This window comes from Plantactinospora mayteni (genome assembly GCF_016862935.1).
GTDB lineage: Bacteria > Actinomycetota > Actinomycetes > Mycobacteriales > Micromonosporaceae > Plantactinospora > Plantactinospora mayteni.
This window is the reverse complement of record NZ_BONX01000051.1, coordinates 1-45,850: the sequence shown is the minus strand read 5'-3', so window position 1 is coordinate 45,850 and position 45,850 is coordinate 1. Positions and strand designations below refer to the sequence as shown.

At 72.6% G+C, this 45,850-nt stretch carries 39 protein-coding genes, 2 pseudogenes and 1 riboswitch; of the genes and pseudogenes, 26 read left to right on the top strand and 15 right to left on the bottom strand.

Annotation, left to right across the window (positions count from 1 at the left end; all coding sequences use genetic code 11):
• Window positions 1-130: 130 nt before the first annotated feature.
• Entirely contained in the window at window positions 131-1,810 is a 1,680-nt protein-coding gene (locus Pma05_RS33725) for a DNA repair helicase XPB (RefSeq protein WP_203861563.1), read from the bottom strand.
• Between the two features lie 149 nt (window positions 1,811-1,959).
• Between Pma05_RS33725 and Pma05_RS33720 the strand changes: the two genes are divergently transcribed.
• Window positions 1,960-2,847, top strand: coding sequence for a L,D-transpeptidase family protein (locus Pma05_RS33720; RefSeq protein ID WP_203861562.1), 888 nt, complete (start codon window positions 1,960-1,962; stop codon window positions 2,845-2,847).
• A gap of 40 nt (window positions 2,848-2,887) precedes the next feature.
• A complete protein-coding gene (locus Pma05_RS33715) occupies window positions 2,888-3,190 on the top strand; it encodes a hypothetical protein (protein ID WP_372441604.1) in 303 nt (100 codons plus the stop codon).
• A gap of 129 nt (window positions 3,191-3,319) precedes the next feature.
• On the opposite strand, the gene Pma05_RS33710 is transcribed toward Pma05_RS33715, so the two are convergent.
• Window positions 3,320-5,782 carry a helicase-associated domain-containing protein gene (locus tag Pma05_RS33710; RefSeq protein ID WP_203861561.1) on the bottom strand — a complete coding sequence of 821 codons (2,463 nt, stop codon included), beginning with the start codon at window positions 5,780-5,782 and terminating at the stop codon, window positions 3,320-3,322.
• Between the two features lie 154 nt (window positions 5,783-5,936).
• On the opposite strand from Pma05_RS33710, the gene Pma05_RS33705 reads away from it, so the two are divergent.
• Together Pma05_RS33705 and Pma05_RS33700 are read left to right on the top strand one after the other, a co-directional pair.
• Window positions 5,937-6,521 (top strand): HAD family hydrolase, encoded by a 585-nt coding sequence (locus Pma05_RS33705; RefSeq protein WP_203861570.1) that lies wholly within the window; start codon window positions 5,937-5,939, stop codon window positions 6,519-6,521.
• 36 nt (window positions 6,522-6,557) lie between these two features.
• On the top strand, window positions 6,558-6,944 hold the full coding sequence (locus tag Pma05_RS33700; protein WP_101368382.1) for a cold-shock protein: 387 nt from the start codon (window positions 6,558-6,560) through the stop codon (window positions 6,942-6,944).
• Here Pma05_RS33700 and Pma05_RS44125 read toward each other — a convergent pair.
• The 3 genes from Pma05_RS44125 to Pma05_RS33680 all read right to left on the bottom strand — a co-directional run bounded on the left by Pma05_RS44125 (window position 6,905) and on the right by Pma05_RS33680 (window position 10,481).
• On the bottom strand, window positions 6,905-7,924 hold the full coding sequence (locus Pma05_RS44125; RefSeq protein ID WP_239313656.1) for a 1,4-dihydroxy-6-naphtoate synthase: 1,020 nt from the start codon (window positions 7,922-7,924) through the stop codon (window positions 6,905-6,907). The two genes, Pma05_RS33700 and Pma05_RS44125, sit on opposite strands and share 40 nt — an antisense overlap.
• Before the next feature lie 182 nt (window positions 7,925-8,106).
• Window positions 8,107-8,739, bottom strand: coding sequence for a futalosine hydrolase (locus Pma05_RS33685; RefSeq protein WP_372441606.1), 633 nt, complete (start codon window positions 8,737-8,739; stop codon window positions 8,107-8,109).
• An 11-nt stretch (window positions 8,740-8,750) separates the two neighbouring features.
• On the bottom strand, window positions 8,751-10,481 hold the full coding sequence (locus Pma05_RS33680; protein WP_203861559.1) for an MFS transporter: 1,731 nt from the start codon (window positions 10,479-10,481) through the stop codon (window positions 8,751-8,753).
• Window positions 10,482-10,598: 117 nt separating this feature from the next.
• Here Pma05_RS33680 and Pma05_RS33675 point away from each other — a divergent pair, with 117 nt between their 5' ends.
• Entirely contained in the window at window positions 10,599-11,420 is an 822-nt protein-coding gene (locus tag Pma05_RS33675) for a DUF3027 domain-containing protein (protein ID WP_203861558.1), read from the top strand.
• 13 nt (window positions 11,421-11,433) lie between these two features.
• On the opposite strand, the gene Pma05_RS33670 is transcribed toward Pma05_RS33675, so the two are convergent.
• Window positions 11,434-11,643 carry a DUF2530 domain-containing protein gene (locus Pma05_RS33670; RefSeq protein ID WP_203861569.1) on the bottom strand — a complete coding sequence of 70 codons (210 nt, stop codon included), beginning with the start codon at window positions 11,641-11,643 and terminating at the stop codon, window positions 11,434-11,436.
• A gap of 171 nt (window positions 11,644-11,814) precedes the next feature.
• Between Pma05_RS33670 and Pma05_RS33665 the strand changes: the two genes are divergently transcribed.
• From Pma05_RS33665 to Pma05_RS33640, 6 genes are all read left to right on the top strand, one after another.
• Window positions 11,815-13,302 (top strand): NCS2 family permease, encoded by a 1,488-nt coding sequence (locus Pma05_RS33665; RefSeq protein ID WP_203861568.1) that lies wholly within the window; start codon window positions 11,815-11,817, stop codon window positions 13,300-13,302.
• A gap of 107 nt (window positions 13,303-13,409) precedes the next feature.
• On the top strand, window positions 13,410-13,859 hold the full coding sequence (locus Pma05_RS33660) for a MarR family winged helix-turn-helix transcriptional regulator (RefSeq protein WP_203861557.1): 450 nt from the start codon (window positions 13,410-13,412) through the stop codon (window positions 13,857-13,859).
• A 104-nt stretch (window positions 13,860-13,963) separates the two neighbouring features.
• A complete protein-coding gene (locus Pma05_RS33655; protein WP_203861556.1) occupies window positions 13,964-15,250 on the top strand; it encodes an MFS transporter in 1,287 nt (428 codons plus the stop codon).
• A gap of 115 nt (window positions 15,251-15,365) precedes the next feature.
• Window positions 15,366-16,271 carry a maleylpyruvate isomerase N-terminal domain-containing protein gene (locus tag Pma05_RS33650; protein WP_203861555.1) on the top strand — a complete coding sequence of 302 codons (906 nt, stop codon included), beginning with the start codon at window positions 15,366-15,368 and terminating at the stop codon, window positions 16,269-16,271.
• A gap of 148 nt (window positions 16,272-16,419) precedes the next feature.
• Window positions 16,420-16,929, top strand: coding sequence for a hypothetical protein (locus tag Pma05_RS33645; RefSeq protein ID WP_239313654.1), 510 nt, complete (start codon window positions 16,420-16,422; stop codon window positions 16,927-16,929).
• Between the two features lie 27 nt (window positions 16,930-16,956).
• A complete protein-coding gene (locus Pma05_RS33640; RefSeq protein WP_203861554.1) occupies window positions 16,957-17,715 on the top strand; it encodes a 2'-5' RNA ligase family protein in 759 nt (252 codons plus the stop codon).
• Between the two features lie 154 nt (window positions 17,716-17,869).
• Here the strand turns inward: Pma05_RS33640 and sepH are convergent, their stop codons facing one another.
• From sepH to Pma05_RS33625, 3 genes are all read right to left on the bottom strand, one after another.
• Complete coding sequence (sepH, locus tag Pma05_RS33635) at window positions 17,870-18,943, bottom strand: septation protein SepH (protein ID WP_203861553.1); 1,074 nt, start codon at window positions 18,941-18,943, stop codon at window positions 17,870-17,872.
• Window positions 18,944-19,132: 189 nt separating this feature from the next.
• The gene (gene serC / locus Pma05_RS33630) at window positions 19,133-20,260 is read right to left on the bottom strand and encodes a phosphoserine transaminase (protein WP_203861552.1); all 1,128 of its coding nucleotides are present in this window, start codon (window positions 20,258-20,260) and stop codon (window positions 19,133-19,135) included.
• A gap of 256 nt (window positions 20,261-20,516) precedes the next feature.
• On the bottom strand, window positions 20,517-21,623 hold the full coding sequence (locus tag Pma05_RS33625; protein WP_203861551.1) for a citrate synthase 2: 1,107 nt from the start codon (window positions 21,621-21,623) through the stop codon (window positions 20,517-20,519).
• Window positions 21,624-21,869: 246 nt separating this feature from the next.
• Here Pma05_RS33625 and pdxH point away from each other — a divergent pair, with 246 nt between their 5' ends.
• The 6 genes and pseudogenes from pdxH to Pma05_RS33595 all read left to right on the top strand — a co-directional run bounded on the left by pdxH (window position 21,870) and on the right by Pma05_RS33595 (window position 27,469).
• Window positions 21,870-22,523, top strand: coding sequence for a pyridoxamine 5'-phosphate oxidase (pdxH, locus tag Pma05_RS33620; RefSeq protein ID WP_203861550.1), 654 nt, complete (start codon window positions 21,870-21,872; stop codon window positions 22,521-22,523).
• 149 nt (window positions 22,524-22,672) lie between these two features.
• Window positions 22,673-23,887, top strand: a pseudogene (locus tag Pma05_RS33615) (MFS transporter); the annotation flags it as partial.
• A 265-nt stretch (window positions 23,888-24,152) separates the two neighbouring features.
• Complete coding sequence (locus Pma05_RS33610; protein ID WP_203861549.1) at window positions 24,153-25,094, top strand: aldose 1-epimerase family protein; 942 nt, start codon at window positions 24,153-24,155, stop codon at window positions 25,092-25,094.
• 30 nt (window positions 25,095-25,124) lie between these two features.
• On the top strand, window positions 25,125-25,748 hold the full coding sequence (locus Pma05_RS33605) for a nitroreductase family protein (RefSeq protein ID WP_203861548.1): 624 nt from the start codon (window positions 25,125-25,127) through the stop codon (window positions 25,746-25,748).
• A 195-nt stretch (window positions 25,749-25,943) separates the two neighbouring features.
• Window positions 25,944-26,243: a type II toxin-antitoxin system VapB family antitoxin gene (locus Pma05_RS33600; protein WP_203861547.1), complete on the top strand. Its 300-nt coding sequence runs from the start codon at window positions 25,944-25,946 to the stop codon at window positions 26,241-26,243.
• Between the two features lie 41 nt (window positions 26,244-26,284).
• Window positions 26,285-27,469 carry an acyl-CoA dehydrogenase family protein gene (locus Pma05_RS33595; protein ID WP_203861546.1) on the top strand — a complete coding sequence of 395 codons (1,185 nt, stop codon included), beginning with the start codon at window positions 26,285-26,287 and terminating at the stop codon, window positions 27,467-27,469.
• A 61-nt stretch (window positions 27,470-27,530) separates the two neighbouring features.
• Here Pma05_RS33595 and Pma05_RS33590 read toward each other — a convergent pair whose 3' ends face one another.
• Window positions 27,531-28,553, bottom strand: coding sequence for an ABC transporter substrate-binding protein (locus tag Pma05_RS33590; protein WP_203861545.1), 1,023 nt, complete (start codon window positions 28,551-28,553; stop codon window positions 27,531-27,533).
• Between the two features lie 282 nt (window positions 28,554-28,835).
• Between Pma05_RS33590 and Pma05_RS33585 the strand changes: the two genes are divergently transcribed.
• From Pma05_RS33585 to Pma05_RS33575, 3 genes are read left to right on the top strand one after another with little or no spacing between them, the layout of a single operon-like run.
• Window positions 28,836-30,635, top strand: a complete 1,800-nt coding sequence (locus tag Pma05_RS33585; protein WP_203861544.1) for a glycoside hydrolase family 15 protein — start codon at window positions 28,836-28,838, stop codon at window positions 30,633-30,635.
• Window positions 30,635-31,414 (top strand): glucose 1-dehydrogenase, encoded by a 780-nt coding sequence (locus tag Pma05_RS33580; protein ID WP_203861543.1) that lies wholly within the window; start codon window positions 30,635-30,637, stop codon window positions 31,412-31,414. Before Pma05_RS33585 ends, Pma05_RS33580 begins: the two co-directional genes overlap by 1 nt.
• 30 nt (window positions 31,415-31,444) lie before the next feature.
• Complete coding sequence (locus tag Pma05_RS33575) at window positions 31,445-32,218, top strand: DUF427 domain-containing protein (protein ID WP_203861542.1); 774 nt, start codon at window positions 31,445-31,447, stop codon at window positions 32,216-32,218.
• A 134-nt stretch (window positions 32,219-32,352) separates the two neighbouring features.
• Here Pma05_RS33575 and Pma05_RS33570 read toward each other — a convergent pair whose 3' ends face one another.
• From Pma05_RS33570 to Pma05_RS33555, 4 genes are all read right to left on the bottom strand, one after another.
• Window positions 32,353-33,513, bottom strand: a complete 1,161-nt coding sequence (locus tag Pma05_RS33570) for an endo-1,4-beta-xylanase (RefSeq protein ID WP_203861541.1) — start codon at window positions 33,511-33,513, stop codon at window positions 32,353-32,355.
• Window positions 33,514-33,766: 253 nt separating this feature from the next.
• Window positions 33,767-35,212, bottom strand: a complete 1,446-nt coding sequence (locus Pma05_RS33565; RefSeq protein WP_203861540.1) for an extracellular solute-binding protein — start codon at window positions 35,210-35,212, stop codon at window positions 33,767-33,769.
• Window positions 35,205-35,708, bottom strand: a complete 504-nt coding sequence (locus Pma05_RS33560; protein WP_203861539.1) for an RNA polymerase sigma factor — start codon at window positions 35,706-35,708, stop codon at window positions 35,205-35,207. The genes Pma05_RS33565 and Pma05_RS33560 overlap by 8 nt, the downstream gene beginning before the upstream one ends.
• A gap of 57 nt (window positions 35,709-35,765) precedes the next feature.
• Entirely contained in the window at window positions 35,766-36,692 is a 927-nt protein-coding gene (locus tag Pma05_RS33555; RefSeq protein WP_372441603.1) for a bifunctional 5,10-methylenetetrahydrofolate dehydrogenase/5,10-methenyltetrahydrofolate cyclohydrolase, read from the bottom strand.
• Between the two features lie 24 nt (window positions 36,693-36,716).
• Window positions 36,717-36,805: riboswitch (ZMP/ZTP riboswitch) on the bottom strand.
• Window positions 36,806-36,974: 169 nt separating this feature from the next.
• Here Pma05_RS33555 and Pma05_RS33550 point away from each other — a divergent pair.
• The gene (locus tag Pma05_RS33550) at window positions 36,975-37,793 is read left to right on the top strand and encodes a DUF4230 domain-containing protein (RefSeq protein WP_203861538.1); all 819 of its coding nucleotides are present in this window, start codon (window positions 36,975-36,977) and stop codon (window positions 37,791-37,793) included.
• Between the two features lie 64 nt (window positions 37,794-37,857).
• On the opposite strand, the gene Pma05_RS33545 is transcribed toward Pma05_RS33550, so the two are convergent.
• A complete protein-coding gene (locus Pma05_RS33545; protein WP_203861537.1) occupies window positions 37,858-38,064 on the bottom strand; it encodes a PspC domain-containing protein in 207 nt (68 codons plus the stop codon).
• 282 nt (window positions 38,065-38,346) lie between these two features.
• Between Pma05_RS33545 and Pma05_RS33540 the strand changes: the two genes are divergently transcribed.
• From Pma05_RS33540 to Pma05_RS33520, 5 genes and pseudogenes are all read left to right on the top strand, one after another.
• Window positions 38,347-39,717 (top strand): L-serine ammonia-lyase, encoded by a 1,371-nt coding sequence (locus tag Pma05_RS33540; RefSeq protein WP_203861536.1) that lies wholly within the window; start codon window positions 38,347-38,349, stop codon window positions 39,715-39,717.
• Between the two features lie 231 nt (window positions 39,718-39,948).
• Window positions 39,949-40,776 (top strand): ABC transporter permease, encoded by an 828-nt coding sequence (locus tag Pma05_RS33535; protein WP_203861535.1) that lies wholly within the window; start codon window positions 39,949-39,951, stop codon window positions 40,774-40,776.
• Window positions 40,777-40,787: 11 nt separating this feature from the next.
• Complete coding sequence (locus Pma05_RS33530; RefSeq protein WP_372441605.1) at window positions 40,788-41,522, top strand: ABC transporter ATP-binding protein; 735 nt, start codon at window positions 40,788-40,790, stop codon at window positions 41,520-41,522.
• Window positions 41,522-43,654: pseudogene (locus Pma05_RS33525) on the top strand (DUF5941 domain-containing protein); the annotation flags it as partial. The gene Pma05_RS33530 and the pseudogene Pma05_RS33525, both read left to right, overlap by 1 nt.
• Window positions 43,655-43,836: 182 nt before the next feature.
• Window positions 43,837-45,850: bifunctional glycosyltransferase/CDP-glycerol:glycerophosphate glycerophosphotransferase (locus tag Pma05_RS33520; RefSeq protein ID WP_203861533.1), on the top strand; the 2,014-nt coding region annotated here is incomplete at its 3' end.

Below are 45,850 nucleotides of genomic sequence, written 5' to 3'. Positions count from 1 at the left end.
TCGCGTACCTCCGCTGTGCGGTAACCGAACGTAGCAAGCTCGAACATGTGTCCTGGCGCTGATGGCAGCCCTCAAGGCGACCAACGTCGATCAGACAGCATTGTGGATTTCTGCTGAGCCGGGAGACAGCTCACTCCACGCTGGGCAGCGGCGGGCCGAGTACGTCGTCAGCGTCGACGATCGTGTACGCGTACCCCTGCTCGGCGAGGAAGCGCTGTCGGTGTGCCGCGTATTCCGTGTCGATGGTGTCCCGGGAGACCACCGTGTAGAAGTGCGCCTGCCGGCGGTCCGCCTTCGGCCGGAGTACCCGGCCGAGCCGCTGTGCCTCCTCCTGCCGGGAGCCGAAGGTGCCGGAGACCTGGATCGCCACCGCCGCCTCCGGCAGGTCGATGGAGAAGTTGCCGACCTTGGAGATGACCAGGGTGGAGACCTCGCCGGCCCGGAACGCGTCGAAGAGCCGCTCGCGTTCCTTGTTGGTGGTCGAGCCCTGCACGATCGGCGCGTCCAGCGCCTCGCCCAGCTCGTGGAGCTGGTCGATGTAGCCGCCGATCACCAGCACCTGGTCGGTGGAGTGCCGCTCGACCAGTGCCTTGACCACCGGGAGCTTGGTCCGGGCGGTTGCCGCCACCCGATAGCGCTCCTCCGGCTCGGCGACCGCGTACGCCATCCGCTCGGCGTCGGTCAGCGTGACGCGTACCTCGGTGCAGTCGGCCGGGGCGATCCAGCCCTGCGCCTCGATGTCCTTCCACGGCGCGTCGTACCGCTTCGGGCCGATCAGCGAGAAGACGTCGCCCTCCCGGCCGTCCTCCCGGACCAGGGTGGCGGTCAGGCCGAGCCTGCGGCGGGCCTGGAGGTCGGCGGTGAACCGGAAGATCGGCGCCGGCAGCAGGTGCACCTCGTCGTAGATCACCAGGCCCCAGTCCCGGGCCCCGAACAGGTCCAGGTGGGTGAAGGCGCCGCCGCGCCGCGCGGTCAGCACCTGGTACGTCGCGATGGTGACCGGACGGATCTCCTTGCGCTCGCCGGAGTATTCCCCGATCTCCTCCTCGGTCAGCGAGGTGCGGGCGATCAACTCCCGCTTCCACTGCCGACCGGCCACGGTGTTGGTGACCAGGATCAGCGTGGTCGCCTTCGCCTCGGCCATCGCTGCGGCCCCGACCAGGGTCTTGCCAGCCCCGCAGGGCAGCACCACCACGCCCGACCCGCCGGCCCAGAACGTCTGCACCGCCTCCCGCTGGTAGGACCGCAGCTCCCAGCCCGGCCGCCCGTCGGTGCCCTCGGTGGCCAGCTCGATCGGGTGCGCCTCGCCGTCCACGTAGCCGGCCAGGTCCTCGGCCGGCCAGCCCAGCTTGAGCAGCGCCTGCTTGAGCCGGCCCCGCTCGGACGGGTGCACGACCATGGTGTCGTCGTCGACCTTCGCGCCCAGCATGCCGGCCAGCTTCTTGCTCTTGGCGACCTCGATCAGCACCATCCGGTCCACCGCCCGGAGCAGCAGGCCGTGCGTCGGGTGCGCGACGATTTGCAGTCGGCCGTACCGGTCCATCGTCTCGGCGACGTCGACCAGCAGCGCGTGCGGCACCGGATAGCGGGAGAACCGCAGCAGCGCGTCGACCACGCCCTCGGCGTCGTGTCCGGCCGCCCGGGCGTTCCACAGGCCCAGCGGGGTCAGCCGGTAGGTGTGCACGTGCTCCGGCGAGCGCTCCAGCTCGGCGAAGGGCGCGATCGCCATCCGGCAGGCGAGCGCGTCCGGATGGTCGACCTCCAGCAGCAGGGTCTTGTCCGACTGCACGATCAGTGGTCCGCCGCTCACGCTCACGCCCTCCCGTTCCGGGTCGGGCGTCCCACGCACCGACCCTCCAGTCTTGCACGATGGATAACGAACCGGAAAAATTCTTCACCTGGGGCAACCGAAGCGGTACTCCCGTGCGTCTAGGTGTCGACGGCTTCTGGGGAGGGCAGATGGTACTGACGCGTCTTGGCACCGGTCTGATCACTCTAGTGGCGGTCACCCTGTTCGGCGCCGGTGCGTGCGCGTTTGATCCGCAGTCGGACCAGTCGGGAGCCGCCGGGGGGCTCACGCCGGTCGGGGCGGCGGAGGACGCAACGGGGGCGAGCGCGCCGCCCGCGCCGGACCAGGAAGAAACCACCCCGACTCCGCAGACCACCCCGAGCAAGTCCGCGCCGACGACGAAGACGCCCACGACGAAGACGCCGACGAAGAAGCCGACCCGCAGCAGTTCGCCGAAGCCGCCGGCCGGCTGCCCGCAGGGGGAGCGGCAGCGCGAGGTCGAGGGCTATCTGGCCCGGCTCGGCGGATTCGGCCCGGTCACCGTCGACGGCCGGCAGTCCGCCGCCGACTGCGCCGCGATCAAGAAGTTCCAGCGCCGCTACGACATCCGGCCGGCCGAGGGCCGGGCCGGCCCGACCACCGCCGACGTGGCCCGGCGGCTGGCCCGCACCGACACCGGCAAGTGCAAGACCGGCAGCGGTACGACCTTCTGCGTCGACCTGACCCTGCAAACGGTCTGGGCGATGCGTGGCAAGACGGTGGTGATGGCGCCCACCGTCACCCGCACCGGCATGTCGGGGTACGCCACGCCGGCCGGCACCTACAGCATCAACTTCCGGAACACCAAGGAGTGGTCCGACCCGTACGAGGTGTGGTTGCCGTACTGGCAGCGCTTCGTCGGCGGGATCGGCTTCCACGAGACGACCACCTATCTGCACAACAAGGGGATCGGCTCGCACGGCTGCGTCAACCTGCTGCCCAGCGACGCCCGCAAGATGTGGCAACTCGGCAAGGTGGGCACCCGGGTGCACGTGATGGGCCGCCGCCCCGGCACCTGACGCGACTTCGGTCGGTGAACCTGTCGTAACCGCCTGCCAGGTGCGAGTCTGGAACTCGGAGCAGGCGTCGTGGCGGGAGGGTTCGCAGATGACGGTCGACGGCGAGCTGAGGTCCGAAACAGACCCACCGACCGCCCCGCCACCCGTTCCGGCCCCCGTCTCCCGGGCCACCGTGCTGGCGTACGCCAGCGTGGCGGTGGTGCTGGCCAGTTGGGTGCTCTTCGGCTGGCTGGTGCAGCAGCAGGGCTTCGTCGACTCGCTCGGCGAGGGGCTCGGCGCCGCCTTCACGTTGCTGCTGATCGTCTCCGTGGTCGGCTCGGTCCGGCAGCACCGCCGCGACTGAACCTTTTTCAACCTCCCCTTGCGGTCCGATGGACCGCGAGGTTGAACGCGGGGCGCGAGCGCCGCGCGGTTCAGGTTGAAAAAGGTTCACTGAGGCGCCCCCGACCGCGACTGAGTCGGGCCGGACGGCTCACTCGTCCAGTACCGCCGCCGTGATCCGGTGCAGGGCGAAGGTGTGCAGCATCTCGGTGCGCTCGTCCTCGGCCCGGAGGTAACCGGCGCCGATCGAGACCGGCCGGACCAGCCGGGACGCGGTGGCGCCGTGCGCGTCGACGTACCCGACCCAGACCAGCGCCTTGTCCCGGACCGCCTGCTGGAGTACGGCCAGCGCCTGGGTGTGCGCGTGCGCGGTCGGCATCCCCGGCCCGGTCCCGCCCGGCCGCCCGGCGCCCCGGACCGTACTCGGGGCCCGGCGGGCCGCCCGGGCCGCGGCGTCACCCCGGCGGACCTGCTGCACGATGCCGAGCAGCCTCGGTGTGGTCAGCCTCGGCGTGGCCAGTGGATCGGCGACCCGGTTGGCGACCGAGCCCCGGGCCGGCGCCCGGCGTACCTTCGGCCGGGTCAGCACCGTCGTCCCGGTGGCGTCCTCGGAGACCGGCGCGTACCCGGCCTCGCGCAGCGCGGCGAGCAGCCGCCCCACCAGGTGCGGGGTGGTGAGTACGGTCGGCGCCAGCCGGCGCAGCGACATCGGGGCGAGCCGGCGGTCGGCGAGTACCTCGGTCAGCAGCGCCTCGTCGTCACTGCGCAGGTACGCCCCGGCGGAGCCGACCCGGAGCCCGCCGTGCTTGCGGGCCACGTCGTCGATCAGGTAGGTCAGCCCCTGCGGTACCGGCGTCCGGGACCGGCGCTTGAAGAGCGCGTGCAGGTCCTCGGCGGCATAGCCGGTGTCCAGCGCCCGGCGCACGCTCGCCCCGGTGACCCGGTAGACGCTGGCCCCGCCGGCCGACTCGTGCTCGGCCACCGTGGCCAGTTCGGCGGCGACGGTCGGCTCCGGCGGCCCCGGTACCACCACGGTCAGGTCGGCCTGCACCAGGAAGTGGTCGACCGGCGCAGGCAGCAGCGCGTCCAGGGCCCGGACGGCGGCGGAACCACCCCCGGCCGCACCGCCCGCGTCCGGCCGGACGCCGAGCGGGTCGTCGCCGGGCTCGCCGAGCCGGGTGTCCCCGGCGGTCCACTGCGCCAGCAACAGCCGGCCGTACGTGCTGAGCGCGCCGAGCCCGGTGACGCCGAGCAAAGCCGCCTCGGCGAGTACCTCCCGCTGCCCGGCCTCCCGGCCCAGGCTGCGCCGGGGCGAGCGCCAGGCGAGCAGGTCGACCACCTCGTCCACGCTCGGCGCGGCGCCCGGTTCGAGGTCACCGAGCACGTCGAGGACGGCCCGGCGTACCGCCGGCACCCCGGCCCGCTCCGCCTCGGCCGAGAGCGCGGTGATCGGCCGGTCCCGGTCGTCGCGCTGGCCGACCAGCCCCACCTGCCGGGTCATGCTGAGCCAGGCCCGGGCCAGGTGCTCCCAGCGGTGTGCCAGCGAGCCGTCCCGCCAGCCCTCGTAGCCGGCGGCCGGCAGCATCTGCTGGTCCGCCCCGTTCCGGGTGGTGGCGGCACCGGGCAGGTCCAGCTCGCCGAGCAGCCCGGCCGCGTACGCCACCTCCAGCAGCAGCGCGGCGGTCGACTCGTCCAGCCCGCCGGCCCGGGCCAGCCGGCGCAGGTCGCGTACCCCGAGTCCACCGGAGCGGAGTACCGGGGCGGGTTCGGCGGCGAGCTGTTCGAGCAGCGCCTCGGTGTGGCGTACCGCCTCCATCGCCTGACCGGCCCCGGCGGAGTCGGCGGCCTTCGGCTCCCGGGCCGCCCCGGCCACCGTCGGCGGGGTGGGACGGAGCGGGCCGAGCGGCCCGGACTCGCGGCGCAGCAGTAGGCCGATCTCCCGGGGCAGTTCGACGGCGGTCGGCTTGCCGGCCAGGCCGCTGGGCTCGGTGACCGGGACCAGCAGGCCGTTGTCGACCAGCCAGGAGACCGGGGCGGCGGCGCCCTCGCCGGGCGGGGTGGCGGCCGGCAGCGTACCGACCGGGGGTCCGGCGGCGAGCCGGTCCAGGATCGCCCGGGCCGGCGGCGGCGCGGCCAGCAGGGTCCGGCGCAGCCGGGCCGGGTCCGCGACCAGCGCCGCCGTCTCCGGGTCCAGCTCCGCCGCCGGCCGGCCCAGCCCCGCCGGGTACGGCGAGCAGACCTCGTCCGCGCCCGGCACGACCCGCAGCGACTCCTCCGGCCCGTACAGCAGGAAGAGCGCCCGGAGCCGGTCGACGGCGGAGCGGACCGCGGCCCGGTCGACCCGGCGGCCGGTCCCGGTGGCCAGGGTGAGGATGCTCTCGGTCGACGTCTCGCCATGATCTTGGTCACGGGTGAGCCGGGCCGCGTCCAGGATCCGCAGGGTGAACTCGTCGAGCCCGTCCAGGGCCCGGGCCACCGACACCCGGGACTGGGCGCGGACCGCCAGGGCGGACAGATCGGTCGGTACCGGCACGACGAGGTCCGGACGCAGCCGGAACAGGGCGGCCAGCGCCTCGTCGGGCAGCGCCCGCAGGTGGTCGGCGAGTGTGCTCATCGTCTTTCCACGCTATCCGGCCAGGCGCCGGTCGTGCGCGTCGGTCGCCGACCGGAACCGGGGGTGGTTTCCGGCGACATCCCGCGACCCGGGTCAGCAGCGTGAGTGCGATCATGGCGGAGTGACTGCCCCAGCGATCGGGTTCGACCTCGACATGACCCTGATCGACACCCGGCCGGGGATCGCCGCCGCCTACCGCGCCCTGACCGCCGCCACCGGGGTGTACGTCGACGCCGACGCCGTGGTGTCCCGGCTCGGCCCACCGCTCCGGACCGAACTGCGGAACTGGTTTCCGGCGGAGCGGCTGGAGGAGGCCGTCGAGGTCTACCGGTCGCTCTATCCCGAGTACGCGATCACGATGTCCCGGCCGCTGCCCGGCGCGATCGAGGCGCTGGCCGAGGTACGGGCGGTGGGCCTGCGCGTGGTGGTGGTCACCGGCAAGTACGGCCCGCTGGCCCGGCTGCACCTGGAACACCTCGGCATGCGGGTCGACGAGCTGGTCGGCGAACTCTTCGCGGCGGAGAAGGCGACCGCGCTGACCACGCACGGCGCGGAACTCTACGTCGGTGACCACGTCGCCGACATGCTCGCCGCGCGGACCGCCGGCATCCCCGGCCTCGGTGTCACCACCGGCTCGCACGACGGCGACGAGCTGCTTGCGGCCGGCGCCGATCTGGTGCTCGGCGACCTGACCGGATTCCCACAGGCGCTTCGGCGGCTGATGCGGCTAGCCTTGTGAGGACAGCAATCTCATCAGGGGAGTCGAGGTCTTCAGGTGCCGACGGGTCGAGTGAAGTGGTATGACGCGGCCAAGGGATACGGGTTCGTCACCAGTGACGAGGGTGGCGACGTGTTCCTGCCGAAGGGCGCGCTGCCGGCTGGTGTCACCGACCTGAAGGGCGGCCAGCGGGTCGAGTTCGGCGTCGTGGACAGTCGCCGGGGCGCACAGGCGCTCGGGGTGAAGCTGCTGGACGCGCCACCGTCCATGGCGGAGCTTCGTCGCCGGCCGGCCGAGGAGCTGCACGGCCTGGTCGAAGACATGATCAAGGTACTGGAGGCGAAGGTCCAGCCGGACCTGCGCCGGGGCCGGTTCCCCGACCGGAAGACCGCGCAGACGGTGGCTCAGCTCGTCCACGCGGTCGCCCGCGAACTGGAGATCTGAGGGGTCAGCCCGGCAGCCGCCGCCCGGCCGAGCAGGGCGTCGATCGCGGCCTGGCCCTCGGCGCCCAGCTCGGCGGTGAACTCGTTGACGTAGAGCGCGATGTGCCGGTCGACCACGTCGCGCTCCATCTCCTGGGCGTGCGCGAGCACGTATTCCTCGGTGCCGGCCGGGTCGGCCCAGGCCCGGCGTACCGAGTCGCGGATCCAGCCGGTCGCCTCGGCCGGGTCGACGACACCCTTGCGGGCCAGGATCGCGCCGAGCGGGATCGGCAGCCCGGTGTCGGCCTCCCACCACTCGCCGAGGTCGACCAGGGCGGTCAACCCGTGCCGGCGGTACGTGAAGCGGGCCTCGTGGATGACCAGCCCGGCGTCGTACCGGCCGGCCGCCACGCCCGGCATGATCTCGTGGAACGGGACCACCTCGATCCGCGCCGGAGGCCGCTCCGCCGACCAGAGCCGGAACAGCAGGTACGCCGTGGTCCGGTCACCGGGCACCGCCACGGTCGCCCCGGTCAGGTCGGCACGGTCCGTCCCGCCGCCCTTGCCCCCGCCGCCCTTGCCCCCGCCGCCTGGGCTGCCCCCGCCGCCTGGGCTGCCCGCGCCGACTGAGCTGTCTGCGCCGCCTGGGCTGTCGCCTGAGCCGTTGTCAGCGCCGCTGCCTGGGCCGTTGTCCGCGCTGTCGGCTGGGCCGTCGTCCGTGCCGCCGCCCGGACCGTCGCCCCGGGTCAGCACCAGCGGCCCGCAGCCCCGGCCCAACGCCCCGCCGCAGGGCAGCAGATGGTAGTCGTCGAGCAGCCAGGGCAGCGCCGCGTAACTCACCTTGACCAGGTCGTACGCCCCGCGTTCGGCGGCGGTGTTGGTGACGTCCACGTCGGCGTAGGTCACCTCGACCGGCGGGGCACCGGGGATCAGTCCGTGCACCAGGGCGTGGAACACGAAGGTGTCGTTGGGGCAGGGCGAGATCGCCAGCGAGAGCGCCACGGGTCCACGCTAACTCGACCGCTCCCGCCGCCGCCCGGCCGTCCGCGCCCGGTTGGGTAGGTCACGTTGGCCGCCGTCCCCGGGCACCCTCGCCCGGAGACTGTCGAGCTGAGTGCAGGGGCGGGTCCGTGTTCCAGGGGAGGTCTGGCCCACTCGGTCGAGACCCGGAACCGACCCTCGGCTTACAGCTTCTGGCCGACCGTGGCGAAGGCGGCGGTCAGGGCCGCGAAGGCGTCGCCGATCCGCCAGGCGGAGCGGTCCCGGGGGCCGATCGGGTTGGAGATCGTACGCAGCTCGGCGAAGGGGAGCCCGGCGGCGACGGCGGCGGTCGCCACCCCGTACCCCTCCATCGCCTCGGCCACCGCATCCGGGTACCGGGCCAGCAGGGCGGCGGTGGTGGTGGCGGTGCCGGTCACGGTGGCCAGGGTGAGGATCGCGCCGGTGACCGCCTGCGGCAGCCCGGCCCGGAGTACGTCCAGCAGGGCCGGGGCGGCGGGCAGGACGGTGGTGCCGAAACCCAGCTCGTCGAGCGGGAGGAAACCGTCCGGCGACTCGGCGCCGAGGTCGGCCGCGACGCTGCGGGTGGCGACCACGATCCCGCCGACCGGGGCGCGGCCGGGAAAGCCGCCGCCGATGCCGGTGCTGAGCACTCCCCGGTACGGCCGTCCGGCCGCCTCGGCCAGCGCGATCAGCCGGGCGGTGCCGGCGGCGGCCGCGGCCGGACCGACCCCGACCGGCGCGACGGTGACCGCGTCGGTGACCAGGCCGGCGCGTACCGCCTCGGCCTCGGCCGCGACGGCCGTGACCACGAGTATTCCGTCGCCCACTACTTCCCCCGGGTTTCCCGGCGCGAGCCCTCCTCGCCCGGCCCGGCGCCGGGTACCGCGGACGACGGCCGGTAGATGTGGTAGCCGGGGGGCGCGAGCTGCGGATCCTCGTCGTCCTCCGCCGGTACGCCGCCGGTCGGCTCGTCGTCGGGGCGGAGGTTGAGGGTGGGCGCCGGATCGTCGGCCGGCCGCCGGTCGCTGGGCTGCTCCGCGCCGGCCGGCTGATTGCCGGGCGACCGATCGCTGGGCCGCCGATCGCTGGGCCGCCGGTCGGCGGGTGGCTCCGGGGCGGACCGGTCCGCGTCGGGACGGCTGGCGTCCGGGGAATCGCCGTCGGCCATCGCCCGCCCGGAGAGCCGCTCGCCGCGCAGTCGGGTGGCGACGACGAACGCCCAGACGGTACCGACGGCGGCGAGGCCGGTGAGCAGGCCGATCCCGATCCGGCCGTTCAGCGGTACCAGACCGAGCCCGCCGCCGGCCACGAAGGCCAGCATCAACACCGTCTCGGAGTGCGCGAACCCGGTCGCCCGGAGCCGCTCCGGGACCCGTTCCTGGATCGAGGCGTCGACGGCCAGCTTCGCGATGCCGCTGATCACGGCGGTGACCAGGCAGAGCAGGGCGACCAGCAGCAGCGAGAACCGGAGCGTGGCGAGTATCCCGACCCCGGTCACCACCACCAGGCCGGCGGCCTGGAGTACGACCGGACGCTGGATGCGCAGCCGGGTGCCGAGAGCGGTGGCCAGGAACGTCCCGATGCCGAGACCGGCGCCGACCACCCCGAGCGCGACCTCCGCGCCGTGCTGGCGGCCGAAGAGTTCGGTGTCGAGGTCGCCGGCCTTGATCGCGAAGGCGAGGAAGAGCAGCAGGAAGCCGTAGACGCCGCGCAGGACGGCGCTGCCGACCAGGGCACTGATCACCAGCCGGCCGCCCGGGCCGCTGCGGCTGAGCGCCCGTTCCCGCCCGTTTCGGCCGGGGCGGAGCGCCTGGAAGGCCCTCGGCACCGTCTCGGGCGCGTCGGAGTCGGCCCGGGGTGGCAGGCGCAACGCGATCACCATGCCGACCAGGAAGATCACCGAGGCGACCCGGAGCGGCCACTGTGGACCGAACCAGAACGCGGCCAACCCGATCGGCAGGACCAGGCCGCCGGCGATCGAGCCGTACACGCTGGCCCGGGCACCGGCCTGGGAGAGCCCGATCCCCTCCGGCAGCAGCCGGGGTACCGCCGCCGACCGGGCCACCCCGTACGCCCGGGACAGCGCCAGTACGCCGAAGGCGGCCGGGTAGAGGCCGAAGCCGTGGATGTAGTCCGAGATCAGCCAGGCCAGGAAGGCCCGCCCGAGCATGGTGGCGGCCAGGGCGTAGCGGCGGCCGTGCCGGAAGTGGTCGAGCAGCGGCCCCACCACCGGGGCGAGCAGCGCGAACGGCACCATAGTGATCAACAGGTAGAGCGCGACCTTGCTCCGCGCCTCGCCCAGCGGGGCGTTGAAGAAGATCGTCCCGGCCAGGCCGATCGTGATCAGCGTGTCGCCGGCACACGAGGCGGCGTGCAGGTCGAAGAGCCGGACCATCCCGGTCTCGCCGCCGGCGCCCTTGGCGCGTACCCGGGCGACCCGTCGGGTCGTCCAGCGGGCGCTGCCGAGCGAACCCCGGAAGAGCAGCCTGACGGCCCGGATCGCCGTACCGACGACACGCCCGGGGACCGATCGCCCAGAGCGGGTGAACAGCGGCATGAGCATCATCCTCGCCCATCCGGTCGACGACCGTCGGATCTGTGCCGAGATATCTCTGTGGTGACGGTGCCGGGGAGTGCCGCCGACCCGCCGTCAAGGATAGGCAAGAATGGGTGAGTGACCAGGAGCACCACGGCCAGAGCCGCCCGCCTCGACCAGGTCTGCGCCAGCGCCGTCGACGTGGCGCGGGACGGCATCACGGAGGTCGACCCGGCCGACGTCGGCGACCACCAGGGAGCGATCGCCGAGGGCGACCGACTCGTGACGCATCTCTTCGAGTGCCGGATGGCCGGCTACCAGGGCTGGCGGTGGGCGGTGACGGTAACCCGGATACCGCGCTCCCGGCACGTCACGGTCTGCGAGACGTTCCTGCTGCCCGGCCCCGACGCGCTGCTCGCGCCGAGCTGGCTGCCCTGGCAGGAGCGGCTCCAGCCGGGTGACCTCGGGGTCGGCGACCTGCTGCCCACCCCGCCGGACGACGAGCGGCTGGCCCCCGGCTACCTGCTCTCGGACGATCCGGCGGTGGAGGAGACGGCCTGGGAGCTGGGCCTCGGGCGGCCCCGGGTGATGTCCCGGGAGGGCCGGACCGAGACCGCCCAGCGGTGGTACGACGGCGATCACGGGCCGAGCGCGCCGATCGCGGTCGCCGCGCCGCGGGCCGCCCGCTGCGGCACCTGTGGCTTCTATCTTCCGCTGGCCGGCGCGCTGCGCCAGTCCTTCGGGGTCTGCGGAAACTTCTTCGCCCCGGACGACGGCCGGGCGGTCAGCGCCGACCACGGCTGCGGGGCGCACTCGGAGACGCTGGTCGAGTCGGCCGAGACGCCGGTCGACGAGCTGCCGACCATCTACGACGACAGCGAGGTCGAGGCGGTCGCGGTCAGCCGGGCACCCGGCTCGGTCGAGGCCGCCGAGCCTCCGGAGCCGTACGGGCACGGCTGACCCGGAAGCCGCCTCAGCGAGGGGTGCCGGCGCGGCGGCGACGGCGGTTGGCGTCGTGCCGGAGCATCACGGCCAGCCCCGGAAAGCCGACGAGGAAGCCGGCAAGACAGATCCAGAGCCAGTGGTCGCGGCCGGTGTCGGCGAGCCAGTCCCGGAAGAAGACCAGCAGCACCAGCCCGACGACCGCCCAGGCAACGATCCCGGCGACGGCGAACGGGACCATCGGCGGGTCGAGCGGCTCGATCCGCGGCTCCTCCTCGGGCACCGTCCCAGCGTACGGCGGTGCTGGTGGGGGTTGGTAACCGGGAAGGACCTTTGCGGGAAACCGTTGATCTGGGACGATGCCCCGATCAACGGTGCCCCGAGCACACTCGTATCCCCCTGCGAGGACCCGATGGACAACGCCCCGACACAGTCCGGCCCCCCGACGAAGCCGACCGGCCGGTCCGGCGCCGGTAACGCCTTCGACCGGTACTTCGAGATCACGGCGCGCGGCTCGACGGTGAGCCGGGAACTACGCGGTGGGCTCGCCACCTTCTTCACGATGGCCTACATCGTGGTGCTCAACCCGCTGATCCTGGGCAGCGCCGTCGACGGGGACGGCGCCCGGCTGGCCATCCCGGCGCTGGCCGCGGCGACCGCCCTGGTAGCCGGGGTGATGACGATCCTGATGGGGGTGGTCGGCCGATTCCCGCTGGCACTGGCCGCCGGGCTCGGCGTCAACGCGCTGGTGGCGTTCGAGATCGCCCCGCAGATGACCTGGGCCGACGCGATGGGCCTGGTGGTGATCGAGGGTGTGATCATCGCGGTGCTGGTGCTGACCGGGCTGCGTACCGCCGTGTTCCGGGCGGTGCCGACCCAGTTGAAGACCGCGATCGGGGTGGGCATCGGGCTGTTCCTGACGATCATCGGGCTGGTCGACGCCGGGTTCGTCCGGCGGATCCCGGACGCCGCCAACACCACCGTGCCGGTCGGGCTGGGCGTCGGCGGCAAGCTGGTCACCTGGCCGGCGCTGGTCTTCGTACTCGGGCTGCTGGTCACCCTGGTCCTGGTGGTACGGCGGGTCAGGGGCGCGATCCTGATCGGCATTCTCGCCTCGACCGTACTGGCGATCGTGGTGGAGGCGATCGCCAAGGTCGGCCCGTCGGTGGTGGACGGCCAGCCCAACCCGGCCGGCTGGTCGCTGAACGTGCCGGCGCTGCCGGAGCGGGTGGTGGACACTCCGGACCTCTCCCTGCTGGGTCACTTCGACCTGCTCGGCTCCTGGCAGCGGGCCGGTGTGCTGGTGGCGATCCTGTTCGTCTTCACGCTGCTGATCACGGACTTCTTCGACACCATGGGCACGATGGTGGCGGTCGGCCAGGAGGGTGGGCTGCTCGACGAGCAGAAGATGCCACCGCGTACCCGGGAGATCCTGCTGGTGGACTCGATCGCCGCGGCGGCCGGCGGTGCGGCGAGTACGTCGAGCAACACGTCGTACATCGAGAGTGCCGCCGGGGTCGCGGAGGGTGCCCGGACCGGGGCGGCCAACCTGGTCACCGGCGGGTTGTTCCTGCTGGCGATGTTCCTGGCCCCGCTGGTCGTGGTGGTGCCGTTCGAGGCGGCCTCCGTGGCGCTGGTGATCGTCGGGTTCCTGATGATGACCGCGGTGCGGACCATCGACTGGGCCGACTACGAGATCGCCATCCCGGCGTTCCTGACCATCGTGCTGATGCCGTTCACCTACTCCATCTCGAACGGCATCGGGGCCGGCGTGATCAGCTATGTGGTGGTCAAGGTCGCCCGGGGCAAGGCCCGGGAGGTGCACCCGCTGCTCTACGGGGTGGCCGCCCTCTTCGTGCTCTACTTCCTGCGCGGCCCGATCGAAACCGTGCTGTTCTAGCCTGTGGAACAGCACGGCTAGCTTGTGGAACGGCACGGCGCCGGGTCTCGGTGACAGTAGTCATAATCGGTGGTCGTTAGCCTAGCTTATTAGTTAGGCTAACGACCGTGACGGAGTGGACGGTGATGGCGAAGCGCATGCCACCGGCGCAGCTTGCGACGTTGCTGCGCGACGCGATCACCCGACTCAACCGACGGGTACGGCAGACCCGGCCGGTCGGCGACCTCACGGGGACCCAGCTCTCCGCGTTGACCAGCCTGGAGCTGGCCGGCGCGCTGACGCCTCGCGAGTTGGCCGACACCGAACGGGTCCAGCCGCCGACGATGACCAAGATCGTCGCGAAGTTGGAGGAGCGCGGCCTCGTGCAGCGCACCCCCCATCCGACCGACGGCCGACAGGTCATCCTGGCGACCACCGACACCGGCCGCGCGATGCTCGCCCAGTTCGACCGGGCCCGCAACGAGTGGCTGGCCGGCCGGCTCGCCGAGCTGACCCCCGAGGACCGCGACGCGCTCCAGCGTGCCGCGGAGATCCTGCAAAAGGTGGCGCGCGACTGACCGCCGCAGAGGACCGGGTCCGCTTCGTCCGCTAGGACCTTCCGACCGCAACGTCGAGGTCGGAGGTCGGGATGACGCGTACGACCCGAGGAGGCGCACCCCGAGTGCGGGCAAAGCTGAGCACCACCTTCCAGTCCCTGACGGTTCGCAACTACCGGCTCTTCGCCACCGGTCAGCTCATCAAGCTGATCGGCGTGTGGATGATGTTCACCACGCAGGACTGGCTCGTCCTGGACCTCTCGGACAACTCGGCCTCCGCCCTCGGCGTGGTCATCGCCCTTCAGTTCACCCCGGTGCTCCTGCTCACCCTGCTCTCCGGCCGCCTCGCCGACCGGTACGACAAGCGCCTGCTGCTCTTCGTCGCCAACTGCACCTGGAGCCTGCTGGCGCTCGGCATGAGCGTGCTGGTGATCACCGGCATCGTGCAGCTCTGGCACGTCTTCGTCTTCGCCGGCCTGCTCGGGGTGGCGAACGCCGTCGAGACCCCGGTACGCCAGTCCTTCGTCTCCGAACTCGTCGGCACCCCACTGCTGCCCAACGCGCTGGCGCTCTCCGCCGCCACGTTCAACTCGGCCCGGATCATCGGCCCGGCGGTGGCCGGGGTCGGGATCGCCCTCTTCGACGTCGGCCCGGTCTTCCTGGTCAGCGCGCTCAGTTCGATCGCCCCGGTGATCTTCGTGGTGCGGATGCGCCCGGCCGAGCTGCACCGCGACGAGCTGCCGCCGCTCGCCGAGCGGGGCTCCGCCCGGGTGATCGACGGCCTCCGGTACGTCGCCCGCCGCTCCGACCTGGTGCTGCCGATGGTGCTGATGTCGGTGATGGGACTGGCCCTGTTCAACTTCCAGCTCACCCTCTCGGCGCTGGCCAAGACCACCTTCCACACCGGGGCCGCCTCGTTCGGCCTGTTCACCACCGCGCTCGCGGTGGGCGCCCTGGCCGGAGCGCTGGCCGGCAGCGGCCGGCGCAGCCGGCCGTCGGTCTGGGTGGTGCTGGGCGCCGCCGTGGCGACCGGCGTCTGCGGCACCCTGGTCGGGCTCGCTCCGACGTACTGGCTGGTGGTGCTCCTGCTGCCGCTGACCGGGTTCTTCATGGTCTTCTTCGCCCAGGCGTCCAACCAGCGGGTGCAGCTCGGTGTCGACGCGGCGTTCCGGGGCCGGGTGATGTCGCTCTGGGTGCTCGTCTTCCTCGGCACCAACCCGGTCGGCGCGCCGATCATCGGCTGGATCGCCGAGCGCTTCGGTGCCGGCGCGAGCATCTGGATCGGCGGCCTGATCTCGCTGGCCACCGCCGGTACGGCGCTGATCTGGCAACTGCACCGCACCGGTACCCGGCTCCGGCTGCGCATCCTCCCGCTGCCCCGCTTCTACGTGGTACACCCGGCCGACATGTGAGCCACCCGGCGGGCAGGTACGGCAATCGGGAGGCCGCGTCGTCGACCGGCAACCGTCGATGGCGCGGCGTCCTGCGGGCGTCGGACCCCTCTGGTTAGCTGGCCTCATGCTGCGCGTGCGACTTCTGGAGTGCCTGGCCGCCGACCAGGCCCGGCTGCGGCAGGTCGCGTCCGCCGATCTGGCCGCCGCCGTACCGAGCTGTCCGGACTGGACCGTCGCCGATCTGGTCCGGCACGTCGCCGTGGTCTACCTGCACAAGGTGGAGTGCATGCGGACCGGGCGGATTCCGTCGGCGTGGCCGCCGGACCTGTCCGGAGAGGAGCCGTTGGCGCTGCTCGACCGGGCCGGTGCCGCGCTGCGCGCCGAGTTCGACAGCCGGGATTCGGCCGCGCTCGCACCCACCTGGTACGACCCTGACCAGACCGTCGGCTTCTGGCTCCGGCGGATGGCACAGGAGACGGTCGTGCACCGGGTCGACGCGGAGCTGGCGACCGCCCAGCCGGTGGCGGAGATCCCCACCGACCTCGCCGTCGACGGCATCGACGAGGTACTGCGGATCTTCCTGGCGTACGGCTCGCGGCGCTGGCCCGAGGACTTCACCGACGTACTCCCCGAGCCCGAGGTGACGGTGCTGGCCACCACCGGGCCGGCGGGTTGGCTGGTCCGGCTCGGCCCGGACGGCGCGACGGTCACGACCGACCGGGCCGCCGTCCGGGCCGGCGTCGCGGTGGCCGAACGGAGCGCCCCGCCGGACCCGGCACCCGGCCCGGCGACGCCCAGCGGCCGGCTGCTGGCCGCCCCGCCGACCAGCGGCGGACCGGGTGACAACGCGTCGTCCGGCGGCGGCGGATCGCCCGACGACGGGCTGGCCGGGGCCGGGGCGGCGGCGACCATCAGCGCGAGTCCGGAGCGGTTGCTGCTCTGGCTCTGGCGGCGGTCGGCCGACGACGCCGTCAGGTGGGCCGGCGACCGGGCGGCGGTCGAGCGGCTGCGCCTGACGCTCGCTCCGGCGACCCGGTGAAGCCTTTTCGACCTGGACAGAGTGGCGCGCCCGCCCCGCCTCCCAGCGCGGCCACCCCGAACCGCAAGGAGAGGTTGAAGAGCGTTCAATATTCGTTGATTGCAAAACCGGTGGCGGGCCGGGGTGCCGCCGGTTAGCGTCGGAGGACGTGGCCATCGTGCATACTTTCGCGTTGCCGCTGGCCCTCCTTGCCGTTGTCTGCCTGCCGGCCGCCGTTGCCGCGCTGATCTGCGTCGACGAGCTGATCGACCGGTTCGCCTGCTGGGTCGCCGATCGCCGGGACAGCCGGCGGTTGCGCCGGGCCATCAACCGCCTCGACCGGGCGTTCGAAGTGGACGCGCTCGCCCGGGAGGTCGACCTCACCGAGTTCGACCGGGTGGACCATCCGGCGATCGAGCGGATCGCCGCCGACCTGCGCCGGCTGGGCGACCAGCGGCTCGGCATCGCCGGCCGGTCCCGGCTCTGGCAGGACGCGGTGCTGGAGGCATACGACGACCGGCTGCGCCTGGCCAGCCGGTGCCTGGGCGTGGCCGAGCACCTCGGCGACCTCGACGGCGTCGACCTGGAGATCGAGCGGCTACGCGTCGAGGGCGAGTTGCAGGCAGCCGGCCTGATCCTGCCGTCCCCGCAGGCCGGGCCGCGCCAGGGCAGCAGTTGACCCGCCCGCCGGTGACCCGGCGCTGAGATGAGGCTCTTCGTGGCCGTCTATCCGCCGCCGGAGGCGCTGGACGACATCGTCGCGCAGACACACCGGCTCCGGATCGGCGCGGCGGCCGACGCCGGAATCAACGTACGGCTGACCGCCCGGTCGACCCTGCACGTGACCGTCGCGTTCCTCGGCGAGGTACCGGACGACCGGCTGCGCACGGTGCAGGAGGCGCTCGCCCGGGCCGTCGAGCTGTGGCACCACCCGCCGGCCCGGCGCCGCCGCGCGACGGGAGAGCGGCGGGTCGGGATCGCCGTCCCGCCTCGCCCAGGTGGTCAGCCCGGCGCGGAACCGACGGAGTCGGCCGAGTCGGTCGGGCAACCGGTGGCGGAACACCGGGCTCCGGCGGCGCTCCGGGCGAGCCTCGGGGACTCCGGCAGGTCCGGTGCTCGGCGGGCACCCCGGCTCCAGTTCGGTGGCGGTGGCCGGTTCGGGCGCGGCCGGTTCACGGTGCTCTGGGTGGGGCTACTCGGCGAGGTCGACGCCCTGCGCGGGCTGGCCGGGGCGGTACGGCGGGAGTTGCGCCGGTCCCGGATCCCGTTCGACTTCCGGCCGTTGCGACCGCACCTCACCCTGGCCCGCCCGGGCGACCGACTGGACAAGGAAAGCCTCGACGAGGACCTGCGTACCCTCGACGGATATCTCGGGCCGTCCTGGCCGGCGACCGAGCTGGTGCTGATGCGCAGCCACCTCGGCCCCCGGCCGACGTACGATCGGCTGGCGGCCTGGCCCCTGTAGCGGCTCCGCCCGCCGGCGGGGGCCACGCCTCCGGACCCGGGCTCACTGACAGGCCGGTCCGGCCGAGATTGGTGTATTCCACTCCTTCGCCCTGCCACGCCGGTCCGCCCAACGTCGATCATGAAGCGGGTGGACCGGCGGACGTGCGAGGGCGTCAGGAGGTTTCGCGGGCGGCGGGGCCGCTGCCGAAGAGGACGTCGTCCCAGCTCGGCAGGCGCTTGCGCGGCTTGCCGGAGGCGTCACCGGACTCGCCGGAGCCTGGCCCGGAGGCGCGGCGGGGCCGGAGCACCGCCAGCGACGGCACCGCCGGAACCTCCTTCGGGGCGTCGGCGTCGTCGTCGAACGCGGAGCCGGGGCCGCCGCCGAGCAGCGCGGCGGCACCACCGGAGACCGGACGCTGCCGGGGCGCGTCCGGCGACGCCATCGACGCGGCCGGGTCGAGGCCGCGACCGGCGGTCGAGCCGAGCGGCCGGTCGAGCCCGGCGAGCAGCGCGTCCCGGCCGGCCCGGATCGGATCCCGGCCGGGCCGGGCGTGGTGGTCGCCGGCCGCCGCCGGCAGGCCGTGCCCGCCACGGCTCGGCTCCACCCGGGACGGTCCGGGCAGGGCGTGGCCGCCGCGTTCCGGCGCGGGCTCCTGGCCGAGCAGCGGTGCGGGGCGCTCGGCGCAGAGGTATTGCGCCATGTCGTCGTGCGGCGTCACCGCCTGGCGCGCCTTGTCGAGATCCCAGATCGCCTGGGCGGTGGCCTTGCCGGAGGGCCAGGTCGCGATGATCCGCCAGGTGCCGTCGTCGCGCCGGTAGGCGTCCCAGGAGATCTTCTCGGTGTCGATGCCGTGCTGGGAGAGCCGGCCGTCGACGATCTCGGCGAGCGGTGCCTGGTTTTCCGCGTTCTTCAGCCGGGTCCGCCGGGCGTGCTGGGCGAGCATCGCCCGCTCCTGGAGCACCGGGCCGGCGTAGCGCAGCACCCGGTCGACCGGGACACCGGCGATCCGGGCCACGTCCTCGGCCGACTCGCCGGAGCGGATTCGGGCCTGGATGTCCCGGGGCGACAGCGAGGGTGCCGACTCGGTGCCGGGACCGACCGCCGCCAGTGGAGCGCTGCCCGGCTCGTTGTGCAGGACGGTCGCGACCCGCTCGTCGATCGGCAGCGCGAGAAGACGGCCCACCTCGTCGGTGAGCACCATAGCTTGGCCGTCCTCGGAGAGGGCGACGAAGCGTACTGGCCGCATCGCGTTGCCTCCGTCCCGCCTCGCTGGCCCCACGCCACAGGTCAGCCACCCGGGCGTCCTCGTCACACGGTACGCCGGTCTGTCACCCGTTGGGGAGAGGCGCGCCCGCATGTCGCGGGTGAGCTGGGTGTTTCGATCCTCTCGGGTCGGGCGGTCCAACCGACCGGCCCGAGAGGAGCACAGGGGGACTCAGAGTCGGTCGACCACGTAGTCGACGCAGGTGGTGAGGGCCTCCACGTCGCTGGGCTCGACGGCCGGGAAGAGCGCGACCCGGAGCTGGTTGCGGCCGAGCTTGCGGTACGGCTCGGTGTCGACGATCCCGTTCGCCCGCAGCGCCTTGGCGATCGCCGTCGCGTCCACACCCTCGGCGAAGTCGACCGTGGCCACCACATTGGAGCGCAGTGCCGGGTCGGTCACGAAGGGTGTCGCCACGGCGGAGCGCTCGGCCCAGCCGTACACGATGGCGGCGCTCTCGGCGGTGCGCTTGGCCGCCCAGGCCAGCCCGCCCTGCGCGTTCATCCAGTCGGTCTGCTCGGCGGCCAGGAAGATGGTGGCCAGCGCCGGGGTGTTGTAGGTCTGCTCCAGCCGCGAGTTGTCGATCGCGGTGACCAGATCGAGGAAGGCCGGGATGTAGCGCCCCGAGGACTTGATCTCGGTGGCCCGGGCCAGCGCGGCCGGCGACATCAGGGCGAGGAAGATCCCGCCGTCGGAGCCGAAGCACTTCTGCGGGGCGAAGTAGTAGACGTCGGTCTCCCGGACGTCCACCTCCAGGCCGCCGGCCCCGGAAGTCGCGTCGACCAGCAGCAGCGCGTCGTCGTCGGCGCCGGCCACCCGGCGGATCGGCACCGCGACGCCGGTCGAGGTCTCGTTGTGCGGGGTGGCGTAGACGTCGACGCCGGCCTCGGCGACCAGCGACGGCGCGCTGCCCGGGTCGGACTTGCGCACGGTCGACTCGCCCAGGAACGGGGCGTCCTTGACCGACTTGGCGAACTTGGCGCCGAACTCGCCGAAGCTGGCGAACTGGGCCCGGTCGCGGACCAGCCCGAAGGTGGCCACCTCCCAGAAGGCGGTGGTGCCGCCGTTGCCGAGCACCACCTCGTAGCCCTCGGGCAGGGAGAAGAACTCGGCGATGCCGCGGCGCAGCCGGGCGACCTGGTCGCGTACGGTCTTCTGCCGGTGCGAGGTGCCGAGGTAGCTGGTGGCGACGTCGGCCAGCGCGGAGACCGCAGCCGGACGCACCTTGGACGGGCCGCAGCCGAACCGGCCGTCAGCGGGTTTGATCTCGTCGGGAATCCGAATGGTGGATACGTCAGCCACGGTTACGAAGATCCTTCCGGTGGGCCGAGAGGCCCGTGAGCCGAGCGGTTGATCCGGCGACGCTGCCGCCCTCCCATCCTCGCACCCGCGCCGCGCGGCCCGGGGGACGATCCCACGGCGGCGGCTGAGTTCTGCCCCACATCCGTACGGGTTCTGCGCCAAATGCGTACGGGTTCTGCGCCACATCCGGCCGGCACCGGACCCGGATACGCCGAAGGGCCCCTCCCCGGCGTCGGAATGGGGCCCTTCGTGCAGCTCAGGCGTTGTGCGGTACGGCGTCCCAGCCCTCCACCTGGTTGGGCAGGCGCTGTCCGGGGCCGGTGTACCGGGCGGCCGGCCGGACCAGCCGCTTCAGCTTCTTCTGCTCCAGGATGTGCGCGCTCCAGCCGCCCATCCGGGCACAGGTGAACATCGAGGTGAACATGTGCGCCGGTACCTCGGCGAAGTCGAGCACCACGGCCGACCAGAACTCGACGTTGGTGGCGAGTACCCGGTCCGGCTTGCGGGCGTGCAGCTCCGCCAGGGCGGCCTTCTCCAGCGCCTCGGCGATCTCGAAGCGGGGCGCGCCCAGCTCCTTGGCGGTACGCCGGAGCACCCGGGCGCGCGGGTCCTCGGCCCGGTAGATCCGGTGCCCGAAGCCCATCAGCCGCTCGCCCCGGTCGAGTACGCCCTTGACGTACCCCTCGGCGTCGCCGCTGCGCTCCACCGCCTCGATCATGTGCAGTACCCGGGACGGCGCACCGCCGTGCAGCGGGCCGGAGAGCGCGCCGATGCCGGACGAGATGCAGGCGGCGGCGTCGGCACCGGTCGAGGCGACGATCCGGGCGGTGAAGGTGGAGGCGTTCAGACCGTGCTCGGCGGCGGAGATGAAGTAGGCGTCGACGGCCTTGACGTGCCGCGGGTCGGGTTCACCCCGCCAGCGCTTCATGAACCGCTCGACGATGGTCTGCGCCTTGTCGATCTCCTTCTGCGGTACGGCCGGCAGGCCGAGCCCGCGCGCCGACTGGGCGACGAAGGAGAGCGCGGTCACCGAGACCCGGGCCAGGTCCTCCCGGGCCTGCTCGTCGGAGATGTCGAGAAACTGGGACAGCCCCCAGTACGGCGCGAGCATCGCCACCGCGGACTGCACGTCGACCCGGATGTCGCCGGAGTGCACCGGTACCGGGAACGGTTCGGCCGGGGGCAGACCGGGACCGAACCGGCCGTCCACGAGCAGCGCCCAGACGTTGCCGAAGGAGACCTGGCCGATCAGGTCCTCGATGTCGACCCCGCGATAGCGCAGCGACCCCCCTTCCTTGTCAGGCTCGGCGATGGCGGTCTCGAAGGCGATCACGCCTTCCAGCCCCGGTTTGAAGTCGGACATGTGCACTCCTGGATCGGTCGTCCGTGCATTCAGGGCTCACCCGGCGGTGTATCCGGCGCGAGCCCTTGGGGTACTCAGCGATGTATTCGTGCCATCTTGCCTGCTGGGTAACTAACTTTGCGAGAGGTCACGGTTGTGCTACGCGCGACATGATGCGGCAGGGACGGGCTCGCCCCGGGGCGCCCGCCGGCTCGACCGGGTCGGCGCGGGTACCCGCCTTCGATCGACGGACAAGGATGTGACGTGATGCCGGACACACCGCCGGCCGAGCTGCGCCGGGAGTACGGTGCGGCCGAGGGGCTCGCCGAGGCGGAGCTGGCGGCCGACTGGTGGACGCAGTTCCACCGCTGGTTCCTCGACGCGATCGCGGCCGGGCTGCCGGAGCCGAACGCGATGGTGGTGGCCACCGCCGACACCGAGGGGCGGCCCAGCACCCGGACCGTCCTGCTGAAGGGGTACGACGAGCGCGGGCTGGTCTTCTACACCAACCACCGGTCGCGCAAGGGCACCGAGGCACGGGTCAACCCGTACGCCAGCCTGCTGCTGCCGTGGTTCCCGATGCAGCGGCAGGTGGTGATCTGCGGCACGATCGGGCCGGTCGACCGGGCCGAGACGGAGGCGTACTTCGCCAGCCGGCCGCGCGGATCGCAGCTCGGTGCCTGGGCGAGCCCGCAGTCGGAGGTGCTTTCCGACCGGGGTGTGCTCGACGACCGGTTCCGGGCCGCCGCCGAGCGGTTCTCCGACGGGGTGCCGGTGCCGCCACCGCCGCACTGGGGCGGCCTGCGGGTGGTGCCGGCGACGGTGGAGTTCTGGCAGGGACGGGCCAGCCGGCTGCACGATCGACTGCGCTACCGTCTGACCGGTGCGGACGATTGGATCATTGAGCGGTTGGCGCCTTGACCGGCGTTGACTCCGACGCCGACCGGTCCGGCGGGGACTCCGGGCCGAGCCGGGAGACCGTGGTGGCGAGCCCGGTCCCCGAGCCGGGCGAGACCGCCGAGCCGGCCGCCGCCGGGAACGCGCGACGGGGCCGGTTCGCCCGATGGGCGATGGACGTACGCCCGCTGCGGGTGCCGGCGTACCGGCGGTTGTGGATCGGCAACGGCGTCTCGATGTTCGGCTTCCAGTTGACCGCGGTCGCCGTACCGGTGGAGATGTTCGCGCTGACCGACGCGTCGCTCTGGGTCGGCCTGCTGGGCATCGCCGGATTCGTCCCGTTGCTGGTCTTCGGCCTCTGGGGCGGTGCCGTCGCGGACGCGGTGGACCGGCGCAAGCTGCTGCTGGCCAGCTCGGTGCTGATGTGGATCTCCACCCTCGGGCTACTGCTCCAGGCGCTGTTCCGGGTCGGCAGCCCGATCCTGCTGCTGGTACTGGTCGCGGTGCAGACCACCGCGTTCGCGATCAGCTCACCGGCCCGACAGGCGATCATCGCCCGGCTGGTACCCACCTCGTTGGTGCCGGCCGCGAACACGCTCGGCTACACCACCACGACCGCTGGTGGCGTACTCGGTCCGCTCGCCGCCGGGCTGGTCTTCTCGGCCGGCCCGGTCGAGGCGGTCCTCCCGGTGGCGTACGCCGTCGACGCGGTGCTCTTCACCGTCTCGCTCTGGGCCACCTACCGGCTCCCGTCGATGCCGCCGCTGGACGACGGCGGGCCGCCCCGCCGGGTTGGCCTGGCCAGCGTGGTGGACGGGTTCCGCTATCTGGCCACCACGCCGGTGCTGCTGCTCTCCTTCGCCGTCGACATCATCGCAATGGTGCTGGCGATGCCCCGGGCACTCTTCCCCGAGGTGGCACAGGAGCGGTTCGGCGGCGGTTCGGCGGTCGGCTGGCTGTTCAGCGCGATCGCCATCGGGTCGGTACTCGGCGGCCTCACCTCGGGCTGGATCAGCCGGGTCCGCCGGCAGGGGCTGGCCCTGGTCGGCGCGGTGATCGGCTGGGGGCTGGCGATCGCCGCCGCCGGGTTGGCCCGGCAGCTCTGGCTGGCGGTCGTACTGCTCGCGGTGGCCGGGGCGGCCGACCTGGTCAGCGCGGTCTTCCGGCAGTCGATGTTGCAGGTCTACGCCCCGGACCGGCTGCGCGGCCGGTTGCAGGGGGTGAACATCACGGTGGTGGCGGGCGGCCCCCGGCTGGGCGACCTGCGCGCCGGCAGTACCGCCGCCGCCTTCGGGGTCGGCTTCGCCTGGGTGGGCGGCGGGGTGGTGGCGGCCATCCTCGCGCTGCTGCTGGGCGTCCTCTTCCCGGCGCTGGTGCGCTACCGTGCCCCGCACCCCGACGACGAGCAGTCGGACCCGGGCGCGACCGACGGCTCCGGGCCGGCTGATGCGGCGGCCAACGGCTCTGGAGCGGCTGGTGTCGCGGCCACCGGTTCCGGGGCGGCTGGTGCGGTGGCCGCCGGTTCCGGGGCGGCCGGCGTTGCGGCCACCGGCTCTGGAACGGCTGGTGCGGCGACCGGCGGTTCCGGGTCGGGCAGCGGCGCGGCGTCCGGCCAGCCGGGCGCCGCCGCCGGGTAACGGCTATCGTCCCGGCATGGACAACGTCACAACGGCGGCCCGGCCGCTCTCCGGTGCACAGTGGACGATCTCGGCCGCCGGCCAGCAGGCCGTGGTGGTCGAGGTCGGTGGAGGGCTGCGGGCGTACCGGGCGAACGGCGTCGACTACCTCGACGGGTACGCGGAGGACGAACTGCCGGTCGGCAGCGCGGGTCAGGTGCTGGCGCCGTGGCCGAACCGGATCCGCGACGGCCAGTACGCCTTCGCCGGCCAGGAGTTGCAGCTTCCGCTGACCGAGCCGCAGCGGCACACCGCGATCCACGGTCTGGTCAACTGGCTGCCGTGGCGGCTGGTCGAGCAGCGCCCGGACGCGGTGGTACTGGGCTGCGAGATGCCGGCCCAGGTCGGCTACCCGTGGCCGCTGTCGCTGCGCGCCGAGTGGCGGGTCGGCGCCGACGGGCTGCGGGTACGCCACGAGGCGACCAACGTCGGCACGGCGTCCTGCCCGTTCGGCTTCTCGGTGCACCCGTACCTGCGGCTGCCCGGGGTGGCCGTGGACGACCTGCGACTGCGGATACCGGGCCGCAGTCGACTGCTGCTGGACGGCCGACTACTGCCGATCGGGGCGGCGAAGGTCTCCGGCGGGGAGTACGACTACACCGCGCCGCGCCGGATCGGCTCGGCCGTCCTCGACCTGGCGTTCGGAGACCTCGACCCGGCGCTGGTGCACGACTGGGGTTCCAGCGTGACGCTCGCCAGCCCGGACGGGAGCGCGGCGGTGAGCATCTGGGCGGATCCGTCGTTCGGCTGGTGGCAGGTATTCACCGGGGACACCCTGCTCGGCGACCGCTACCGGCGGTCGGTGGCGGTCGAGCCGATGACCTGCCCGCCGGACGCGTTCCGTTCCGGCCGGGACGTGATCGTCCTCGAACCGGGGCAGACCTGGCAGGGGAGCTGGGGCATCCGGCCCGGCGCCTGACGCGTCGGCGAGAGCCTGGAGGGGCGCGCGGTGGAGTTCTCGACGGTCGTCCGGCGGCGGCGGATGGTGCGCAACTACGACCCGGACCGGCCGGTCCCGCCGGAGGTGCTGGACCGGCTGCTGGAGCACGCCGTCCGGGCTCCGTCGGCCGGGTTCTCCCAGGGCTGGGCGTTCCTGGTGCTGACCGAACCGGCGGACCGGGAACTCTTCTGGGCGGCGACCACTCCGGACACCGCCCTGCGGGACCCGGCTGTCGAGGGGCAGAGCCGCTGGCTGACCGGGATGCGGCGGGCGCCGCTGATCGTCGTACCGCTGGCGGACCGCTCCGCCTATCTCGACCGGTACGCCGAGCCGGACAAGGGGTGGACGGACCGCGACGAGTCCCGCTGGCCGGTGCCGTACTGGTATGTCGACACCGGGTTCGCCGCGCTGCTGATGCTGTTGACGGCAGTGGACGAGGGGCTCGGCGCGTGCTTCTTCGGCATCCCGCCGGAGCGGACCGGCCCGTTCCGGGCGGCGTTCGGAGTGCCGGAGGGCTTCACCCCGATCGGCGCACTGAGCATCGGCTATCCGGCGCCGGACCATCGATCGCGATCGTTGCAGCGTGGTCGACGGCCGGTGGCGCAGGTGGTGCACCGGGGACGGTGGAGCTGACATCCTGACCGACGCGGGTCAGGATGTCACCGAAGGTAGTAACGAAACTGACATCCGTGGACAAACCACGAGCTCGTCGGAGGTCGCTAGGCTGACGGGCGTCATTGGTACGGTGCGGCTTGCACGAGTGGCGGGCCGCCGGAGTAGCAGCAAGGGGTCGGGCCAGCACGGCCATGGGGAGGGGAGCGTGCCGTCGTGATCTTCAAAGCGGTTCGGGACGGGCGTCCCTACCCGGACCACGGGCTCACGTTGAAGCAGTGGGCAGAGATCCCGCCACGCCCGCTGCGCCTCGACCAGCTCATCACGACCAAGCGGGAACTCGCGCTGGACAAGCTGCTCGCCGAGGACTCCACCTTCTACGGCGACCTCTTCCCGCACGTCGTGCAGTGGAGCGGCGGCCTCTATCTGGAGGACGGGCTGCACCGGGCGCTGCGCGCCGCGCTACAGCAGCGCAACCAGATCCACGCCCGGGTCCTGGTGCTGCCGGCCACCTGAGCCCGGCGGGGCCGCGCTGAGCAGCCACTAGGGTGGCGGTCATGACCGCGGCAACGAACGGGACACCCCCGCTGGACCTGCTCGACCTGGACGGTTCGCTGAGCGAGGAGGACCGCCAGATCCGGTCCGTGGTGGGCCAGCTCGTGGCGACCCGGGTACGCCCGTACGTCGCCGGCTGGTACGAGGACGGCCACGCCCCGGTGCGCGAGCTGGCCGTCGAGTTCGGCAAGGTCGGCCTGCTCGGCATGCACCTGAGCGGGTACGGCTGCGCCGGCGCCTCGGCCGTCGCGTACGGGCTGGCCTGCCTGGAACTGGAGGCCGGCGACTCGGGTGTCCGGTCGCTGGTCTCGGTGCAGGGATCGCTGGCCATGTACGCCATCTGGCGGTACGGCTCCGAGGAGCAGAAGCAGCACTGGCTGCCCCGGATGGCGACCGGTGAACTGATCGGCTGCTTCGGGCTGACCGAGCCGGACCACGGCTCCGATCCCGCCTCGATGGCGACCCGGGCCCGCCGGGACGGCTCCGACTGGGTACTGACCGGCGGCAAGATGTGGATCACCAACGCACCGGTCGCCGACCTCGCCGTCGTCTGGGCGCGTACCGACGACGGGGTGCGGGGTTTCGTCGTACCCATGCAGACGCCCGGGGTGACGGCGCGGGAGATCCGGCACAAGATGTCGCTGCGCGCCTCCTCGACCGGCGAGATCGTGCTCGACGAGGTCCGGCTGCCGGCCGACGCCCAACTGCCGGCGGCGACCGGCCTGCGGGCCCCGCTGAGCTGCCTGACCGAGGCGCGCTACGGCATCGTCTGGGGTGCGCTCGGCGCCGCCCGGGACTGCCTGCACACGGCGATCGACTACGCAGGCGGCCGGGAGCAGTTCGGCCGGCCGATCGCCGGCTTCCAGCTCACCCAGGCCAAGCTGGCCGACATGGCGGTCGAGTTGCAGAAGGGCTACCTGCTGGCGCTGCACCTGGGCCGGCTCGCCGACGCCGGCCGGCTGCGACCGGAGCAGGTCAGCGTCGGGAAGCTGAACAACGTCCGGGAGGCGATCGCGATCGCCCGGCAGTGCCGGACCATCCTCGGCGCCAACGGCATCAGCGGGGAGTATCCGGTACTCCGGCACGCCAACAACCTGGAGAGCGTGCTGACCTACGAGGGGACCTCCGAGATCCACCAGTTGGTGATCGGGCAGCGGCTCACCGGGTTGTCGGCATTCGGCGGCTGACCCGGCGAGCGTGCCGGATCAGGCCGGCGTCCGTCAGCCCGCGTCCGTTATACCGGCGTCGTCAGGGTGCCACCTTGCGGGCGGAGCGGAGTGCGGTGGCCAGCGCCTCCAGGGCGGCGGCGCTGCCGGCGTACGAGAACCGGGGCTCGCTGTTCCAGCCGACGATCTGGTTGGCCTTCACCGCCGGGAGCTGGCCCCAGGTCGGCTTCCCGGTCAGGTCCTTCGGCTGGAGCGTGGAGCTTCGATTGTCCAGCAGCAGCAGGTCGGCCGGGTACTTGTCGGCGTTCTCCCAGCTCAGGCTCTCGAAGTAGCCGCCGTCGTCGAGCTTGTCCGGCACCACGACGTCCACGCCCAGCGACTTGTAGTAGAGGATGTCGGAGTTGACGCCCGGGTTGGAGGCGTAGAACAGCTCCTCGGCGGCGGAACAGGCAAGCACCCGGATCCCCGGGTTCGCCGCGACCGCCTCTTTGATGCTGGTGGCGGCGGCCTCGAACCGGGCCTTGGCCTCGGTGACCTTCGGGGCGTCCAGGTCGGCGCCGAGCGCGGCGGCGAGGTCGGCGTGCCGGCCGATCACCTTGTCCAGCGGGGCGCGGGAGGCGACCAGGGCCACGGTGGGTGCGAGCGGGACGATCTTGTCCTTGCTCTCGTCCGGCACGTACCAGAGCGAGTTCTTCTCGTACTCGTGCGTGACCAGCAGTTCCGGCTTGACCGAGGCGTACGTCTCGATGTTGAACTCGCCCCAGGTGTTGCCGATCACGGTCAGTCCGGCCACCGGCAGGTCGCCGGCCTGCACGTCCGGGCTGCCGTCGGCGCGCTTCGTCGGGCCGAAGACCCCGACGAGCGCTTCGGCGACGCCGAAGTCGTAGAGCGCGGCGGCGGTACCGACGAACGCGACGACCCGGTTCGGCCGGCTCGCGGCGGAGGCGGTCTGGCCCCGGTCGTCGGTGAAGCTCCACGCGCCGCCGCTGCCGGAGTCCCCAGTGGAGTCGTCGCCTCGGCCGCAGCTACCGAGCAGGGCGGTGAGGCCGAGCGCGCCGGCCGCGCCGAGCAGGTTCCGGCGGGTGAGCTGACGAGGGTGCGGCATGACGTGGTGCTCCTTGGCTGACCGCTGCGCGCAGCGGAGGTGTCGGATCCGTACGAGGCGGGCTCTGTTCGCCGGATCATTAGGTTAGCCTGACCTAAGTTCCCGTTGTCAAGTCGCGCCCACCCGTGCCGGCGTCACCGACCTGCTGATCGACCTACTGGTCGACCTGCTGATCGACCTACTGGTCGACCTGCCACGGGCCCGAGTGGTCGAGTCCGCAACGCGGTGCCCGGTGCCGGACCATCCCGGGATTAGAGCCCCCGGGCGGGGGTAGCCCGCCGTATGGAGGCCGGAGGAATCGCCGCGCACGGGCTGCTGGCCGACGGGCGCAGTGCCGCGCTGGTCGACCGCTCCGGCTCGGTCAACTGGTGGTGCCCGGAGCGCTTCGACGCGCCCTCGGTCTTCTGCCGCCTGCTGGACATCACCGGTGGGCACTGGTGGATCCGACCGGCCGAGCACTTCGAGGTACGCCGGAGCTACCTGCCGGACACGCTGGTGCTGCGTACGGTGTTCCGGACCGAGCACGGCGAGGTGTCGCTGACCGACGGGCTGCTGCTGGAGGCGGGTGCCCGGGGACACGACATCGGCCGACGCTCCCCCGGAGTACTGGTCCGGGTGGTGGAGGGGCTCTCCGGGACCGTTCCGATGGTGCTGTCCTACTCGCCCCGGTTCGAGTACGGCCGGCGGAGCGCATATCTGGTGTGGCGGGACGGGAAGCTGCTGGCGACCTCGGGGCCGACGACGTTGGCGATGACCGCCCCGATGCCGCTGACCGTGCAGGGCGCCGAGGCGACGGCCCGGTTCACCGTCGGCGCCGGGCAGCGGGACGCCTTCGTCCTCGCCTATCGGCCGACCTTCCACGAGACGGCGCCACACCCGGTGGACCCCACGGACCCGCTCGGCGACACGGTCGAGGGCTGGCGGTCCTGGGCCGCCCACCACGACTACCAGGGCCATTATCCGGAACTGGTCCGGCGCAACGCGCTGGTGTTGCAGGGGCTCACCTACGCGCCGAGCGGCGCGGTGGTGGCCGCCGCGACCACCTCGCTGCCGGAGGAGATCGGCGGTGACCGCAACTACGACTACCGGTACGCCTGGCTGCGCGACTTCAGCCTGACGCTGCGGGCGCTCTGGGTGGCGGCCTGCCCGACCGAGGCGAACCGGCTCTTCGGCTGGGTCGCCTCGGCGGTCGGCCGGATCGACGGCCAGCCGGTGCCGATCATGTTCGGCGTCGAGGGGGAGCGGGACCTGACCGAGCGCCGGATCGAGACGCTGCGCGGCTACGCGGACAGCACACCGGTCTGGGTCGGCAACGAGGCGTGGCGGCAGCGCCAGCTCGACGTACCGGGCGAGGTGCTGGACGCGGCGCTGCGGCTGCGGGAGTACCTGGATCCGATGCACCCGGAGGTGCGCGACCTGCTGCGCAGCCTGGCCGACCAGGCGGTGACGAGCTGGCGGGAGCCGGATGCCGGGATGTGGGAGGCCCGGGACGCCGCCCGGCACTACCTGTCGTCCAAGGTGTTCTGCTGGGTGGCGCTGGACCGGGCCGTACGCTTCGGCGACCGGCTCGGCGACGCCGAGGACCTGGCCCGCTGGTCGGCGGCCCGGGACGAGGCCCGGGAGACGATCCTGCGGGAGGGCTGGAACCCGCAGGTGGGCGCGTACACCGGCGCCTTCGGCTCGGACCAGCTCGACGCGAGCGTACTGGTGATGCCGATCGTCGGGTTCCTGCCGGCCACCGACGAGCGGATGCGGGCCACCATCCGGCTGGTCGAGCAGCGGCTCTCCCGGGGCGGCCTGGTCCGGCGCTGGGCGGGCGACCCGGCGGCGTTCACGCTCTGCTCCTTCTGGCTGGTGCAGTGCCTGGCGCTGGCCGGCGAGCGGGACCGGGCCGCCGCGATGTTCGAGAACGTGACCGGCGTCGCCAACGACCTCGGGCTGCTCGCCGAGCAGGTCGACCCGCACACCGGCGAGCAGCTCGGCAACTTCCCGCAGGCGTTCTCGCACATCGGACTGATCATCGCGGCCTGGGAACTCACCACCGCCCCGTCCGGGGCGGTGCCGACAGGGGGAGGAAGCTGATGGCTGGACGGCTCGCCGGAACGACGGCGCTGATCACGGGTTCGGATTCCGGAATCGGTCAGGCTACCGCGATCGAGTTCGGCCGGGAGGGCGCCGACGTGGTGGTGCACTACCTGCACGACCACGACGGCGCAGAGCACACCCGGGAGCAGGTGGAACAGGCTGGCCGGCGGGCGGTGGTGGTGCACGGCGACATCAGCGAGGAGGACCAGGTGGAGGCGATGTTCGACACCGCGCTGGCCGAGTTCGGCGAGTTGAACGTACTGATCAACGACGCCGGGGTGGACGCGTCCGGCATCCCGGTGATCGACCTGGACACCGAGACCTGGGACCGGGCGATCCGGGTCAACGTCTACGGTGCCTTCTTCTGCTCGCGGCGGTTCGCCCGGCACCGCCGGGACCAGGGCGGGAAAGGCAAGATCATCAACATCACCTCGATCCACCAGGAGGTGGCCCGGGCCGGCGGCTCGGACTACGACACCAGCAAGGGCGCGCTGCTCAACCTCGCCAAGAGCATGGCGCTGGAACTCGCACCGATGGGGATCAACGTCAACAACATCGGGCCGGGGATGGTGCTCACCCCGTTCAACCAGCGGGCCATCGACGACCCGAAGTACCTGGAGGAGCAGGTGCAGAGCATCCCGTTCAAGCGGGCCGCGGAGCCGGTCGAGATCGGTCGGGTGGCGGTCTTCCTGGCCAGCTCCGACGCCGACTACGTGACCGGGTCGACGTACTTTGTGGACGGCGGCCTGATGCAGAACCAGGGCCAGGGGGCCTGATCCGGACCCCGACCCACAGAGGAGAAGCCCGTGTCCGGCTATCCACGCGCGATCGTCCCGATCGGCCACGTCGAACCCTGTGCCCGGCGGATCCGCGCCGTGCTGAACGGCGAGTGGGTGCTCGACACGAGCGGAGCCCGGTACGTCTGGGAGTCGCAGCACTATCCGCACTACTACGTCCCGTTCCGGGACGTACGCCAGGACCTGCTGGTCGACGAGCACGACGTCGAGCAGTACCGCGAGGGTGCGGCCCGGCAGTACGGCCTCCGGGTGGGCGACACCTACCGTCCGGGCACCGTACGGGTGCACACCGAGAGGTCGGTCGAGGGGCTGGCCGAGATGGTGCGGTTCGAGTGGGACGCCCTGGACACCTGGTTCGAGGAGGACGAGGAGGTCTTCGTGCACCCGCGCGACCCGTACACCCGGGTGGACGCGCTGCGCTCGACCCGGCGGATCCGGGTCGAGATCGACGGCGAGGTACTGGCCGAGACGGGCTCGCCGGTACTGGTCTTCGAGACGGGCCTGCCGACCCGCTACTACCTGAACCGCGCCGAGGTGGACCTCGGCCGGCTGATGCCCACCGGGACCCAGACCGCCTGCCCGTACAAGGGCCGGACCAGCAACTACTGGTCGGTCCGGATCGGTGACACCACGCACCACGACGTGGCCTGGGCGTACGACTTCCCCAGCCACCTGATGCAGCCGATCGCCGGGATGGTGGCGTTCTTCAACGAGAAGACCGACCTCTTCGTCGACGGTGCGCGGCTGCCCCGGCCGAAGACCGGCTGGTCGGAGTCGGCGTAGGGATCACGGCGGCCCTGCTCGGCTCCGGCCGGTCCGGCGGTGGGGCCGGACCGGCCGGAGACCGGGTGGTGGTGGATGGTCGACGGTGAGGTGGCCGGGAACGGGCACGGGCCGGACCCGTTCCCGGCCGACCCCTAGAAGCCGCGCCTGCTGTTGGGGTCGGAGGCGACGGCGAGTACCTGCTGTAGGCCCCGGTACGCGGCCTTGGGCTGGAGGTTCTCGTCCAGCGGGGTGGCCGAACCCTGGCCGTCGAAGAAGCCGGGCACCCAGGAGTACTTGTCGGTGAAGCCCCACACGGTGAACATCACGCAGCGCGGGGTGAGCAGGCAGGCCGAGAGCAGGGTGTTGAAGCTACCCACCTGCCCGGCCTCCTTGTAGGTGTCGACCGGCAGGAAGAACCGCACGTCGACCTCGGTGAACGCGGTCTCCATGCCGAGCTTGTCGAACCGGGCCAGGTTCTGCGGGGCGTCGATCGGCAGCGGGTACTGGAGGTCGAGGTGGCCCTGGAAGCCCATGCCGTGCAGCGGTACCCGCTGCTTGCGGAGTTGCTTGGCCAGCTCGTAGTAGGCGGTGCTCTTCGGGTTGACGTTGTCGATCGCGTAGTCGTTGAGGAAGAGCTTGGCCCGCGGGTCGGCCGCGTGTGCCCAGCGCAGCGCGTCGGCGATGTAGTCCGGGCCGAGGTGCTGGCGGAAGATGGTGTCCCGGAGTACCGGGGCGTTGCCGTCGGTGAACGCCTCGTTGACCACGTCCCAGGCCCGGACCTTGCCCCGGAAGTGCTTCACCACGGTGGTGACGTGCTCGCGCACGATGTCGCGCAGTTCGGCGGAGTCGATCGACCCGTCGGCGACGCCGCTGGTCAGCCAGGCCGGGAGCTGGTTGTGCCAGAGCAGCGTGTGGCCGTGCACCTGCTGCCCGTTGCGCCGGGCGAACTCGACCAGCTCGTCGGCCGGACCCCAGTTGTACACCCCCCGGGTCGGCTCCAGCTCCGACCACTTCATGACGTTCTCGGCGGTGACGGCGGAGAACTCGCGGGCCGCCCGCTCCCGGTACGGGGCGTCGGTCGCCAGGGCGTTCATGTCGATCGCGGTACCGATGCCCAGGCCGTGCTTCCTGGCCAGCGTCCGCAGCGGCAGGTCCGTGGACGTCCCACCGGGTACGTGTGCGGCGGAGCCGCCCTTGGCCGGCGTGGCACCGAGTGGCGCCTGGGTCGGGGCCGCGGTGGCGGTCGACGGCCCGACCGTGTAGAGGGCACCGGCCGCGAGTACGCCGACCAGGGCAATCCGAAGTTTTCTCATCGAAGCAGGGCCTCCAGGGTGGGGTTCGACGTCAGCCGCCAGCCGGAACCGGCGCGGATCGGCGTGCGGGGGACGGATGCACGTCGATCCCTACCGGAACGCGGGGCGGGCTCGGACTTGCTGCCGAGCGCACTGTCAGAGATCCGACACCCTGGAGAGGTGGATCGATCTTCCCGAAAGTCGCCAGAGATGCTAGCCGGTAAGCGGCAGCTCAGCGGCACTGCTGAGCGGCTCTGCTGCTTGGCGGCTCTGCTCAGCCGGTCTCCGCCATCGCCGCCGCGAACTGCTCCGGGCTGAGTTCCGCCTGGAACAGCCGTCGCAGGTTGTCGACGAGCGCGGTGGCGGTCGCCGGCTCCAGCGCCTGGTCCCAGGCCAGCCCGTACGACGGGGCCCGGGTGACCAGTTCGTGCACCGAGGTGGCGAACGCGGCGTGCTCCGTACCGCGCAGCCGGTCGGCCGCGTCGGCAACCGGCGGCACCTCGCCGTCGGCGACCAGGGCGTCCAGGTAGTCGTCCGAGGCGACGGCCCGGACGAACTCCACCGCCGCCGCCGAGTGCCGGCCGCCGGCGACCACCGAGAAGTAGTTGGTCGGTACCCCGACCAGGTCGGCCGGATCCCCGACCCCGCCGGAGACCGTCGGGAACGGCACGAAACCCAGGTCGCCGCCGGCCACGAAGTCCGGGTTCCGGGCGAGCTGGGTCGGATATTCCCAGGTACCCATCAGTTGCATCGCGGCCCGACCGCTGGCCAGCAGCCCGGACGCGGTACCGTCGTCGTAGCTTGTCGAGGCGAAGTCGGCACCGAAGGCGCCCCGCTCGGCGAGTGCCCGCGCCTCCCGAAGCGCCTGCGCGACCGCCGGCTTCGACCACGCGCCGGGGCGGCCGGCGACGATGTCGGCGGTGGTGGACGGGCCGCCGATCCGCTCGGCCAGGTACATCACCCACATCAGCTCGGTCCAGCCCTGGGCGCCGCCCAGCGAGATCGGCGTGACCTTCCGGGCCTTGAACGTCTCCACCAGGGAGAGCAGCTCGGCATAGCTGCCCGGCGGCCGTACGCCGGCCTCGGCGAAGACGCCCTTGTGGTAGAAGAGCACCACCGGCTGGGTACCGCCCATCGGGATGCCGTACTGCCGGCCGTCCACCACGCCCCCGGCCAGCGCGCTGGGCAGGAACCGGCCGCCGACCCCGGGCTCGTCCCGCAGCGGGGTCAGGTCGACGAGCCGTCCCTCACTGGCCAGCCTGGTCAGCTTCGCGCCACCCCAACTGGCGAAGACGTCCGGACCGTCCGGCGAGCCGACCTCCCGCAGCTTCTCCTTGTATTCCTCGTTGCCGAAGGTGGTGAGGTCCACGTCGACCCCGGCGCTCCGGTTGTAGCGGTTCACCAGTTTCCGCAGCGCGGGCTCGGTGCCCGGCTGCGTGATCGCCCAGACCCGGATCGTCCCCCGAGCCCCCTCGTCGGCCGGTGGCGCCGGCGGCACTCCCCGGGTCAGCTCCGCGCCGGTCAGGGTCACCGCCAGCACCAGTACCGCCACCGCCAGGCTGGCCAGCCCGGCCCGCTGTCGCCGCTTCCGCCGGTAACGTCGGCGGATCGTGCCGATCGCCCCCGGATCGGCCGCCGGCAGGGCGTCCTGTGCCTGGGTCAGGGTGGCGGCCAGCTCCTGGGCGAGCCGGTCGTCCACCGGACCTTCCTCGTCAACCACGTCCGCTCCGAATCGTCGACCGGGTGGGCGCCAGGTGCGCCCGCAGCACGCGCTTGGCTCTCGCGTACCGGCTGGAGACCGTGCCCGGAGGCTCGTCGCAGATGGCGGCGATCTCGCTGAACGTGTACCGGTACAGCACGTGCAGCACCACGACCGTCCGTTCCGCCTTGCCGAGCTGCTGCAACGCCTGCCACAGCGCGCCGTTGTCCACCGCGGTCGCGGCCGGATCGTCGGACCGGTGGTCGACGTCGTCCGTCAGTACCTCCCGGCGTCGGCGCCGCCACCGGCTCACGTTGCGGGTCACGATCACCTGCCGGGCGTACGCCTCGGGGTTCTGCCCGGCCTTCGGCCACCGCTGCCAGACCTCGACCACCGCGATCTGGGCCAGGTCGTCCGCCTCCGCCGCGCTGCCGCTGATCAGGTACGCGAACCGCCGCAAAGCGTCCAGCCGGGCCCGAGCGAACTCCTCGGCGTCGCTGAACGCACCGTGGGCCATCCGGTTCCTCCTCCGGGCTCCTAACGCCGGCCGCCGTCGATTCGCTGCACCTCGAACCTATCGGTCGAGGTGTTCCAGATCACCCGTCGAAGCGGCGCTCTGCCGCTCGGCCAGTTCCACGGCGTTGCGGAACAGCATCGCCACGGTGGTCGGGCCGACGCCGCCGACCCGGGGCGTGATCGCGCCGGCCACCGACCCGCACGACTCGTCAAGGTCGGGCAGCAGCCGGCGCCCCTGGTAGCGGACTCCGCCGCCGATCGCGACCGCGCCGGGCCGCAGGTGCTCCGGCCGCACGATCCCGGGTACGCCCACCGCGGCGACCACGACGTCGGCCCGCCGAGTGTGCCGCTCCCAGCCGGGTACTCCACTGTGCAGCACGGTCACCGCCGCGTCGGCGGTCGGTCGCTTCTGGCTGAGCAGCAGCGACAGCGGGCGGCCCAGCGTCGTACCGCGACCGAGGACCACCACGTCGCGGCCGGCGACCGGGATCTCGTGGAAGGCGAGCAGCGCCTCGATCCCGGCCGGGGTGCACGGGACCGGGCCGGGCAGCCCGGCGGCGAGCCGGCCCAGGCTCTCCGGGTGCAGCCCGTCGACGTCCTTGGCCGGGTCGATCGCGAGCACCGCCGCCGGATAGTCGAGGTGGGCCGGAGTCGGGTGCTGCACCAGGACGGCGTGCAGCTGCGGGTCCTCGTTGAACTCGCGGATCGCCCGGAACAGCTCGGCCTGGCCGGCGGTGCCGGGCAGGTGGATGTGCGGCGAGGCGAAGCCGAGGTCGGCGGCGCGCTGCTGCTTCATCCGGATGTAACCGGCGCTGGCGGAGTCGTCGCCGACCAGGATCGTCGCCAGGCTCGGCACCACACCGGCGCGGCGCAGTGTCGCGACCCGGGCGGTGACGTCGGCGAGGACCGCCTCGGCGACGGGACCGCCGGGCAGCAGCCGGGCGGTGTGCACTTCGGAGTCGGTACGGGTCTCGGACACGGCCACGGGGCTTCCTCTCGACGTGGAAAGCCCCGGCACCCAGGCGTACGGCGACGGAGTCGAGCCCGGCGATTCGCTTCCCGGTGGTGCTCCACCCGACGCCAGTCACGACCGCCGAGCCGAGCCTACCGCCGGGCTGCGCCACCGTCGGCGGTGTCACCCCGCCGGCACCGCCCTGAGCTGGGCAGACGTCGGGCCGACCCGGGTCGGTACGGCTCGACTCGCGGCTGTCGTACCGGGGCCGTACCGTTTCCTCAGGTGCTCTTTCGACAAGGACGGTGAGGGCCGATGTCCCGAGAAGGCGATGTCAACCAGCCCACGCGTGAGTTCCCCGGCTATGCCAAGGGGCAGGCCACGCCGCCCAGCCCGGCCGATCCCTGGTCCGACGACACAGCGGACGGCACCCGCCCGCTCGACGCCGACGAGGCCCGACCGGACCGGTCCGATCTGGAGCCGACCGGCGGCAGCCGGTGGGGTCGCGGGGTGTTCGTCCTGGTCGGCATCATCGGCGTGGTCGCCGTACTGGTGCTCGGCGTGCAGGTCAGCGGGATCCTGCCGGACTGGCGCAACCCGTTCGCCAAGGAGGAGACCGACCGTAGCCAGCCGCCGTTGCTGAAGTCGATCCAGGACCTCAGCCGGTACGTCGCGGCCGAGGGCAACTTCGAGGTCGTCGTCGACCTGGAGAACAACCGGAAATACGTGCCGGACTTCCTGCTCGGCGAGCGCACCCTCTTCGTCGGGGCCGGCACCGTCGACGCGTACGTCGACTTCGGACAGCTCCGCGACGACGCGGTGGTGGTCTCCGCGGACCGGAAGTCGGTGGAGATCAAGCTGCCGGCCCCGCAGCTCGGCCAGGTCAACCTCGACCTGGAGCGGAGCTACGTCTTCGCGGAGAAGCGCGGCATCCTCAACCAGCTCGGTGAGGTCTTCGGCGGTGACCCGAACCGGCAGCGCGAGGTCTATCTCCGGGCCGAGCAGCGGATCGCCGACGCGGCCCGGAGCAGCGGCCTCGGCGACCGCGCCCAGGAGAACACCCGGAAGATGCTGGACCAGATGCTCCGGTCCCTCGGCTACGAACAGGTCACCATCACCTACGTCCAGCCGTGACCGTCGCGGCCTGACCGCGTGGGCGGCACCGTCGACCGGCGGTGCCGCCGCCGGGCCGCTCGGGTCAGTGTGCGGCTACGTAGTGGCGGTCCTCGTTCGGCATGATGATCCAGAGCGCCAGGTAGATGACCACCTGCGTGCCGGGCAGCAGCAGCGAGAGGAGGAAGAGCAGCCGCACCATTCCGGCGGACATGCCGAAGCGGCGGGCCAGGCCGGCGCAGACGCCGGCGATCATGCGGTTGTCCCGGGGGCGTACCAGCTTGCGACTCATCGTCGGCTACTCCTCACTCGGCGGTGGAGGTCCGTTCCCTCGCCGGACTCCACGGCTACTGGTTTCCACGGTAGGAAGGCCAGGGCCCGGCGCCCTCGGCCCGAAGGCGGATCCGGACCGGCCGTACCCGTAGGTGTGTACCCCGGCGGGTCGGCGCGAATGCCCGTCGCCCGCGGCGGGAGGTAGGCTCGCGGATCGGCAGATCAGGGGCGATGCTGGAGACAAACCAGCAGGTCACCGGGCCGGCCAGCCGGCAACGACGCCGGCGCGGAAGGGATAGTGATGATAAGCGCGTTCGACCTGTTCACGGTCGGGATCGGGCCGTCCAGCTCGCACACCGTCGGTCCGATGCGGGCCGCCCGGACCTTCGCTGCCGGGCTCAAGGCCGACGGGCTGCTCGCGGAGACCTCCCGGGTACGCGCCGAACTCTTCGGCTCGCTCGGTGCCACCGGGCACGGGCACGGCAGCGGGCCGGCCGTACTGCTGGGGCTGCTCGGGGAGGCGCCGGAGACGGTCGACCCGGATCGGGTCGCCGAGACCGTGGCCGGGATCCGGGCCAGCGGCCGGTTGGGCGTACTCGGTGTGCACGACGTCGACTTCGACGCCGACCGGGACCTGGTACTGCACCGCCGCCGGTCGTTGCCGTTCCATCCGAACGGGATGACCTTCACCGCGTACGGCCCGGCGGGTGAACCGGTGCGGGCCCGGACCTACTACTCCGTCGGCGGCGGGTTCGTGGTGGACGAGACCGCGACCGGCGCGGACCGGATCAAGCCGGACAGCACCCGGGTCCGGTACCCGTTCAGCACCGGGGCCGAGCTGCTGGCCCTGACCGCCGAGACCGGGCTGCCGATCAGCGGGATCATGCTCGCCAACGAGCGGTCGTGGCGGAGCGAGTCGGAGATCCGCGCCGATCTGCTGGAGATCTGGCGGGTGATGCGGGAGTGCGTCGACCGGGGCAGCCGGCGGGACGGGACGCTGCCGGGCGGGCTGCGGGTCCGGCGCCGCGCCGCCGAGCTGCGGCGGAGCCTGGCGGCGGATCCCGGTTCGGCCGACCCGCTGCGGGTGATGGACTGGGTGACGCTCTTCGCGCTCGCCGTCAACGAGGAGAACGCGGCCGGTGGTCGGGTGGTGACCGCCCCGACCAACGGCGCGGCCGGGATCATCCCGGCGGTGCTGCACTACTACACCCGGTTCGTGCCGGGGGCGTCCGAGGACGGTGTACTGCGCTTCCTGCTCGCCGCCGCCGCGATCGGCGTGCTGTTCAAGGAGAACGCCTCGATCTCCGGCGCCGAGGTCGGCTGCCAGGGTGAGGTCGGGTCCGCCTGCTCGATGGCCGCCGCCGGGCTGGCCGAGGCGCTGGGCGGTACGCCGGAACAGGTGGAGAACGCCGCCGAGATCGGCATGGAGCACAACCTGGGGCTGACCTGCGATCCGGTCGGTGGCCTGGTGCAGATTCCCTGCATCGAGCGGAACGCGGTGGCCAGCATCAAGGCGATCACGGCGGCCCGGCTGGCGCTGCGTGGCGACGGGGAGCACGCGGTCTCGCTGGACAAGGTGATCAAGACGATGCGGGAGACCGGCGCCGACATGAAGGTCAAGTACAAGGAGACCGCCCGGGGCGGGCTCGCGGTCAACGTCATCGAGTGCTGAACCACGTGGGCTGACCGCTTTCCCGGGCGGATTGGCCGCCCGGGCCGGCCAGCCCCTCCGGTGTACGCCGGGCGTCGCCGTGATGGCGCGCGGGCGACGTTCGGGTAGCGTTGGCGCGTTACCGGGGCGGGAGTTGGCAGCCCGGTCGATCCTTATTTGGGGCGATTTTCCCGACTGCTACCCTCATGTCGGGCCCGAGCGGTCGGACCAGAACGAGCCCGGGAGGCGGCTGTGACGTCTGGCGTGGTGGCGGTGTGGTCGCACCGCAACACGCTGCGGCTGCTCGTCCGGCGGGACCTGGCGGTGAAATACCAGCAGTCGGTGCTGGGCTACCTCTGGTCGCTGATCGAGCCGCTCGGCATGGGCGTCATCTATTTCTTCGTCTTCGGAGTGCTCTACCGGTCGGCCACCGACCGGCACCTCGGTAACGCCGCCGAGTCGTACCCGCTCTTTCTGATCACCGGCATCTTCGCCTGGATGTGGACGAGTTCGGCGATCAGCGAGGCGACCGCCGCGCTCACCGGGCAGGCCCGGTTGATCACCACGATGAACCTGCCCCGCGAGGTCTTCCCGATCGGCCGGGTCGCCGGCCGGTTCGCCGAGTACGTCGCCGGGCTGCCGATCCTGGTCGGCGTCGCGATCGTCTACGCCTCACTGGACAAGATCGAGTTCGGGGTGTCGCTGCTGGCGCTGCCGCTGGCGATCCTGATCCAGGCGACCCTGCTGGTCGGGATCGCCCTGCTGCTCTCCTCGCTGAACGTGCTGATGCGGGACATCGAGCGGCTGATGCGGCTGGTCACCCGGGTGCTCTTCTACGCCACCCCGATCATCTATCCGCTGACCCTGGTCCGGGACTCCTCGCTGCCGGACTGGGTCAAGATCGTGTACGAACTCAACCCGCTGGTCGGGATCTTCCAGCTCCACCACGCCGTCTGGTACCCGGACGAGTTCCCCGACGCCCGGCTGCTCGGGGTGTCGGTCGGCGGCAGCCTGCTCGTCCTGGTCGCCGGCTGGTGGGTGTTCCGCCGGCTCGAACCCGCCGTCCTGAAGGAGCTGTAGTGGCCCGGGCGATGGTGGAGGCGGACGACCTGGGCATCCGGTTCGTCCGGAATCGGCGGCGCAACCTGCGGCTGCGGGAGATGTTCATCCACCGGGGCAGCCGGCAGCCCGCCGCCGGGGTCTTCTGGCCGCTGCGCAACGTCTCGTTCTCGGTCGCCCCCGGTGACACCGTCGGGATCATCGGCCGCAACGGCACCGGCAAGAGCACCCTGCTCCGGCTGATCGCCGGGGTACTGATCCCGGACGAGGGACGGATCCGGGTCGGCGGCGCGGTCGCACCGCTGCTGGAACTCTCCGCCGGCTTCTCCAACGACCTGACCGGGCGGGAGAACGTCCACCTGGTCGGCTCGCTGCACGGGCTCAGCCCGAGCTTCCTGCGCCGGCACTTCGACGAGATCATCGAGTTCTCCGGCGAGCAGATCGCGAAGGCCATCGACACCCCGGTCCGGCACTACTCGTCCGGGATGAAGGTACGGCTCGGCTTCTCGGTGATCGCCCAGCTCCAGCACCCGGTACTGCTGATGGACGAGGTGACGGCGGTCGGCGACGCCGACTTCCGGAAGAAGTGCTACGACACCATCGACCGGCTGATCGCCGAGGGTCGTACCGTGATGCTGGTCTCGCACAACGAAAACGATCTCACCCGGTTCTGTAGCCGGGGACTCTACTTCGACGGAGGACGATTGCGGGTGGACGGCACCATACGCGAGGCTCTTGACGCATACCACGACGTGGTCAGGCCGTGATGCTGGCGATCCTGCTCACCCCCACCCGGCCGGGCGCGCCGCTGACCCGTCCCGACGGCATGCCGCTCGCCGCCCAACTCCGCGAGCAGTTGCGCGCGGCCGGCGCCCGGGACGTCGTGCTCACCGACGATCCGGCCGAGGTCGCCGTGCTGGCCGGTACCGCCCGGGAGCCGGTGTTGCTCTGCTCCGGTGACCTGGTCGCGCACACCGCCGTACTCCGGCATCTGGCCACCAGTCCGATGCCCGGCACCGTGGCCCTGGTGCTGACCGAGCCGGGCGCCGGCCCGGTCGGCGTGGTCGAGGACCGCAACCAGGTGGTCGCCGCCGGCCCCGCCGGGGAGGCCGGCGCCGTCGGCACGCTCACCACCGCGCCGACCGGCGCCTCCGGCGGAGCGGTACGCGTCGGCGTGGCCGACCTGCCCGCCCTGGTCGCCGCCGCCCGGGCCGTCGCCGACCTGCCCGACGGCATCGCCGCCGCCGCCCGGGCCGTCGCCGACCTGCCCGACGGCATCGCCGCCGCCCAGGCCGTCGCCGACGTGCCCGCCGGCACCGTCCCCGCCGAGCCGATTCCGCTGCTGGACCGGCTGCTCGCCGCGCTGACCCGCCCCGAGCCGACTGCTGGCTCCGGCACCCCGACGACCGCCCCCGGGATCACGATCTTCGCCCACCGGGTACGCCTGCTCGTCGCCCGCCGGGTCGCCGACCCGTCCGCGCTGGCCGACGCCGAGGCGGCGGTGGCGGCGGTCGACTCCGACCGGGCCGAGCTGCGGCTCTCGGTCAAGGAGAAGGACGACTTCTTCACCACGTACTTCGTCAGCACCTGGTCGCCATGGGTGACCAAGATCTGTGCCAAGCTCCGGCTCACCCCGACCGGGGTCACCGCGATCTCGGTCGCCTTCGCGCTGGCGGCGGCGGTGCTCTTCGCCGTCGGTGGCCGGCCCGCCCTGGTCGGCGGGGCGATCCTGCTCTACCTCGGCTTCGTGCTGGACTGCGTCGACGGCCAGTTGGCCCGCTACACCCGGCACTTCAGCCCGTGGGGCGGCTGGCTGGACACCATCGCCGACCGGGCCAAGGAATACCTGGTCTACGCCGGCCTCGGCATCGGGGTCGAACGGGCCGGCGGCCCCGGCTGGGCGCTGGCGATCGCCGCGATCACCCTCCAGACCGTCCGGCACATGACCGACACCTGGTACGGCGCCCTGCACGACGAGGCGGCCAAGCGCCCCCGCCCGGCCGGGCAGGCCGGCTCCGGCGGGCTCGGCGACCGGCTCAGTCAGGCGTCGAACCGGGTACAGGCCGACACCGGCTCGCTGACGTACTGGGCGAAGCGGACCGTGGTCTTCCCGATCGGCGAGCGGTGGGCGCTGATCGCGCTGACCGTGGCGATCTTCAGTCCGCTGGTCAGCCTGGTCGCCGTACTGGTCTGGGGCGGGCTGGCGGCGGCGTACACGCTGGCGCTGCGTACCCTGCGGGCCCGGTCGATGCGGGTCGCGGTGCTGACCGGCGTCGACACCACGCTGCACCGCGACGACGGGCCGGCGGTCCGCTGGCTCACCGCGCTCGGCCGGGGTGCCGGGCTGCCCGGGCCGCTCCCGCTCGCCCTGGTCGGGGTGGCGGCCGGGCTGGGTCTGCTCGGTGCCGGCCTGGCCGGGCTGGGCACCGGGCCGGCACGCTGGCTGGTGCCGCTCGCGGTGCTGGTCGCCCTGGTCGCCGGGCTGCCGGCGGCGGCACCGCACGGCGGCGCGCTGGACTGGTTGGTCCCGGCCGCGCTGCGGGCCGCCGAATACCTGCTGGTGATCGGGGCCGGGCTGCTGGTCGACGCAAACGGTGCGCTGATCTTCGCACTGCTCCTCGTACTCGCGCTGCGGCACTACGACCTCACCGCCCGGCTGGAGAAGCGGGAGCGCGCCCCGCTGATGCACGCGCTCGGCCTGGGCTGGGACGGCCGGCTGATCCTGCTCGCCGTCGCCGTACTCGTCGGCCCGGTGGCCGGCCGGGTGGCGCTGCTGGTACTCACCGGCTATCTATCGGCGATTTTCGTAGTGAACGCGCTCCGTGGCTGGGTACCCAGGGACATTCCCGCGCCACGACAGCCGGCCGACGCCGTCATCGGGTCCGGTGGCCACTCCGCCGCCCCCGACGCGTTCGCGACCGCCGGGGCGGGGGAGGGGCACGCCGCCACCCCGGGACGACCGGACCGGAACGGGACGCCGGAGCGGCGGGAGCGGGACGGATGACGCCGCTGGTGAGGTGACCGGGCACCCCGGGCGGCGGGAAAGGGACGGATGACGCTGCCAGCGGGGGTACGGCGCCGATGGCGCTGATCAGTTTCGTCGTACCGGTCTACCGGGTGCAGGGCTACCTGCGGGAGTGCCTCGACTCGATCCTGGGCCAGCCGGTGGCCGACGTCGAGGTGGTGGTGGTCGACGACTGCTCGCCGGACAGTTGCGGCGAGATCATCGCCGAGTACGCCGACCGGGACGACCGGGTCCGGGTGGTGACCCTGGACCGGAACGTCGGGCTGGGCGAGGCCCGCAACATCGGCCTCGACCTGGCCACCGGCGAGTACGTCTGGTTCCTGGACAGCGACGACTGGCTGGTCGGCGGCTGCCTGCCAGCGGTGGCGGAACGGCTGCGCCGGGTCGGGCCGGAGGTGCTGCTCGTCGACCATGTGCGGGCGTACTGGGACCACCGGAGGCGCGGCAGCGGCCTGGCCCGGACGGTGCCGGACTCCGGCGCCGGGGTGTTCGCCGTCCGGGACCGGCCGGAGGTGCTCGGCGTACTGCACACCGCCTGGAACAAGGTGGTACGCCGCCGCTTCCTGGTCGACTCCGACCTGCGCTTCGGCCCTGGCTGGTACGAGGACGTGTCGTTCAGCTATCCGGTGCTGCTCGCCGCCGGCCGGATCAGCGTGCTGGACGTGGTCTGCGTGAACTACCGGCAGCGGCGGTCCGGTGCCATCACCCGAACCCGGGACGACCGGCACTTCGAGGTGTTCCCGCACTGGCACCGGGTCTTCGAGCTGATGGCCCGCTGGGGGCCGGAGTACGACGACCTCCGGCCGCTGATCTTCGAGCGGATGGTCTGGCACTACCTGGTCGTACTCGGCAACGGGCGGCGGCTCTCCCCGGAACTGCGCCGCGGCTTCTTCGACCGGGTGGTGGCGGACTACCGGCGCTGGGCGCCGCCGGGCGGTTACCGGGTGCCGGGCGGGATCGACGGGCTGAAACACCGGCTGGTGGCCGGCGGCCACTGGCGGACGTACGCCCTGTTGCGGGCGCTGCACCACTCCCGGCGGGGCGGCGTCGGCCGACTCGCCCGGCGGCAACCCCGGCCACCCGCCAGCGCCCCCGCACCACTCCCTGCACCACCCTCCGAGCCGCACGGACTGTCCCGGCTGCCGGCGGCGCTGGCCGGGGCCGCCCGGCTGACCCGGGAGGGGCTGCTCCGGGCGTATTACCACGCCCAGTTGCGCCGTCCGCTCGATCCGGGGCTGGCGCTCTACGCCGCGTACTGGTTCCGCGGCTACGCCTGCAACCCGGCAGCGGTGTACGAGAAGGCCCGCGAGCTGGCCCCGTGGATCCGGGGCGTCTGGGTGGTACGCCGGGACCAGGTGTCCAGCCTGCCGCCCGGGTTGCCGTACGTGGTGGCCGGCACCCGGGCGTACTTCCGGGCGCTGGCCCAGGCGAGCTGGCTGGTCAACAACGTGAACTTCCCGGACTACGTGGTCAAGCGGCCCGGCTCGGTACACGTGCAGACCCACCACGGCACTCCGGTCAAGGTGATGGGGCTGGACCAGCAGGGCTATCCGCACGGTGCGGCCGGACTGGACTTCCCCGGTCTGCTGCGCCGGATCGACCGCTGGGACTACAGCCTCAGCGCCAACACCTTCTCCACCCAGATGTGGGAGCGGGCCTATCCGGCGGAGTACCGGACGCTGGAGGTCGGCTATCCGCGCAACGACCGGCTGGTGAACGCCGGGCCCGCCGAGGTCGAGGCCGTCCGGCGCCGGCTCGGCATCGACCCCGGCGAGCGGGTGGTGCTGTACGCGCCGACCCACCGGGAGCACCGGCCCGGATACTCACCGCCGTTCGACCCCGGGGCGCTGGTCGAGGCGTGCGGTCCGGCGGGCCGGCTGCTGGTCCGGGGCCACTATCTCGACCCGGATGCCTGCCCCGCCCCGGACACTCCGGCCGCAGTCGGCGCCCACACCGGAACCGTGACCGGCAGTCCCACGATGGCGGCTGACCCGCGGACGCCCGGACCGCCTGCGGCTGACCCGCGGACGCCCGGACCGCCTGCGGCTGACCCGCGGACGCCCGGACCGC

What these genes read in the sequence shown, in the direction of transcription:
- Pma05_RS33595 (WP_203861546.1), top strand. Translation starts at nt 26,285, where the DNA reads ATGACCGCGGCAACGAACGGGACACCCCCGCTGGACCTGCTCGACCTG.
- Pma05_RS33590 (WP_203861545.1), bottom strand. Translation starts at nt 28,553, where the DNA reads ATGCCGCACCCTCGTCAGCTCACCCGCCGGAACCTGCTCGGCGCGGCC.
- Pma05_RS33665 (WP_203861568.1), top strand. Translation starts at nt 11,815, where the DNA reads ATGGACAACGCCCCGACACAGTCCGGCCCCCCGACGAAGCCGACCGGC.
- Pma05_RS33530 (WP_372441605.1), top strand. Translation starts at nt 40,788, where the DNA reads ATGGTGGAGGCGGACGACCTGGGCATCCGGTTCGTCCGGAATCGGCGG.
- Pma05_RS33545 (WP_203861537.1), bottom strand. Translation starts at nt 38,064, where the DNA reads ATGAGTCGCAAGCTGGTACGCCCCCGGGACAACCGCATGATCGCCGGC.
- Pma05_RS33585 (WP_203861544.1), top strand. Translation starts at nt 28,836, where the DNA reads ATGGAGGCCGGAGGAATCGCCGCGCACGGGCTGCTGGCCGACGGGCGC.
- Pma05_RS33625 (WP_203861551.1), bottom strand. Translation starts at nt 21,623, where the DNA reads ATGTCCGACTTCAAACCGGGGCTGGAAGGCGTGATCGCCTTCGAGACC.
- Pma05_RS33710 (WP_203861561.1), bottom strand. Translation starts at nt 5,782, where the DNA reads ATGAGCACACTCGCCGACCACCTGCGGGCGCTGCCCGACGAGGCGCTG.
- Pma05_RS33705 (WP_203861570.1), top strand. Translation starts at nt 5,937, where the DNA reads ATGACCCTGATCGACACCCGGCCGGGGATCGCCGCCGCCTACCGCGCC.
- Pma05_RS33670 (WP_203861569.1), bottom strand. Translation starts at nt 11,643, where the DNA reads ATGGTCCCGTTCGCCGTCGCCGGGATCGTTGCCTGGGCGGTCGTCGGG.
- sepH (WP_203861553.1), bottom strand. Translation starts at nt 18,943, where the DNA reads ATGCGGCCAGTACGCTTCGTCGCCCTCTCCGAGGACGGCCAAGCTATG.
- Pma05_RS33610 (WP_203861549.1), top strand. Translation starts at nt 24,153, where the DNA reads ATGGACAACGTCACAACGGCGGCCCGGCCGCTCTCCGGTGCACAGTGG.
- pdxH (WP_203861550.1), top strand. Translation starts at nt 21,870, where the DNA reads ATGCCGGACACACCGCCGGCCGAGCTGCGCCGGGAGTACGGTGCGGCC.
- Pma05_RS33640 (WP_203861554.1), top strand. Translation starts at nt 16,957, where the DNA reads ATGAGGCTCTTCGTGGCCGTCTATCCGCCGCCGGAGGCGCTGGACGAC.
- Pma05_RS33680 (WP_203861559.1), bottom strand. Translation starts at nt 10,481, where the DNA reads ATGCCGCTGTTCACCCGCTCTGGGCGATCGGTCCCCGGGCGTGTCGTC.
- Pma05_RS33720 (WP_203861562.1), top strand. Translation starts at nt 1,960, where the DNA reads ATGGTACTGACGCGTCTTGGCACCGGTCTGATCACTCTAGTGGCGGTC.
- Pma05_RS33560 (WP_203861539.1), bottom strand. Translation starts at nt 35,708, where the DNA reads ATGGCCCACGGTGCGTTCAGCGACGCCGAGGAGTTCGCTCGGGCCCGG.
- Pma05_RS33570 (WP_203861541.1), bottom strand. Translation starts at nt 33,513, where the DNA reads ATGAGAAAACTTCGGATTGCCCTGGTCGGCGTACTCGCGGCCGGTGCC.
- Pma05_RS33540 (WP_203861536.1), top strand. Translation starts at nt 38,347, where the DNA reads ATGATAAGCGCGTTCGACCTGTTCACGGTCGGGATCGGGCCGTCCAGC.
- Pma05_RS33550 (WP_203861538.1), top strand. Translation starts at nt 36,975, where the DNA reads ATGTCCCGAGAAGGCGATGTCAACCAGCCCACGCGTGAGTTCCCCGGC.
- Pma05_RS33580 (WP_203861543.1), top strand. Translation starts at nt 30,635, where the DNA reads ATGGCTGGACGGCTCGCCGGAACGACGGCGCTGATCACGGGTTCGGAT.